The organism is Fulvimarina manganoxydans, assembly GCF_900176465.1.
Taxonomy (GTDB): Bacteria; Pseudomonadota; Alphaproteobacteria; order Rhizobiales; family Rhizobiaceae; genus Fulvimarina; species Fulvimarina manganoxydans.
The window spans coordinates 109,392-152,328 of the sequence record NZ_FWXR01000008.1 but is presented as its reverse complement, the minus strand read 5'-3'; the positions used below and the strand labels follow the sequence as shown (position 1 = coordinate 152,328).

The 42,937-nt window shown below is 61.3% G+C and carries 49 protein-coding genes and 2 pseudogenes (1 of these 51 running past the window's edge); 36 read left to right on the top strand and 15 right to left on the bottom strand.

What is annotated here, in order from left to right:
• Positions 1–82 precede the first annotated feature (82 nt).
• The 7 genes from B9A15_RS11165 to B9A15_RS11135 form a co-directional block, all read right to left on the bottom strand.
• Positions 83–283: a SpoIIAA family protein gene (locus B9A15_RS11165; RefSeq protein ID WP_139798339.1), complete on the bottom strand. Its 201-nt coding sequence runs from the start codon at positions 281–283 to the stop codon at positions 83–85.
• Between the two features lie 18 nt (positions 284–301).
• Entirely contained in the window at positions 302–1,216 is a 915-nt protein-coding gene (locus B9A15_RS11160; RefSeq protein WP_084410158.1) for a cation diffusion facilitator family transporter, read from the bottom strand.
• On the bottom strand, positions 1,206–2,030 hold the full coding sequence (locus B9A15_RS11155; protein ID WP_084410157.1) for a ZIP family metal transporter: 825 nt from the start codon (positions 2,028–2,030) through the stop codon (positions 1,206–1,208). The genes B9A15_RS11160 and B9A15_RS11155 overlap by 11 nt, the downstream gene beginning before the upstream one ends.
• Before the next feature lie 102 nt (positions 2,031–2,132).
• A complete protein-coding gene (locus B9A15_RS11150) occupies positions 2,133–3,428 on the bottom strand; it encodes a c-type cytochrome (RefSeq protein WP_084410156.1) in 1,296 nt (431 codons plus the stop codon).
• 67 nt (positions 3,429–3,495) lie between these two features.
• Entirely contained in the window at positions 3,496–3,882 is a 387-nt protein-coding gene (locus tag B9A15_RS11145) for a hypothetical protein (protein ID WP_084410155.1), read from the bottom strand.
• A 12-nt stretch (positions 3,883–3,894) separates the two neighbouring features.
• Complete coding sequence (ctaD, locus tag B9A15_RS11140; protein WP_084410154.1) at positions 3,895–6,441, bottom strand: cytochrome c oxidase subunit I; 2,547 nt, start codon at positions 6,439–6,441, stop codon at positions 3,895–3,897.
• Positions 6,438–7,433, bottom strand: a complete 996-nt coding sequence (locus B9A15_RS11135) for a cytochrome c oxidase subunit II (protein WP_084410153.1) — start codon at positions 7,431–7,433, stop codon at positions 6,438–6,440. Before B9A15_RS11135 ends, ctaD begins: the two co-directional genes overlap by 4 nt.
• A 349-nt stretch (positions 7,434–7,782) precedes the next feature.
• Between B9A15_RS11135 and B9A15_RS11130 the strand changes: the two genes are divergently transcribed.
• Positions 7,783–8,088 (top strand): hypothetical protein, encoded by a 306-nt coding sequence (locus B9A15_RS11130; protein WP_084410152.1) that lies wholly within the window; start codon positions 7,783–7,785, stop codon positions 8,086–8,088.
• Between the two features lie 7 nt (positions 8,089–8,095).
• Here B9A15_RS11130 and B9A15_RS11125 read toward each other — a convergent pair whose 3' ends face one another.
• Both B9A15_RS11125 and B9A15_RS11120 read right to left on the bottom strand, forming a co-directional pair.
• Positions 8,096–8,371 carry a helix-turn-helix domain-containing protein gene (locus B9A15_RS11125; RefSeq protein ID WP_084410151.1) on the bottom strand — a complete coding sequence of 92 codons (276 nt, stop codon included), beginning with the start codon at positions 8,369–8,371 and terminating at the stop codon, positions 8,096–8,098.
• Between the two features lie 50 nt (positions 8,372–8,421).
• Positions 8,422–9,102, bottom strand: a complete 681-nt coding sequence (locus B9A15_RS11120) for a thermonuclease family protein (RefSeq protein WP_084410149.1) — start codon at positions 9,100–9,102, stop codon at positions 8,422–8,424.
• 248 nt (positions 9,103–9,350) lie between these two features.
• Here B9A15_RS11120 and B9A15_RS11115 point away from each other — a divergent pair, with 248 nt between their 5' ends.
• From B9A15_RS11115 to B9A15_RS11080, 8 genes are all read left to right on the top strand, one after another.
• Entirely contained in the window at positions 9,351–10,016 is a 666-nt protein-coding gene (locus B9A15_RS11115) for a hypothetical protein (protein WP_084410147.1), read from the top strand.
• Positions 10,016–10,783 carry a hypothetical protein gene (locus B9A15_RS11110; protein WP_084410145.1) on the top strand — a complete coding sequence of 256 codons (768 nt, stop codon included), beginning with the start codon at positions 10,016–10,018 and terminating at the stop codon, positions 10,781–10,783. Before B9A15_RS11115 ends, B9A15_RS11110 begins: the two co-directional genes overlap by 1 nt.
• Complete coding sequence (locus B9A15_RS11105) at positions 10,780–11,181, top strand: hypothetical protein (protein ID WP_084410144.1); 402 nt, start codon at positions 10,780–10,782, stop codon at positions 11,179–11,181. The genes B9A15_RS11110 and B9A15_RS11105 overlap by 4 nt, the downstream gene beginning before the upstream one ends.
• Before the next feature lie 100 nt (positions 11,182–11,281).
• Positions 11,282–11,548, top strand: coding sequence for a type II toxin-antitoxin system prevent-host-death family antitoxin (locus tag B9A15_RS11100; protein ID WP_084410143.1), 267 nt, complete (start codon positions 11,282–11,284; stop codon positions 11,546–11,548).
• Entirely contained in the window at positions 11,541–11,963 is a 423-nt protein-coding gene (locus B9A15_RS11095) for a hypothetical protein (RefSeq protein WP_084410141.1), read from the top strand. The genes B9A15_RS11100 and B9A15_RS11095 overlap by 8 nt, the downstream gene beginning before the upstream one ends.
• A gap of 3 nt (positions 11,964–11,966) precedes the next feature.
• Entirely contained in the window at positions 11,967–12,257 is a 291-nt protein-coding gene (locus B9A15_RS11090) for a hypothetical protein (protein ID WP_084410140.1), read from the top strand.
• A gap of 41 nt (positions 12,258–12,298) precedes the next feature.
• Positions 12,299–12,616, top strand: a complete 318-nt coding sequence (locus B9A15_RS11085) for a DUF7673 family protein (RefSeq protein ID WP_084410138.1) — start codon at positions 12,299–12,301, stop codon at positions 12,614–12,616.
• Between the two features lie 70 nt (positions 12,617–12,686).
• Positions 12,687–12,911 (top strand): C40 family peptidase, encoded by a 225-nt coding sequence (locus tag B9A15_RS11080; protein WP_084410137.1) that lies wholly within the window; start codon positions 12,687–12,689, stop codon positions 12,909–12,911.
• A 30-nt stretch (positions 12,912–12,941) separates the two neighbouring features.
• Here the strand turns inward: B9A15_RS11080 and B9A15_RS11075 are convergent, their stop codons facing one another.
• On the bottom strand, positions 12,942–13,694 hold the full coding sequence (locus tag B9A15_RS11075; RefSeq protein WP_084410135.1) for an IS6 family transposase: 753 nt from the start codon (positions 13,692–13,694) through the stop codon (positions 12,942–12,944).
• Between B9A15_RS11075 and istB the strand changes: the two genes are divergently transcribed.
• From istB to B9A15_RS10985, 20 genes are all read left to right on the top strand, one after another.
• Entirely contained in the window at positions 13,693–14,361 is a 669-nt protein-coding gene (gene istB, locus B9A15_RS11070; protein ID WP_280173792.1) for an IS21-like element helper ATPase IstB, read from the top strand. The two genes, B9A15_RS11075 and istB, sit on opposite strands and share 2 nt — an antisense overlap.
• Positions 14,362–14,569: 208 nt before the next feature.
• Positions 14,570–14,932, top strand: coding sequence for a hypothetical protein (locus B9A15_RS22535; RefSeq protein ID WP_139798338.1), 363 nt, complete (start codon positions 14,570–14,572; stop codon positions 14,930–14,932).
• Positions 14,933–15,336: 404 nt separating this feature from the next.
• Positions 15,337–16,788, top strand: a complete 1,452-nt coding sequence (locus B9A15_RS11065) for a TolC family protein (RefSeq protein ID WP_084410134.1) — start codon at positions 15,337–15,339, stop codon at positions 16,786–16,788.
• A gap of 42 nt (positions 16,789–16,830) precedes the next feature.
• A complete protein-coding gene (locus tag B9A15_RS11060) occupies positions 16,831–18,219 on the top strand; it encodes a multicopper oxidase family protein (RefSeq protein ID WP_084410132.1) in 1,389 nt (462 codons plus the stop codon).
• Positions 18,220–18,269: 50 nt separating this feature from the next.
• On the top strand, positions 18,270–18,758 hold the full coding sequence (locus B9A15_RS11055) for a cupredoxin domain-containing protein (protein ID WP_084410130.1): 489 nt from the start codon (positions 18,270–18,272) through the stop codon (positions 18,756–18,758).
• Between the two features lie 36 nt (positions 18,759–18,794).
• A complete protein-coding gene (locus tag B9A15_RS22530) occupies positions 18,795–19,181 on the top strand; it encodes a hypothetical protein (RefSeq protein ID WP_139798337.1) in 387 nt (128 codons plus the stop codon).
• A gap of 34 nt (positions 19,182–19,215) precedes the next feature.
• Entirely contained in the window at positions 19,216–19,500 is a 285-nt protein-coding gene (locus B9A15_RS11050; RefSeq protein ID WP_084410128.1) for a copper-binding protein, read from the top strand.
• 78 nt (positions 19,501–19,578) lie between these two features.
• Positions 19,579–20,283, top strand: a complete 705-nt coding sequence (locus B9A15_RS11045) for a L,D-transpeptidase (protein WP_244556907.1) — start codon at positions 19,579–19,581, stop codon at positions 20,281–20,283.
• A 20-nt stretch (positions 20,284–20,303) separates the two neighbouring features.
• Positions 20,304–21,686: a multicopper oxidase family protein gene (locus B9A15_RS11040; protein ID WP_244556906.1), complete on the top strand. Its 1,383-nt coding sequence runs from the start codon at positions 20,304–20,306 to the stop codon at positions 21,684–21,686.
• Positions 21,617–22,111, top strand: coding sequence for a c-type cytochrome (locus B9A15_RS11035; RefSeq protein ID WP_244556905.1), 495 nt, complete (start codon positions 21,617–21,619; stop codon positions 22,109–22,111). The genes B9A15_RS11040 and B9A15_RS11035 overlap by 70 nt, the downstream gene beginning before the upstream one ends.
• Positions 22,074–22,787: a hypothetical protein gene (locus B9A15_RS11030; RefSeq protein ID WP_170923264.1), complete on the top strand. Its 714-nt coding sequence runs from the start codon at positions 22,074–22,076 to the stop codon at positions 22,785–22,787. Before B9A15_RS11035 ends, B9A15_RS11030 begins: the two co-directional genes overlap by 38 nt.
• Before the next feature lie 307 nt (positions 22,788–23,094).
• Positions 23,095–23,313 (top strand): NADH-quinone oxidoreductase subunit A, encoded by a 219-nt coding sequence (locus B9A15_RS23380; protein WP_244556904.1) that lies wholly within the window; start codon positions 23,095–23,097, stop codon positions 23,311–23,313.
• Positions 23,304–24,557, top strand: a complete 1,254-nt coding sequence (locus B9A15_RS11020) for a hypothetical protein (RefSeq protein WP_139798336.1) — start codon at positions 23,304–23,306, stop codon at positions 24,555–24,557. Before B9A15_RS23380 ends, B9A15_RS11020 begins: the two co-directional genes overlap by 10 nt.
• Positions 24,557–25,474 carry a complex I subunit 1 family protein gene (locus B9A15_RS11015; RefSeq protein ID WP_084410120.1) on the top strand — a complete coding sequence of 306 codons (918 nt, stop codon included), beginning with the start codon at positions 24,557–24,559 and terminating at the stop codon, positions 25,472–25,474. The genes B9A15_RS11020 and B9A15_RS11015 overlap by 1 nt, the downstream gene beginning before the upstream one ends.
• A complete protein-coding gene (locus tag B9A15_RS11010; protein ID WP_084410118.1) occupies positions 25,465–26,070 on the top strand; it encodes an NADH-quinone oxidoreductase subunit J family protein in 606 nt (201 codons plus the stop codon). The genes B9A15_RS11015 and B9A15_RS11010 overlap by 10 nt, the downstream gene beginning before the upstream one ends.
• A gap of 13 nt (positions 26,071–26,083) precedes the next feature.
• Positions 26,084–26,389: an NADH-quinone oxidoreductase subunit NuoK gene (gene nuoK / locus B9A15_RS11005; RefSeq protein ID WP_084410117.1), complete on the top strand. Its 306-nt coding sequence runs from the start codon at positions 26,084–26,086 to the stop codon at positions 26,387–26,389.
• A gap of 3 nt (positions 26,390–26,392) precedes the next feature.
• A complete protein-coding gene (locus B9A15_RS11000; protein ID WP_084410115.1) occupies positions 26,393–28,348 on the top strand; it encodes an NADH-quinone oxidoreductase subunit 5 family protein in 1,956 nt (651 codons plus the stop codon).
• A gap of 3 nt (positions 28,349–28,351) precedes the next feature.
• Positions 28,352–29,851 (top strand): complex I subunit 4 family protein, encoded by a 1,500-nt coding sequence (locus B9A15_RS10995; protein ID WP_084410114.1) that lies wholly within the window; start codon positions 28,352–28,354, stop codon positions 29,849–29,851.
• A gap of 2 nt (positions 29,852–29,853) precedes the next feature.
• Positions 29,854–31,269, top strand: coding sequence for an NADH-quinone oxidoreductase subunit N (locus tag B9A15_RS10990; protein ID WP_084410112.1), 1,416 nt, complete (start codon positions 29,854–29,856; stop codon positions 31,267–31,269).
• A 302-nt stretch (positions 31,270–31,571) separates the two neighbouring features.
• Entirely contained in the window at positions 31,572–32,324 is a 753-nt protein-coding gene (locus tag B9A15_RS10985) for a DUF305 domain-containing protein (protein ID WP_244556903.1), read from the top strand.
• Positions 32,325–32,493: 169 nt separating this feature from the next.
• On the opposite strand, the pseudogene B9A15_RS10980 reads toward B9A15_RS10985, so the two are convergent.
• Positions 32,494–33,451 (bottom strand): annotated as a pseudogene (locus B9A15_RS10980) (IS630 family transposase).
• Between the two features lie 473 nt (positions 33,452–33,924).
• On the opposite strand from B9A15_RS10980, the gene B9A15_RS10975 reads away from it, so the two are divergent.
• On the top strand, positions 33,925–34,356 hold the full coding sequence (locus B9A15_RS10975; protein ID WP_084410109.1) for an ion channel: 432 nt from the start codon (positions 33,925–33,927) through the stop codon (positions 34,354–34,356).
• A gap of 49 nt (positions 34,357–34,405) precedes the next feature.
• On the opposite strand, the gene B9A15_RS10970 is transcribed toward B9A15_RS10975, so the two are convergent.
• The 3 genes from B9A15_RS10970 to B9A15_RS10960 all read right to left on the bottom strand — a co-directional run bounded on the left by B9A15_RS10970 (position 34,406) and on the right by B9A15_RS10960 (position 37,041).
• On the bottom strand, positions 34,406–34,888 hold the full coding sequence (locus B9A15_RS10970; RefSeq protein ID WP_084410107.1) for a hypothetical protein: 483 nt from the start codon (positions 34,886–34,888) through the stop codon (positions 34,406–34,408).
• 150 nt (positions 34,889–35,038) lie between these two features.
• Positions 35,039–36,577, bottom strand: coding sequence for a multicopper oxidase family protein (locus tag B9A15_RS10965; RefSeq protein ID WP_084410105.1), 1,539 nt, complete (start codon positions 36,575–36,577; stop codon positions 35,039–35,041).
• Complete coding sequence (locus tag B9A15_RS10960; protein ID WP_084410170.1) at positions 36,574–37,041, bottom strand: c-type cytochrome; 468 nt, start codon at positions 37,039–37,041, stop codon at positions 36,574–36,576. The genes B9A15_RS10965 and B9A15_RS10960 overlap by 4 nt, the downstream gene beginning before the upstream one ends.
• Before the next feature lie 251 nt (positions 37,042–37,292).
• On the opposite strand from B9A15_RS10960, the gene B9A15_RS10955 reads away from it, so the two are divergent.
• The 6 genes from B9A15_RS10955 (at position 37,293) to B9A15_RS10930 (ending at position 42,767) form a co-directional block, all read left to right on the top strand.
• Positions 37,293–38,003, top strand: a complete 711-nt coding sequence (locus tag B9A15_RS10955; RefSeq protein ID WP_084410104.1) for a fused DSP-PTPase phosphatase/NAD kinase-like protein — start codon at positions 37,293–37,295, stop codon at positions 38,001–38,003.
• Positions 38,000–38,677, top strand: coding sequence for a response regulator transcription factor (locus B9A15_RS10950; RefSeq protein ID WP_084410102.1), 678 nt, complete (start codon positions 38,000–38,002; stop codon positions 38,675–38,677). The genes B9A15_RS10955 and B9A15_RS10950 overlap by 4 nt, the downstream gene beginning before the upstream one ends.
• Positions 38,664–40,094, top strand: coding sequence for a sensor histidine kinase (locus B9A15_RS10945; protein ID WP_084410100.1), 1,431 nt, complete (start codon positions 38,664–38,666; stop codon positions 40,092–40,094). Before B9A15_RS10950 ends, B9A15_RS10945 begins: the two co-directional genes overlap by 14 nt.
• 83 nt (positions 40,095–40,177) lie before the next feature.
• Positions 40,178–40,972 (top strand): COG4705 family protein, encoded by a 795-nt coding sequence (locus B9A15_RS10940; RefSeq protein ID WP_210190504.1) that lies wholly within the window; start codon positions 40,178–40,180, stop codon positions 40,970–40,972.
• An 81-nt stretch (positions 40,973–41,053) separates the two neighbouring features.
• A complete protein-coding gene (locus B9A15_RS10935) occupies positions 41,054–42,307 on the top strand; it encodes an adenylate/guanylate cyclase domain-containing protein (protein ID WP_139798335.1) in 1,254 nt (417 codons plus the stop codon).
• A gap of 25 nt (positions 42,308–42,332) precedes the next feature.
• Positions 42,333–42,767 (top strand): EamA family transporter, encoded by a 435-nt coding sequence (locus B9A15_RS10930; protein ID WP_084410169.1) that lies wholly within the window; start codon positions 42,333–42,335, stop codon positions 42,765–42,767.
• Here B9A15_RS10930 and B9A15_RS10925 read toward each other — a convergent pair.
• Positions 42,754–42,937: pseudogene (locus B9A15_RS10925) on the bottom strand (YkvA family protein) (it continues 206 nt past the right edge of the window). The gene B9A15_RS10930 and the pseudogene B9A15_RS10925 overlap by 14 nt on opposite strands.

Below are 42,937 nucleotides of genomic sequence, written 5' to 3'. Positions count from 1 at the left end.
CGCCCGCCCGGGCGCTCTTCTCGTCTGTCATGGCTCCTCCTCAACGGAGCCACTCAAACCCAAAGTTCTGTCTCAGGAAACTCTATACCGGAGGATGCCAGAGCGCGGAAGCATTCTCGTAGCCTTCGAAGCGGCCCAAGAACAGAACCAGCGCGGGCTTGCCGCGCCCGGCCAGTTTCTCATCGAGCCACGTTCCTATCCCGCGAAAATCCTCTTCGGTCAGCTTGCCGGCGCATTCGAGTCCGAGCACGCGGTCGCCTTCGATCTTCACTTCCTTCCACATCATCTGTCTCCCGTTGCGTCATCCATGCCCGTACCGCTTCGCATCTTCGTGCTTGCGATCCGAGCGCTCGAACTCCAGCGTCGAATGTTCGATGCCGAAGTCGCCCTTCACGCGCGCCTTGATCGCGTCCTTGATCTTCTCGAGGTCCTCCCAGCGGCTTGCATCGACTACCACATGCGTGTCGAGCGCTGCCTCGTGCTCCTCCATCTGCCAGAAATGTGCGTGGTGAACCTCGGTCACGCCGTCCACGTCAGCCACGGCGTCGATGACGGCGTCGGTGTCGATATCCGGCGGACTGCCAAGCATCAGGGTGCGAATCGTGCCGCCGATCTCGGTTAGGGCGAGATAGAGAATATAGAGGGCGATCCCGATCGTGATCGCCGGATCGACCCAGCGAATATCGTAAAGCAGGATCAGCGCGCCGCCGACGACCACAGCGACCGAGGCCAGCGCGTCGCTGAGATTATGCACGAAAAGCGCGCGTATGTTCACGCTGCCCTTCTGCATCGAATAGGTCAACATCGCCGTGAGCGTATCGATCACCAGAGCCACGCCACCGAGGATGACGACATACCAACCCTGAACCTCAGGCGGATCGATCATCCGCATCACGCCCTCGTAGATTAGATAGATGCCGACCAGGATCAGTGTGGTGTAGTTGATCAGCGCGGCCACGATCTCGATCCGGCCATAGCCGAAGGTCATCCGCGCATCGGCCGGGCGCCGGGCGATTTTGCGCGCGCCGAAGGCGATGACCAGCGACGCCATGTCCGAGAAGTTGTGCAGGGCGTCGGCAACAAGAGCGAGGCTGCCCGCAACGATACCACCGACAATCTGGGCGACTGTGAGAAGCCCGTTGGCCCAGATCGCGATGGCGACGCGCTTGTCGCCGGACTCGGGATCGATATGGGTGTGGCCGTGGTCATGAGGCATCGGGGCCGTTCTCGTTCTTCTGGAGGGACTGAAGGTCGCTTTCGATGCCCGGGCCGGAGCCGTCGCCCGAACCCGACGATCCGCCGAGCACGGTCTCCAAGCCGACGGAAACTAAGGTGAACAGCACGAAGCCGCCGACGAAGGCGAGAATCGAAGTCCGGGTGTCGCTCTTGGCGTCGTGCGCCTCCTCGAGCATGTCCTCGACTGCCGCGACGGTCAGAAGGCCGGCGACGAAGGTGAGCGCAGCCATTTTCGGCCCTTCGCCCGCGCCACGCAGCAGTAAATAGGCCAGCAGCGCCGCGCCCACGCAAAACAGGATGAACGATGCAGATAGGAGAATGCGCCTGCGCCGTGGCACGTCCTTGTCGCGGAAGTTCGCGATCGACGCATAGCCCTCCGGCACGTCCGCCAGGACCTGCCCGGCGGCAAGCGCGATCGCGAGACTCGATGAGACAGCCGCCCCGGATCCGAGCATCATTCCGTCCGAAGTCAGGTCGATCGCGACCGCGACGTAGATCATCCACATGCTGGTCCGGTTCTTTCCACCGGACTGCAGCTTCTCGACCCCCATCTCGACCAGGATGTATGTCACGCCGCCTGCGGCGAAGGCGGCCGCGATCCACCAGCCTGCAAGCGCCTTCAGCGCTTCAGGGAGCAGCTCGACCGCCACGATGGCGATGACGATGCCGGACGCGGCGTGAAGCGCCCAGTTGAGCAGGCGGTCGGACGTCTTGCCGAACTCTGCCAGCATTCCGCCGGCAAAATTCCCCGCCCCCGGCAGGAGAGACAGCAGCAGCACGGTCCACAAACTCATTGTCCAATTCCTTGCATCGGGCGATGGGTAGGCGGCCGTCCCGCCCGCCACAGGGTGGCAGGACGACGCTTCGACGTAACGGGATCCAAAGGCCGCGGCATGCTACGGATCATCCTTCGCAGACTGCTCCGAATACCAGGCCGCCACCGCCTCGATCTGCTCCTCGGTCATATGGACGGCGATCTTGTCCATCACATGCGCGAATTTAGTGCCGCCGCGCGTGCCCTCCTTCCAGAGTTGCAGATGCTCGGAAAGGTACCACTCGGGCTGACCGGCAAGATAGGGATAGAACGGATTTTTCGCCCGTCCGGCCGCGCCGTGGCAGCTCTGACAGGCCGGAATCTTGCGCGAAGGAATGCCTTCGAGCGCGATGCGTCGGCCAAGCTCCAGCAAACCCTTCCGCGTAGCGGGCGGGCCGGCTGCCGAGGCCGACGGCACCCTGAAGGTCGCCACTTCGGCGTCTCCTTCCAACCGCCCGGCCTCATCCTGGCGTCGCGCGGTCGGTGCTGACCCTCGTGCCGAGTCAAGCGGGGCGGCAGCCGTCTTGGCCCGCGCGTCGCCAGCGCCAGGCGCGGCCGTGCCCGCTGCAGGCTGGCTGGCGAAGTAGCGCGCCAGCTGCCGCAGCACCTCCGGCTCGTATCGTCTGGCCGGCGGCTGCATGAAGCCGCTCTGCCGGGCACCGAGCGAAAACGCACGCAGCGTTGCGTAGAGATAAGCTTCCGACTGGCCGGCGATGTCCGGAAACGCGCCTTCGCCCTGCCCGAGCCCGTCACGCCCATGACAGCGCGCACAGTCGGAGAGAGCGTTCTCGAAGATCCCGTTCAGCGCCGCCGTTGTCTGCCCGCCGGCTTCGGTATCGTCGTCGGCCAAACCGCCGCCGAGCGCCAGATCGGCATATGCCTGCGGCGTCATTTCCGGCAGCGCGAGCAGGAACGCCACCTGCGCCCAGACCTCGTCGTCGCGCTCCTGCGTCGGCCAGGCCGGCATCCCGGAATACTTGATGCCGTGCTTGACGATCCAGAACAGCTCGTCGTCTTTCCAGTCGCCGATCGCTTCCTCGAGCCGCGGCGGGGCGGGCGTCATGCCTAGCACGACCGGCGATTGCGGCACGCCGGGAGCGCCGTGGCATGCCGCGCAGCCGGTCGCGAAATGCCCCGCCCCACGCTTCACCAGTGCCGGGTCGAACAGGTCGAGATCATCCGGAGGACCGACGCCGATCGACTGCGTGCGGACAGCGTTCTCGAGGGTCCAGCCGAGGAACCAGCGCCAGGGCGCGATGTGGCCGGAGGAGGCGGCGATCGACACGAGCCCGGACAAGCTCACCGCCAGCGCCGCGGCTCCCGCCAGGAGAAGCAGGCCGAGAGCTTTCTTCCAGGTCAGGACGAAGTCTATCCGCACGGCTCTCTCCGGCGGTAAGCCGCCGCCCTGCGATGCGCTGTAACCTCGCCGGTGCTCCGGCTCTGTCTCATCGGCAGTCCCCTATCAGGAGCACCGGCATCACGTCGAAAGCGACCGCCACGAAGGAGAGCGCGGCGAGGAGCACTGTGGAGAACTCCAGAAAGTGCTCCCGGTCCTCGGCCGTGTCGCGGTCGTGCCGGACCGTACCGCCCTTTGCCTGCCATTCGACCCAGGCACGGCGGAATACCAGGCCAATCAAAACCAGCGCCGCCACAGTGGCGATGCCGACGACGATTCGGGTGCCGCCGATCGACGCGAAGATGTCCGCATTGGGCGCGCAGCGATAGGCGGCGTAGAAATAGCTGAACAGAAAGTGCACGCCCCAGATCGCAGGCGCGGCGATCAGGGTCCAGAGGGTATCCTGAGTCCGTCCATATAGTCCGAATAGCCGCATCGGCCGTCCCCCTCAGGCCGCCAGAGGAAAGAGCGCGAGCGTGGCGACAGTGACCAACGCCGTTCCCGCCATGAAGTGCCAGTAGAGCGTGACATTGGCGATATCGATATCGTGGTCCGACGTGAACCTGCCCGCCAGCGACCGCGCCAGGCAGTAGAGCAGCATCAGAGCGCCGACTGCGCCGTGCGCCGCGGTCCAGATCGCCAGAACCCAGACCGTCGCGGGATAGACGTGGCTCGCCGGATCGAGGCCGGTGGCGAATGGCCCCCAAAGGAGCACGGCCGCGGCGCTGAGCGCAGCGCCCGCACCCGCACCCATCAGCACCCGGGCGGCTCCGATCCGTCTCGCCCGGTTGCGCTCGAGCGCGAGCCATGCCGCGCCCCAGGCGGCAAGGAAGAGGCCAAGCGAGACCATTGGCCAGACCACGCCGGGACCCGCGCCAGAGGGCGGCGGAAAGTCCTCATGGATCGTGAAGAAATAGTAGTAGCCGAAGATCAGGCCGATGAACGCAGTGACGTCGCCCGTCATGGTGATGAACATCGCCCACCAGCCGACGGATATGGGGCCCGAGGTATAGAGCGGCAGCTTCAGTCCGCGCCCGACGTCCTTTTCCGGCTTCTCGGGAATGATGGCGGTGCCGCGCCAGAGCCAGATCATGATCGAGACGGTGGCGAGCGCCATGAAGGCGATGGTGGCATACCAGTAGTGGAAGGTCGCCAGGATGAAGACCGCGCCGGTCAGGAACGCCGAGATCATCGGCATGAAGCTCGGGCCCGGCACGCGCAGGCACTGCTCGGGCTCGCCGTCGAGGACGGAGGAGACGATCGTCTCGCGCTTCATCTCCTCGGCATCCGGCAGGTAGAAGCGCCCCTTGTCGACGTCGTCGATGAAGTTCGGCTGCTGCCAGATCGGATAGCGCGAGGTGATGACCGGCACCGAGCGCACGCCCCAGTTCTCGCCGGGCATCTCGGCGAGCCATTCCAGCGTTCCCGCGTTCCACGGATTGCGCTTGGCGTAGGGCTCGCTCCCGCGCGGGCGCAGGACGTCATAGACGATGGTGAGGATGCCGGCCGCGAAGACGAAGGCGCCAATGGTGGAAACGAGATTCGGCAGTTCCAGCCCGAGCGCCTCCGGATAGGTCCACACGCGCCGCGGCATGCCGGCGAGGCCAGAGAAGTGCATCGGGAAAAAGGCGACGTTGAAGCCGACGAACATCAGCCAGAAGGCCAGTCTGCCGAGCCGGTCGGACAGTTTGCGGCCGCTGATCATCGGCCAATAGTAGAATACTCCCGCGACCACCGGGAAGAGCATGCCTCCGATCAGCACGTAATGGAGATGGGCAACCACGAAATAGGTGTCGTGGGCCTGCCAGTCGAAGGGGGCGATCGCGACCATGACGCCGGTCAGCCCGCCAATGACGAAGATGGCGAGAAAGCCGGAAACGAAGAGCATGGGCACGGAATAGATGACGCGCCCGGTCATGAGCGTCGCCAGGAACACGAAGATCTGCACGCCGGTCGGGATCGCGACCGCCTCGGAGGCGGCCGAGAAGAAGCCGAGCGAGATCGCCGGCAGCCCGGTCGTGTACATATGGTGGACCCAGAGACCGAAGGAGATGAAGCCGGTGCCGACCGCCGCCAGAACGATCCAGGAATAGCCGAGGATCGGGCGCTGCGCGAAGGTCGGGATGATCATCGCCAGAAGCGCGATCGCCGGCAGGAAGACGATATAGACTTCCGGATGGCCGAAGATCCAGAACAGGTGCTGCCAGAGCACCGGGTCGCCGCCGCGCGTCGGATCGAAGAACGGCCAGTCGAACAACCGCTCCAGCTCGAACAGGATGTCGCCGGCGATCAGCGGCGGGAAGGCGAAGAGGATCATCCCGGCGACGACCAGCACGTACCAGGCATAGAGCGGCATCAGGTTGAGCCGCATCCCCGGCGGGCGGCACTTCAGCGTGCCGACGATGAGCTCGATCGCCGCGGCGATCGAGGCGACCTCGATGAAGGAGAGGCCGAGCAGCCAGATGTCCGCTCCGTAGCCGGGCGTGAACCGCTCCTCGGTGGTCAGCGGCGGATACATGAACCAGCCGCCGGTCGGCGCGGCGCCGAAGAAGATCGAGCCGCAGACGAAGACGCCCCCGATCAGGAAGCACCAGAATCCGAACGCCGAGAGCCGCGGAAATGGCAGGTCGCGCGCGCCGAGCAGCTGCGGTAGCAGGATGATCGCCACCGCCTCGAAGATCGGCACCGCGAAGAGGAACATCATCGCCGTGCCGTGTAGCGTAAACGCCTGGTTGTAAAAGTCGGGCGTGACGAGGTTGTTCTCGGGTACCGCCAGCTGCGCCCGCATGATGAGCGCCAGCACGCCAGCGAACAGCATGAAGGCGAAGGACAATGCGGTGTACCAGACGCCGACTTCGGTGTTGTTGACCGCCGACCAGTAGCGCCAGCCCTTCGGCGCCGCCCAGACCTTCCTTAGCCGTTCTTCCTGCGCGCGGCGGACCGCCTCGTCCTCTTGGTCGCGATCGCTCGCGCCCTGCCTGGTGGTCTCGCTCATTCGAGGCTCCCGAGCCATTGCGCGATTGCCGTCACCTCCGCTTCAGGCAGCATGCCGAAGGACGGCATCTCGACGCCGGGCTTCACATGATCGGTCGAGCGGATGAACGCCGCGATGTTCTCGGGCGTCGTCGGCAAGAGCCCCGCCCCGATGGTCCGGCGCGACGCGACATGGGTCAGATCCGGACCGATCTGGCCATCGGCAGTGGTGCCGCGCACGCTGTGGCAGGCGGCGCAGCCATTGCGAAGGAAGAGATCGACGCCCGGACCTTGCGTGACGGCGGCGGGCGCGGCCTGCGCCCGCACGTAGGCGGCATACTCCTGCTCGGAGACCACCACGACGCGAAATCCCATCTGCGCATGAGCCTCGCCGCAGAACTCCGCGCAGACGCCGTTGTAGACGCCGGTCCTGGTCGGCTCCATCACCAGCCGATTGACCCGGCCGGGAATGGCATCCATCTTGCCGGCGAGCGAGGGCGCCCAGAAGGAGTGGATGACGTCCGGGCTGCCGAGAAGGATCGTACTGCGCTGCCCCACCGGGAGCCAGATCTCGTTCGCGCTCGGAACCCCGCCCGGAGGCAGGTTGCGCACCACGCCCGGCCCGCCCTCTACGTCATAGGCGACGCGCCACCAGAATCGTTCACCCGAGACCGCGATCGTCGGCCCGTCGGCGGGCCTGCGCAGTTCGGGCATCATGCCCAGACCCCAGAAAAGCAGCCCCGCCAGGACTAACGTAGGGAATACGCATCCGCCCCAGATGATGAGCCGGATGCCGATCCTATCGTCGACCGCCCGTGGACTGACCCTGGTCACGTAACAGCTGAGGCCGATGACGAAAATCCAGATGACCGCCGCGCCGACGACCATGATCCAAAACATGCCAAGGACCCGCTCGGCTTCGACGCCCCCGGTGTCGAAGGCCGACTGCGCGCCCGTGCAGGCGGACAGGAGAAGGAGGAGGAGCAGGCCCGCTATCGCGTGAAGCACATTCATTCTGCAACGGCCGGGAGGGCTTCGACAGCGCGTGCGCCGATGATGGCAAAGCCACGCCACTTACCATGAAGACGTACCGCGCGGATGGGGCAGGCGTGGTTTTGACATCGCTCGCACCCGTCGAGGCGCCGTTCCGGGCTTTCGAGCGCTGCCGGCATCAAATGGTCCGGCCGACGATCAGGAAACAGGCCGCTCGGCATTCTGCCGCCAGAGGAGCTTGCTTCTCTGCGAGATAGGTGAAACGCACAGCACTCGAACGTCCCGGAACAAAAGAAGTCATCGAAGGGCTCCATGATCCTCGTCTCGGCCGCCCTTAGCTCCTCCAGCAACTAGAGGAGCAAGCGAAAAAATGGCTGAGCGCGAATTGGCCATAGGCGGAGCATCGAAGCGCAGCGGCAGGCTCGAACGACGAGCGACAAAGGGAGCGATCATGCCAGACCTGTCAGTGTTCAAGAACGTCGAAAGTCAGGCCGCAGCGGATGCCTATGTCGAAGAGATCAAGGCCAGTTCGGCCTGTAGCTGTTGGCTGAAGGCGGCGCTCGAGGAAGCGTTGAAACGCGATCCGGTCGACGCGGCGAACGATGCCGAAGCGCTGTCGATGATCCTTCAGGTTCGCGCAGCCGCGAACCTGCACGAAATGACGCGCAAAGCGTGAGTGCGGTTCAGCCTGCGCTTTCGATCTCGGCTTCGGTCTCGACCTGACCTTGGAGCTTGATGGGCGGAGTGAAGACGGCGAGGGGAACGCCAAACCTTTCGGCCGCCAGGATCACACGGGCAATGGGGATGCGGTTCTTCCCCTTCTCGTACCGCAATAGCTGCTGTCTGCTGGTCAGCATATAAGCGGCCACATCGACCGGGGAGATGCCTCGCTCCCGGCGCAGCTCTCGTATCTTGGCGCCGACGAAAAGATCGTACTCGTCAAGCAGGTCCAGGTTCATACGCGCGCTTTCATCCTTTCTCTTCCCGCAAGTCCCTCTGCACAACGAGCCTATCGGAGGGCAGGCCGCCAACCCGCGTCTCTCGCGTTCTGTTCGGTGCAAAACAAGCGTTCGCCGCGACTCTCGTCGATCCGAACACGATCATAGTCGACCTGCCCAGGCAGGTGATAGATGCGTCCGTTCCGGCTGACGTTCCCCTTGATGGCGCACTCGCTCGCGGCGAGCGCCTCGTTGCGGTCAGCCTCGAAGCGCTCCTGGCGTCTGTCATCGCGCCATTCCCAAGGCCTGACGAAGGAGCCCTGCCAAAGGCCGCGCCCCGCCGCCCTTGCCTGCTCCTCGAACGCCTCATAGCGACCATCGCTGTAGCGCACGTACTCGAGCGCCCAGCCAGAGGCGACCATGGAGCCGTTGATGTCCGTATCACCGGCCTTGCAGAGGGCGAGATAGCGGTCGTAACCGTCGCGGCCTTCGACTGTGCACGTGACCTGCGTGCCCGCCGGGATCATCTGCCGGAGCGCATCGCTCGCCGCCCTCCCACACTGATAGAGGCTGCCTCTGGCGTTTTCGCAGCTCTGATCCTTTTCCGGAGCATCGATGTAGTTCAGCCGGACATTGTCCTCAGCGCCCTCGATCGCGATCGTATCGCCATCGATGACGCGAACCGGCCCCGAAATGGTCTGCGCGGCAGCAGAGCCGGTCGCCAGCGCCAGCGCCAGGCTCATGACGATCATTCTCACCGTTGCTCTCCCTTCAAGGCCCTACCGCCCCGTCAACGGGCCAACCCGGTAGGAACACCTTGCTGGCGTGTTCCAAAACTCGCCTCACTTCAACGGGGGGAGCCCAGAAATGGAAGCCCCGACGACAATCCGTCGCCTGCTTGCTGCGGCCGAACGTCGAGAGGAAAAGGCAGGGAAGCCCATTCGACGGGCTTCAAAGCGAGGAGAGATCGGCTCTCCCTGGCCCGTCGGAGATCAATCCGATGACCGCACACGCCGTTGCCTTCGCCCGCGAAAACGCCTGCCTCCATAGCCAGTGGCAGAGCTTCGTCTTCCTCCTCGCCGATGCGCTCGCTCGCATGACCGGTGAAGGCTGGACTCCCGGCGAGCATGACGATCTGACGGTCGGGCCGCATACCGCGACCTGGACCCTTTCGCGCAGCGACGGCTTCGTCCTGAAGGTTTCGTCCCATGGCAAGCGCGGCGTCGCCACCATGGATCGCCGGACCGAACGCCGCCGCAACATCATCGCCGACGGCGACGCCGTCGCCCCGATGTTCGTCAAGCTGCCCATCCATCATTTCGACCGCTTCGCCGATCCGGACGCGATCGCTGAGGATCTGATCGGACAAGTCATCGAGCCGTCCGAACCCTTCCATGGCAAGCTCGTCGAACTGCGCGAGAAGCGCGCGCGCCTCGGCCGTCACCTTGACGATCATAGCCGGGATCTCGGCAGCATTCTCGGAAATCCGGCCGTCGACACGAACGACCAAAGCGGGCGCACCCACCTGGTCGCCAAGGGCCACGTCTTCGGCCGGGTTCGTCTCGGCCGTGGCGGTTCGGGAACCCTGGAGCTGTCCGGTCTCAGCCACAGTGCGATCGTGGCCATCGCCCGGATCGTCGCCGGCAACGGCACTGAGGCCGCCTGATGCGGTTCAAACGCTGGCCCCGTGTCGAGGCATATGTCGACACGTCCCGCAAGCGCGCGGCTTTCCATCGCTCGCAGAAGGCCAAGCGCAACAAGTTTCCGCTCCTGGCGCCCCTGATCGCCGAGGAGCAGCACGACGTCGACACCGAGATGGCGCGCCGTGCCGACTGGTGGCCGAAGGCGCAGCAGGAGGGCCGCGACCGACGCGCCGCTAATTGGCGCCGCGCCCGAGCCCGGCTGTTCGCCCATGGCGACAACATGCGGGGCCTGCTGCGCCAGCTCTGGCGCGAGTGCCCCTATCCCGCCGATCCGGCCTGTCTGCTCGACCTGTTCCACCAAATCGACGTAGGCCGGGTCGATCCGGAGCGCCCACCCTGGAAGTTTCACCGCGAGCTGACCCCGCGCATCACCCCGAACCCGGAAAACTGGAATGCAGCCTTCCGCCAGATCGGGCACGCGAAGGTCGGGGGCGGGCCGAAGACGATCGGCGCCGACAAGTTCACCTTCATCGGCAATCTAAGCGGCGAGCTCCTGTTCATTACGTCTCAGGTTCGGCTCGTCGAGCCCAACGAGAGCTTCTACACGCCCTCGAACATGAGGTTGCGCGACAGCTTCGTGGGCCGCTCCGGCCACTATGTCGTGCTCGAGGTGAGCCCCTCGTGCTCGGACGAGGACCTCGTCACCATCGAGCGTCTTGCGCGCGAGGCCGACAAGCGGTCCCTGATCGTCACCCGGAAGCCGCGTCCCGGCCAGGGAGCGGCGTCGTGAGCGGCGGGGACGATCGCCCCGGGATCGGCGACAACGGTGGGCCGCCCATCGACGACGAGCCGCCGGTCCTGCCGTCCGGCGCGAAGTGCCGGCTGTGCCGGCACTGGATGGCACCCCCCGAAGCCGATGAGCGGGCCTATGACTTTTTCCGGCTCGGCCTCTCGCGTCGGCGCGTGAAGCGCCCGGCGGGTTCCTGTGATCGCGTGATCCTGTCGTGGGGCAAGCGGCCGAGCTTCTCCGCGACCGCGGGAGAGTCCGTGTGTTGGAACTACGAGGAGAAGCCGCCGGCGCCGCGCGCCAAGGGTGGCGGCTTCGTCACGATCTACCGGAACGGCCGCGTCGCCTGGCAGGGACGGGAGGAGGATGCTCCACCCGAGCAGACCGAGCTGGATCTGTGAGACACCCCAATTGACGTCTCCCAGGACCAAGGCTCGAAGCGCGCGTTGTGACCGCCTGCATTTTCTGTATAATGCAGAAAACTCTCGAAGGAGACTGACCATGGACCAGAAGTCCATCACCACCGCCGATTTCATCCGCCACTTTGGCCGTTACCACGAGGAGGCGCAGCGCGGACCTCTTACGCTCACCAAGCACGGCCGACCCTCGCTCGTGGTCATGTCTGCCGAGGCCTATGAGCGCCATTTCCGCAAGGACGATCCGCGCCGGGTCTACGGCCCGGGTGAGACGCCGCCGGAGCTGGCCGAGATCCTCGTGACGGAACTGGATCGGCAATCGGCCGCGTACAAGGCCCGGCGCGATGACTAGTCGCTTTTCAAGCGGCCAGATCGTCAGCTACCCTTACCTGTGGCGTTGGCAGATGAAGCGGGGCCAGGAGTCGGGCCAGAAGGATCGGCCCGTCTGCCTGGCGATGACGTTCTTCGATGAGCGCCAGAACTTCACCCATCTGGTGATCCTGCCCATCTCGGGGACTCCGCCGCAGCCTGATCAAACCGCTCTGGAGATCCCGCGCCTAGAGATCAAACGTGCCGGGCTCGACGAGCTTCGGCAAGGCTGGATCACCGTCAGCGAATACAACTACGATATCGCCGAGCGGTCCTACTATTTCGAACCCGGCCAACGACCGCGCGGGCAGTTCGGGCCGAAATTCCTCGAAGAGATCCGGGTCGCCCTGCGGCCCACCATCGCCGCCCATATTGGCCGCATCGACCGGACGAGGTGAAGGATGACGCCGCTTCTCATCATTGCTTTGCCTGACAGCCAGGCGCCGATCGTCTGGTGGGCGTCGGACGCCTACGTCACCGCGGCCGTCGCGCGGCTCGACGAGAGCGCCGTGCCCTTTGACGAGGCCTGCCGGCGCTACAGCGAACTGCACGGGCAGGCGCATTTCTTCGAGAGCCAGCCAGAAGCGGAAGCGTGGGCGGAGACCTACACCGGACCCGGCTGGCTGGAGGTGCGGGCCGCGGTCGCCCGCGCGCCCTCACAGCCGCCCAAGGACCTGGCGTTGACGGAATGACCTGTTCCGCCGGCAAGCAGGATGAGGAGAGGGGACCTACAATGGATGCTCACGTTTCCGCCGCCCTGGAGCGGCTCCTGACAATCGCCGAAGGCGGCACCGGCCAGAGCCGGCGTTGCGCGAATTTCCTGCTGGCCTGGTGGAATGCGGGCGACTGCGGCGGCTTCGACTTCACCGACATGTGGAACGTCGATCAGCGCGTGGCCGACGACATGGTGGTGGTCTTCGCTCAGGTCTCGCGTCTGAACGAGTATCCCGACAAGGATCTGTATGGCGCCCGCTTCGAGGATCTCGTGCGGCAGTGGCGCCCGGAGCTGGTCAAGTCCGGCCACGATCTGATGGCTCACAACGACGGCTGAAGCCGGCATGTCATCGACGAGGGCTCATTCGCAACGCTTCAGCCCTGGATTGACCGAAGGAACCGCCCGCATGTCCCCGAAACCCCCCGTTCGCCTTCTCCTCAGCATGTCGCTCGTCTGCTGTGTCGTCTGGGCGGCGCCGGCGGCTGAGATCTGGGAAGGCCTCCTGGAGGGCGACATTATCGTCCAGGAGTCGACCGGGCCCCTGGCGGAGTTCCTGAAGCAAGCGACAGGCAGCCATGTCACCCACGTCGGCATCATGCGGCAAACGGGCGTGTCGCAACTTTGCCGCTAAAACGCGAAAGCCCCAACTTTGCGGGGATTTTCAGGCTTTGTTAACTTTTTGCAGCCCGAAGATCTGCGCGAGGAGGTCGTTCTGGCTATGGACCGTCCACTCGCCGGCGAAGCCGAAGCCCTTTTTCAGCCACAGCATCGCCTCAAAGCCTTTGATGGTTCGCCGGGCCGTGTTGAACGATCGGAACCCGCCGATCCGCGGCATCGCCTTCTTCACCCGGAAATGATCGCTCTCGATCCCTTGCTGAAGGTGCTTCGTGACATGATGCACGGGATCGAGTGGTAGCAAGCGATCCTCGACGGCCGATCGGATGGCAGTCGGGAACGGTGCAGCGCCATCCGTGCCGACCGACGTCGGCGACAGCAGCGGCTCGTCTTTCAGCATCTTGCGGAAGAAGCGCTTGGCCGCATCGGCGTCGCGTTTCGCCGTCAGCAGGAAATCGACGGCGTTCCCATGCTTGTCGATGGCTCGGTACAGATACCGCCACTGGCCGCGGACCTTCACATAGGTCTCGTCGATCCGGATTGAGCCACAATGAGGTTTGCGAAACCGGCGCAACCGCTTCTCGATCAGCGGCGCATAGGTGAGAACCCAGCGATTGATCGTCGAATGGTCGACCGCGAAGCCGCGCTCGGCGAACATTTCCTCAAGGTCCCGATAGCTGAGCGGATAGCGTAGGTACCATGTCACCGCCTGAACGATCAGCCACGCCTCGAACTGCCGGCCTTTGAAATCCTCCTTTGACGCCCGCCTTAGCTTTTCGACGATTGTGTTCAGGATCATGGCAAGGCTCTCCGTTGGTGAGAGCCCGAAAATTGACGAACACGGTCACCGAACCGTTAAGCGGCTAAAGTTTGCGACAGCCCCGAACAAGATGCTGGTGCTGGAGCTTGCCCGCAGCGAGTTCATCCTTCGCCGCGAGAACGTAATCGCGCTGGGCAATTCCGGCACGGGCAAGACGCACGCCGCCTTGGCCCTTGGCCTGGCCGCCTGCCAGAAGGGGTTCACCGTCACCTTCACGACCGCCGCCGCGCTCGTCCATCAACTCATGGAAGCCCGCGACGAGCGCCGTCTCCTGAAGCTGCAGCGCGATCTACAGGCGGTCAAACTGCTGATCATCGACGAACTCGGCTACGTGCCGTTGTCGCCGACCGGCGCCGAGCTTCTGTTCGAGGTCTTCTCTCAGCGCTACGAACGCGGATCGACGGTGGTCACCTCGAACCTGCCGTTTGAAGACTGGACGAGCGTCTTGCATTCGGAGCGGCTGACCGGCGCCCTGCTGGATCGCCTCACGCATCACGTCCACATTCTGACAATGAACGGCGACAGCTACCGGCTCAAGCAGTCTTCCGGCAGCCGCCGCTCTTCTGCTTCCGACAAAAGGGCGGAGCAAAACCAGGCCACCGCCGACGCCGTCGATCCCAATACTGGCGAAATCTCTGCGTCCTGATCCGCGGACTCGATCGCCGACGCACGAAGGGGCCCGATCGGGCCCCTTCGTGCGTCGCGCCTGCCACCGCCGTGGCCTGCTTTTACTCCGCCCAACTGGCCTGGATTTGCTCCGTCGTTGACAGTCGCTGTGGTGTAACAACCACAGTGCTCCGTCCGAATAATGGGGGGAGCTTGTAGGAAACCCTAAGAGCAGCTAGATAGCGCATATGAGACAATGGCTGACATTGGCGGTTCGTTTGTCGCTCGCGATTGCACTCTTTGCAAGCGCGTTCGCTGCAACGTCTGCCTATGCACGTTCTATTGACGCGGGAGCGCGTTCCGCCACCGTCGCATTGGTTTCCATGCAGACCGCAAGCGACGACGAAGCGAAACACCCCGAAACCTCTCATTCGAAAGACCATCATCCGAAAGGAGCGTCGCACTGCCTCGTGCAATGTGTTTCGGCTCTCGATAGTCGGCCTGATGCGCCGCTGATGTCTTTGGCTTACGAATACACCGCCTATTATACCTCTCTGAGAGCTGTCCTTGGCGTAGAGCCTGCCGCCGACGATCGTCCTCCCCGCCTGTAAAGGTAGCTTGCGGCCTCGATCAGAGTCGCACGGCGCATTGATTTTCTCAATGTGCTTGGGAAGCGTCGCGCTTATCCGCTTTGGATAGCCGCGTCGATCGGTCGACACAAAGTGCTCCTTTACAGGCGCACGACTTCTCTCGGTATCGTCACTCTCATGAACAAGATAGCGCTCGGCGTGACCCTTTCGGGTTTCGTCCTGGCTGGCTGCGCTCCTGCACCTCGCGGTTTGCCGGACGTCTCTGCCATGCCTCCTGCTGCAGACCCTCAATATGCATCGCCGAATGTACAGAGCACGGCGGTTATCGGCTCTTACACGCCCCGATCGGTCACTGAGCCACGTGGCTGGCGCAACAGTGGCGTCCGGCTCGAAGCCGTCCCCTCGACAAGCCAGGAGACAGGGCAATGAAGCGCCGTCTACTGATTTCCGGTGTCATAACGCTGCCACTTCTCATCAGTGGGTGCGTCTCGGCGACTGAGGATTTTGAGACAGATCTGGGCTTTGCGTCTGTCTCAAGCCAAACGGCCCAGCGTCTCGGAAAAGAGACCGTCTGGATCCAAAGCCAAGCGCAGGCGAAATCTGCTCAGGACCGCGTAGCGATGCTCCTGAAACCGAAATATGTCGGAGTCGATGCCGCAATTCAGGTCGCGCTCCTCAACAACAAGTCGTTGCAGGCGTCCTATGCGGATGTCGGGCTTTCCGTTGCCGATCTTTGGCAAGAGGGGCTGCTCCAAAATCCAAGCTTGTCCGTTGGATATAGCGGGATTGGCATCGCCCGATCCGTCGAGGGACTCATCGCTGCCAACTTGATGAGACTTTTGACACGAGAACGCCGGCTGGATGTTGCAGAAGTGCGTGTGCTGCAGGCACAGCTACGCGCGGTCGACGCAACGCTTGCTCTCGCGATGGAAACTCGCCGCGCATGGATCGACGCAGCATCTGCCTGGGAGGCCGTGTCCTACCTCAACAGGGCGAAAGTCGCAGCCGACGCCGCCGCAGAATTGGCTCTCGAGCTTGGAAAAACAGGCGCACTCCCGAAAGTCGATCAGGCGCGTGAACAAGCGTTCTATGCCGAACTGACAGCTCAGACTGCCGAGGCAAGGCTTGCTGCGAAACTTGCGAAAGAACGTCTCTACAAAGTCATGGGCGTATGGGGGCAAAACCTAAAATTCGAGGTGCCGAACGCGCTTCCGTCACTCCCAGGTTCCTTAAAATCCTATAAGGCCATCGAAGCTGAAGCATTACGCAACCGCGTCGATCTTCAAGTCGCTCGTCTGGAGCTGGAGGCTTTGGCTCGATCATATGGTCTTACCAAGGCGACAAGATACCTCTCCGATCTTGAAATCTCGGCTGGGATTTCGGTCGAGGAGGAGATTGAAGAGGCCGAAGACGGCAGCGAGACGTCGACCAACGTCGTTTCCGGTGCGGGTGAGATCGGCCTTGAAATTCCAATCTTCGATAGCGGCCAAGCGCGTCTACGGAAAGCAGAATTTCAGTATTTGAAGGCTGCGAACCAGCTTGCAGCCAAGGCTGTCGACATTCGCTCCGAAGCGCGGGCCGCATTTCAAGCTTATCGCGGCAGACATGAGATTGCGCGGCACTACCGATCGAACGTTGTTCCAATTCGAACGACGATCGAGAAGGAGTCGCTCCTGACATACAATGGAATGATCACAAATACATTTGATTTGCTGGCAGATACGCGTCAAAAACTTGCCGCAATACTATCTTCTGTAGATGCAAAGCGAGAGTTTTATCTTGCTGATGCCGGTCTGATGGCGGCGGTCTACGGCGGAGGAGAAGGCACACCCGACGCGGACGCGGAAACCGAACTCGCGGATGCCGGTGACGAGTGACGTCACCCGGACTCCAAGCAAACATCTGAGTGGAGAATATCAATGGTCTCTCGACGTCAGTTCCTGGGTGCTGGTGTAGCGCTTGCGGGCGCTACCGCGTGGTCCCGAACGTCGGCAATGGGGTTGCCCGAGGCTCCAATTATGGAGAGTGCTGCAACGCAGCCGCCAACCCTTCCAAGTGCCGGCCCTGATTACAATCCAGTGATTACGCTCAACGGCTGGTCGCTGCCCTTCCGCATGAACGGCAATGTAAAGGAGTTCCACCTCGTCGCGGAGCCCGTGGAGCGGGAAATGGCGGAGGGAATGACCGCCTATCTCTGGGGCTACAATGGCCAGTCACCCGGCCCGACGATCGAGTGCGTCGAAGGCGACCGGGTTCGCATCTTCGTCTCCAACAGGTTGCCGGAGCACACGACCGTTCACTGGCACGGTCTGATCCTGCCCTGCGGAATGGACGGCGTTGCCGGTTTGACCCAGCCGGCAATCCCATCCGGCAAAACCTTTGTCTACGAGTTCGACGCCGTGAAGAGCGGCACTTTCATGTACCACCCGCATGGCGACGAGATGGTGCAGATGGCGATGGGCATGATGGGCATGTTCATCATTCACCCCAAGGATCCGACCTTCATGCCGGTCGACCGGGACTTCGTGTTCATGTTGTCGGCTTACGACATCGACCCCGGCTCGTATCTGCCACGCGTCATGGAAATGACCGACTTCAACATGTGGACGATCAACAGCCGCATCTTTCCCGATGTGGCCCCGCTGGTCGCCGCCACTGGGGACCGGGTGCGGGTGAGGGTTGGCAACCTCACCATGACCAACCACCCAATCCACATGCACGGTTATGACTTCGAAGTGACGTGCACGGACGGTGGATGGGTGCGGCCGGAAGCTCGTTGGCCGGAGGTTTCGATCGACATTCCTGTCGGCGCAATGCGGGCCTACGAATTCGATGCGGTCCATCCCGGCGATTGGGCGCTTCACTGCCACAAGTCGCACCACACCATGAATGCCATGGGGCACGAAGTTCCGACGTTCATCGGCGCGAACAAGGCGGAGGTCGCAAAGAAAATTCGCCAAGTTCAGCCGGAGTATATGCCGATGGGTACCAAGGGTATGGCGGACATGGCCGAGATGTCGATGCCGCTTCCGGACAACACCATCCCGATGATGACCGGCTGGGGCCAATTCGGCTCGCTCGAGATGGGCGGCATGTTCACCGTCATGAAGGTTCGCGACGGGCTCGAAGCCGGCGATTACGAAGATCCGGGCGACTACGAGCATCCGCCAGGAACGGTAGCTTACGAATGGACTGGGGCTCTGGCCGCAGCTCCCACAGCCCCTGCTGGAAGCGCGGATGGATCAGCCCTTCGAAAATCGGATGTCCGTCAGATCAAAATGTCGGGCAGCGACCATTCCGGCCACTAGAAGCCGGGACTGAACAGGGACTCTTCAAGACACTCAGGAGAAAGATCATCATGAGAACTTTTGTTGCGGCTCTTTCCGTTGGAGCCTTCGCCCTCCTTGCTCTTCCAGCTTATGCAGCGGGAAGCCATTCCGGGGGCCACGACGATGAGATGGCCATCGGCAAGCCAGGCGAAGCGGCAAATGTGGCGCGGACCATTGAGGTCGTGATGTCGGAGAACGACGACGGCGCGATGCTGTTTTCGCCTTCAGCCATTCAGGTAAAGGCGGGCGAAACGGTTCGCTTCAAGATCGTGAATGAAGGCGAAACCGAACATGAATTCGTCATGGACTCCATGGACGAAATCCAAGAGCACAAAGCTCTGATGGAGAAATTTCCGGAGATGGAGCATGCGGATGCAAACGCAATCCGTCTTGAACCGGATAATTCCGGCGAAATTATCTGGAGCTTCACCAAGCCAGGAAGCTTCGAGTTCGCCTGCCTCATTCCTGGACACTACGAATCCGGTATGCACGGTCCGCTGACCGTCGCATCAAAATAACGCGTCCTAACACCAATTCTGAAAAGGAAAACACAAGTGCGCACCCTCATCGCCGCTACCTTTGCAACTATTATTGCATCCAACGCGAGTTATGCCGGAGGCTCTATTCCAGGTTCAGAAGCTGGGATCGAGGCTCATGAGGCTGCAGAACGTATAGCTGTCGCTCAAGGTGGTCATGTCGCGGCAGACTCTGCCAATCACACAATTCTGCAGCATTCGCCTCAGACGTTTGGTTATCCAAGCTCCTCGCCGGCCCTTTCCGATCACAACCTGATGCCCGGTTCTGAATACGGCATTGAGCGTGCGGAAGAAAAATCCCGGTTCAACGTCGATGCCGATAAGTATCACAACCAAGCTCCAGTCGCGACAACTCGCGTCGGACCAATCCGGATTGTGCCCGGTTCTGACTACGGCTTGCTTTAAGCCCTGTAGAAAACGCTATTGAAGGAGTTTCAAAATGAAGACGATCATCAATCTTGGCCTAGCAGCAGCGCTTTCCGTTTCAGCAGCGATGCCGGTGATGGCGGCTGAATTTACCAAGGGCACCATTCAGAAGGTCGACACCAAGGCGAAGAAGATCACGATCAAACATGGTCCGCTGACGAACCTCGACATGCCAGGGATGACGATGGTGTTCTCGGTCGCCGATCCTGCAATGCTCGAAAAGGCCAAAGAAGGCAGCAACATTCAATTCATCGCCGACCGGGTTCGCGGCAAGTTGACTGTTGTCGAAATGAAATGACGAAATGGCGCTCCGCTTTCCGTAGCGGAGCGCCTTCGAATGGAGAGTTAAATTTTGCCTTTTACGCGCAGGACAGCCTTGACGGGTTTGGGATTACTGGCCCTCGGCGGATGTACGTCTGCAAACAGAATTGCCGCATCTGCCCCGCCTCGCATCCAACCGCGACTTCAGAACGCCACGTCGGGTTCTTGGACCTATCCGACCTATTACGGCCCGGTCTATTCAGAGCCGTTCACCATTCCTGCCGTTCCCCCGGGGGTCGTCGCTCCGCAATATTGGAGGCAGCTCGTCGATGATCCAACTGGAGAGCAGCCGGGCACACTCGTAGTCGATCCAGACGAGAAATATCTTTATCTGGTCCAGGAAGGAGACCAGGCTCTGCGATATGGCATCGGTGTCGGCCGACAGGGTTTTTCGTGGTCGGGCTCTGCGCGCGTCCAATACAAGAAGCAATGGCCCACCTGGACGCCCCCACGAGAAATGATTGAGCGGCAGCCTGAGTTGGAGCCGTATTCCTCGGCAAACGGCGGGATGCCGCCAGGTCTCTCGAACCCACTTGGCGCCAGAGCACTTTATCTTTTCCAGAATGGAGTCGACACGCTTTATCGAATTCACGGTTCGCCAGAGGCCAATTCGATCGGTCGAGCCGTTTCATCGGGATGCATCAGGCTTCTCAATCACGAAATCATCGATCTCTACAGCCGCGTCCCGGATGGAACACTGGTCAAGGTCAGACCATCCAGGCGTCAGATCGAGGCGAGTTCTATGATGGCCGCCCTATGAAGTTATCTCGAAGGGCCTTCTTGGCAGGGGCTGGAGCCGTCATCAGCCAGAAAGCCTTCGGTCGCGTCATCGACCTATCGAAAGAGAACGAGACGGCCCGTGTCTTGACGGCGCGCCGAGCTTCAGCCTCGATTCTTCCATCCGATCTCGCCTCGCCGACGGCGATTTGGGGCTTCGACGGTACCGCGCCCGGGCCTGTCCTCAGGGCAAAGGCCGGGGAGCGCCTGAAGGTCGTCGTCGAGAACGGCCTCGACCAGCCGACCAGCGTCCATTGGCACGGCATCCGCATCGACAACGCGATGGACGGCGTGCCCGGCCTCACGCAGGAGGCGATCGAGCCCGGCGGCCGTTTCTTTTACGACTTTAGGACGCCCGATCCCGGCACCTATTGGTACCATTCCCATGATCGTTCTTGGGAGCAGAATGCTCGAGGCCTGCACGGCGCGCTGATTGTCGAGGAAGCCGAGCGATGGAAGGGCGCCGACCGGGACATCGTTCTTCTCGTCGACGACTGGCGTCTCACCAAGACGGGGGCGATCGAAGACAGCTTTGGGCAGATGATGGACTGGAGCCATGGTGGTCGCCTCGGCAATGTCGTGACAGTCAACGGCAGGTACAAGCCGCGAATTGCATTTCGGCCGAACGAGCGCGTTCGGCTTCGCCTAATCAACGCTGCCAATGCGCGGATCATGGACATCGGCTTCCGCGGCGCGGCGACACGCCTTCTGGCGCTCGATGGGATGGCGACTTCACTTGCCGAAATGCCCGGACCGGTTCGACTGGCTCCGGCTCAAAGGGCAGATCTCCTCGTCGACTTTCCGGCATCCCCGAAACCGCTCGCGATGACCATCGAGACGCGCGACGGTCCGGTCGCCATCGCGGAAATCTCCGTCTCGGGCGAACCAGTTCGTGCGGAGTTTCCGGAGCCGATCGGTTTGCCGGCGGCAGGCCTCCCCGTTTCGTCCGATTTGCAGGATGCGCGACGGGCCGAACTCCGAATGGAAGGCGGCGCGATGGGGCGCATGACGGGCGCGATGCATGATGGCCGGATGATGGATATCCGCTCGCTCGCTCAGACGGGGCGGGTCTGGGCTTTCAACGGTGTGGCAGGCGATATGAACGAACCGCTCGCCCGGTTCGAGCGAGGCCGGACGGCCGTCGTGAAAATTCGTAACGAGACGCCATGGCCGCACGCGATGCACGTCCACGGTCACCACTTTCGAGTCGTCTCGCGGGATGGTGGGGCCATCCTCGATCCGGTGCTGCGCGACACGGATCTCATGATGCCTGACGAGACAATCGAGATCGCCTTCGTCGCTGACAATCCGGGCAAATGGCTGCTGCACTGCCACATGCTCGAACACTCGGCATCGGGCATGATGACTTGGTTCGAAGTCGCCTGAGGAGAGCCGAGTTGAACATCAGCAAGACAACACTCGTCGCGATCACAGGGGCCATCGCCGTCGGCGCACTTTTAATCTGGCGGGCAACGTCACCCAGCGGGCCGACCACCGACCATATCGTTGACGTGACCGTGCCTGAACTGTCGGCGCAAGCTGCCTATGGCGAAGATCTCTTCAAGGAGAATTGCGCTGCGTGCCATGGCGAGAACGCTGGCGGCACAGAACAGGGGCCGCCGCTCATCCACCGGATCTACGAGCCGAACCATCATGGCGACCAGGCCTTCCTCATCGCGGCGACGCAAGGCGCGAGAGCCCATCACTGGCAGTTCGGGAACATGCCGCCTGTCGCCGGCATCACGACTCGCCAAATTCAAGACATCGTTGCCTATGTGCGAGAAGTTCAAAAAGCCAACGGCGTCTTTTGATCGCCTTTCCCTGGGACTTGAAATGAAACTTAGACTGTTCGTTCTGATGTTGACTGCTGTCGTCGTCTCAGCATGCTCAGCTACACAACCAGCGAAGTACGATAATTCTCTTGCACTCTCAAGTGCTGCTGAAGGCGTTGCGGACGCAGTTCGATTTACTCCATATTCTGGCAAAAGTGCAGTCGGCCTTTTAGAGAAGCCCTATTTTATTTCATTCCGAGCGAGAAATGCAGAAAGCTACGGGCATTCCTTTGTCGCGTTTGGTGAACGCGATTCCGCCGGCAACATTCCGTACGATCGATCTGGTGTTCTGATCCCGTTGATGACAGAGATCGCTGGGCTTCATCCCGCCTCGACAAGCGACGTTCCGTACTCAATCGGCCATGTGGTGCCAGTGCCGTCCGAAACAGGTCCTTCGGATGGAGATACCGAGATTGCTTACCTTCAAAACGAGCTGACGATTGCCCTTTCCCCAGGTGAATACAGAAAACTATACTCGTTCATAAAAGAACTTCAGTCATCCCGCCCACTTTGGCACGCCGTTGCCTACAATTGCTCTTCTTTTACAAACGAGATTGCGTCCTATATGGGACTGGATACAGCAAATCATATTCTTTTTCCAACTAATTACATTGAATCATTAAAAAATCGAAACCCAGACATCGAAAGTATATAGAATGCACCTTCATTGCGAATTTATTCTAGAATTGCAATGAAAAGCGAAAGAATACACAGATGATGTGCAGCTAAAGAATTAAGTGTTTTATTCATCTAGCTGCATAGCGCCTCGCTCACATTGCCGCTCTAGATGCGTGTTGGCTGAACGAGGAGTTTAACTTCTGAACTCGATTGAGGTGTTGGGCATGGAGATCGTCCTCTGGATCATTGTTATCGGAGTTCTATCGGTGTTGTGGATTCGAGGAGTCCATGGCGTCCAGCGCTCGGCAACAGCACCTCAACAGATACCTTTCCTTGGAGGCGGCATGCCGTATACCCATGCCTGGCAGCGCTATCACATTCGCTACTATTCGATGACGCTCCTTTTCATCGCCTTCGAGATGGAGATGATGTTCATGTATCCTTGGGCCGTCGTCTTCGTCGAGGAGGGCGGCAAGGCGATGATGGAGATGGGGATGTTCCTCGCGATCCTCTCCATCGGCATCGTCTATGCCTGGCGTGAGGGCGTGTTCCGGTGGCAGTGAGCGCGCTGAGGAAATGGGCGGGCGAGGCGCCGGCGCCGATCTTCGTCGCGGCTGGCGAAGAGATGCGCGACCGGGTCGAGCTTCTGTTCAACGATGGTCGCCTTGTCCGTGCAGCAAGCCCCCGCCATGCCGCAATTTTCCTGATCGCCGGGCGCATGCGGCTGGAAGACCGCGAGGATCTGCGGCGTCTGCATGATCAGATGCCTCATCCCCGCGTGACGCTTCTCTGGGAGGCCGAAGTCGGCGAGGCGCTGGGGGAGGCGGAGCGTTTCACGGGCAGCACGCTGGCAAGCGACAAAGATGCAGGCGAGGCGAGGCGCTTGGACGAGGCGGTGCGCGACCGTCTCGAAGGGCTCTGGCAGGAACTGGCCAGCGGCGAGCGGCCGAGCGAGCCGGACCTCTTGCACGACGAACCACCCAACCCCTGGGAAGGTATCGGCCCCCATGGCCAGGGCGGCAAGGGCATGATGGGCGGCACGCCTTATGGCCGGCCGATGGCGATGACCTCCGACGATTTGAGGGACGGCCTCGCGCTCGATCCTTATACGGCGCGCTTCGGCCCCTTTCTGCCGGTGTTTCCGCCGGGGCTGCTCTTGGAAATGACGCTTCAGGGCGACGTAATCCAGTTGGCCAAGGTGCTCCGGGCGCCGCTGCGGCAAGCGGCGAGCGACCATGCTCCAGAGGCGCTTTTGCGGCTGGCGCGGCTTCTCGATCTTCTCGGCCTGCCGGCGCTCAGCCAGCGCGCTCGGCTTGCGGCGGGAGATCGATCGTCATCGACGCTCGAAAAGCTCGGTCGTACCATCCGCTGGTCGGGCGCGACGCTCGCCATCCCGCCGGGGCTGGGCGCGCTCGAAGGGCATGCCGATCTGCGTACCCGTCTCAATGATCTCTTGGCCATCGCCGGCGGTTCCTCACCAGCGACGCGGCCGGAACTGCCGGAATCGGCGCATCTCTCCTCACTTCTGCCCGGCCTCGAATGGTCCGAGGCGATGCTCGTCCTCAACAGCTTCGATGACAAGACGCTATCGATGCTGGCCATGGTGATGAACGAGCCGGACGAGGAGAGCGACGGCCACGATCATGATGGCGATCACATGCACCATGACCACGGCGGTCATCACGATCACGGTGGTAGCCATAATGACCATGGCGGGCACCAGGGTGAGGGGGGCCACGAAGATCAAGGCGATCATAGTTCGCATCAGAGTCATGAGCATCACAATCGCCATGGAGGCCACGCCTGATGGAGCTCATCGCCGCCCTGCTTCTCCTCCTTTTTCTGTCGGTGGGCTTTGCCGGGGCTGCGCTCGCCGACGGCATGCTCCCGGCTCTTATATCCGGGCAGGCTCGCCCGTCCTGGCGTCGGCCGATCGCTGAAGCCGCTCGCCTCCTGCAAACCCAGCCCATCCGCACCGAAGCGCCGGACGCGCTGCTCTGGTTTCTCGCCCCTGCGCTCTACCTTGCACTCGCGATTATCGGCCTAGCGGTCATTCCCTTCGGCCCGGGTCTCGTCACCATTCCAAGCGAAGTCGGCATTGTCGTCTGGGGCAGCTGCGAGGCGTTGACCATCGTTGCGGTCTTCATGTTCGGTTGGTCGGCCAATGCGCCGCTGCCGCTGATCGGGGCCTATCGCTATGTGGCGATCGCCCTGCCGGCGATGCTAATTTCGATGTTCGTCCTGATCGGCGCGGCACTGCCGGCGGAATCTCTTGGTTTCACCGAGATCGTCGAGGCGCAGCGCACGGTCTGGAACGTGGTGCGCCAGCCGGCGGGGCTGATCCTCTTCCTGATGCTCGGCCTTGCGATCAGCCTGCGCGGTCCGTTCGACTATGCCGACCCGGCCGATCTCGCCGGCGGCACCACGGCGGACGTTTCCGGCCCGGCGCTGCTCGCCTGGAAGATCGCACGGCTTGCCATGCTCGTCTCGGTCTCGGCGGTCACAGCGACGGCCTTTCTCGGCGGCTATCTCGGGCCGATCCTGCCGGGCTTCGTCTGGTTTCTCCTGAAGACGGCATTGGTCCTCGTCGTCCTTGTCGCCGCCGGCAACCTCTTCGCACGCGTGCCGCCCGCCCGCATGATGGGCGTCATCTGGACGATGCTCCTGCCGCTCTCCTTCCTCATGCTTCTCGCCGTCGGTCTGGAGTTGCTGCTATGGGGCTGACCGATCTCCTCTTCTTCGCCCTTTCGGCTGTCGCGATCGTCTCCGGCTGGCGCGTCTTCGCCACAGATTCCATGGTGCGCGCGTCGTTCCTGCTGCTTCTCTCCTTCGTCGCGGTCGGGCTCATCATCGTCATGCTCGCTGCCCCCTACATCGGCGTCGCGACCATCTTCATGATGACGGTCGAGATGATGGTCATGGCCCTTTTCATGGTCATGTTCATGATGAACCCGGCCGGGCTCAATCCGATGATGATGGTGCATCAGCACCGCTTCTCGATTGTCGCCGGCGTCCTCGCCTTCGCCGGGCTCACGGTCGCGATCCTCTTCACGAGCTTTCCCGGAATCCCCGTCGATCCGGCCGCGCCGGTCGTCCATGATCTCGGCATCGAGCTTCTCGGGCCCTCCATGCTGATCTTCGAGACAGCCGGGGTGACGCTGCTCGCCACCATGATCGGCTCGGTGATCCTCTCCTCGCGCTCGGGTCGCTTCGGCCTGGCCGATCAGGGCTCCCGGCCGCCCGGCCTCGAACCGGACGGCGAACCCGCAGGACGCCAGCCCGAACAGGGCGGCGGCGGCCATCATCACCACCATCATTAGGAGGGACCGACCCGTGACGCTCGCCAGTGTCCTCATCGTCGCCGCGGCCCTGATCGGCATCGGGCTCTATGGCGCCCTGTCGCAGCAGAGTTTCGTCATGCTGATGATGGGGCTCGAACTGATGCTGAACGGCGGGCTTCTCGCCGTGATCGGCCTCTGGGCGAACACCATGGGCGGCGCGCCGGAGGGCCAGCTTCTGGCGATCATCATCATGGCGGTGATGGCCGTCGACATGGCGATCGGCTTCGCGCTGGTGACCGCCGTCTATCGCAAGCGACAGGCCGACGTCACCGAAAGCCTCACCACGATGAAGCACTGATCGATGGCCTTCGTCCTCCCCCTCCTGCCGATCCTCTTCGCCATCGCGACGGCCGTCGCGCCGCGCGGGAGTGAAGATCGTCAGCGGTTCTTGCTGATGGGGCTCGCCGTTGGGGCGATGGCGCTGACCGCGCTCATCGCCGCCTTCGGCGCAGCGAACGGCTGGACCGGCCATATCGCCTGGCACGAACCCCTTGGCCTGACGGCCGCCCTGCCGCCGCTCGCAGGCGCGATGGCGATCCTCGTGCCGCTGATCGCGCTGCCTGTCCTCGCCTATGCCGCTTTTCACGAAGAGGGCCGGGGACTGCGCCGGCTTGTCGCCATCCTCCTCGTCTTCGTCGGCGGCATGGAGCTTCTTGTCGTCGCGGCGGATTTCCTGACGCTGCTGATCGGCTGGGAACTGGTCGGCGTCTGCTCCTATCTGCTGATCGCCCATGAATGGCGCGAGCGGGAGAACACCGCCTCCAGCCTCTATGCCTTTCTGATGACGCGCTTCGGCGATCTCGGCCTTTTCGCCGCCGCCATGGCGGTCTTCTCAGTGACAGGCTCGTTTTCCTATGGCGGCCTTGCCGCGATGGAAGGCGCGCCGGCCATCGTCGTGGGCTTCGGCCTGCTCTTAGCCGCCGCCTCGAAATCCGGCCAGATCCCTTTCGCGCCTTGGCTCTTCCGAGCGATGGCGGGGCCCACCTCGGTCTCGGCGCTGCTTCATGCCGCGACCATGGTCGCCGCCGGGGCCTTCATCCTGCTCCGCCTTGAGCCCTTCCTCGCCTCGATGCCGGGTCTGCCGGGCGCGATCATCGCCGTGGGTGCCGCGACCGCGCTTTCGGGCGGCATCGTCGCGCTGCTCCAGACCCATGCCAAGCGCCTGCTCGCCGCCTCCACCTCGGCCCATTACGGGCTGATGTTCGTGGCCGTCGGCGCGGGATATCCGGGGGTTGCCTTCTTCCACCTCGTAGCCCACGCCGCCTTCAAGGCGCTGCTCTTCCTCGCCGCCGGCCTCGCCCATGACAAGACCGGCAGCTACGACCTTTCGACGATGCGCCTCGGCCGCGCTTTGCCGCTGGCGGGCCTCCTGACCTTGATCGGCGCCCTGTCGCTCGCCGGTTTGCCGCCGCTTGGCGGGGGCTGGACCAAAGAAGCAGTGTTGACGGCTGCCGAGCATTGGAGTCTTTGGGCCGCTGGAGCGGTGATCCTTTCCGGGGCACTTAGTGCTGCCTATGCCGCCCGTTTTCAGCTGTCCGCCTTCGGCCTGCCCGAGGAAGAGAGCGAGGACGATGAAGACGCGGGCGAAACCGCGCCGCTCTGGCCGCAGCCCCGCGCCCGCCAGGTCGAGATTGGCGCGATGGTGCTGCTCGCCGTCTTCGTTCTCTTTACATCTTTACTCTGGCTCCCGCCGGTCCGCACGAGCGCTGAAGAACTCCTGCAAGCAACCCTTCCGGAGGCGAGCGTCGCCACCCTCGTCCTCTCGCTTATCGGCGTGGGTCTCGGCCTTCTCATAGGCACGCTGATCGCGCGGCAACATCTCACTTTCGGCAGTGATGGCCCCGCCGCCGAGGTGGCCCACTGGCTGGGCCTGCCAGCGCTGATCGATGCGGCGATCACCGAACCAGTTCTATGGCTATCTCGTGCGGCCGCGAAGCTCGATGATCGCCTCATCGACGGTAGCGTGCGGGCTGTCGCGCTCGGTGGCCGGGGGGTCTCCTGGATTCTACGCCTCAAGGGTGAGGCCGGCGCGGAAGGCCTTGCCGCGCAGGCGACCGGTCTTGTCGGGATTGTTTCGCTCGCCACGAGCCGCTTCGGCGAATGGCTGACCGACGGCTTCGTCGAGGGGCTCGCCCAGACTGTCGGCCAGAGCGGGCGCGATGCACGGCGGCTCCAGACCGGCTTCTCCCACCACTACTACACCATCGCCACGCTCGGTGCCGGCGCGGCGATCATCCTCCTTTTGAGCCTGTCCTGATCCATGCTGACGCTCTCGATCCTCATTCCGCTCCTCGCCTCGCTCGGCCTGTTCTTCTGGTCGGACGTGACCAAGGAGAAAGCCCGCCTCGTCGCGCTCGGCGCCTCGACCCTGTCGCTTCTCTGTCTCGTCGTCGTCTGGCTCCGCTTCGAGACCGGCCCGGAGGCGCCGGCCTTCCAGTCGGTCTCGGAAGTGAGCTGGATAGACGCGCTCGGCGTCGCCTGGCGGGTCGGCGTCGATGGGATGTCGCTCGCCGTCTCGCTGATGAGCGGGCTGCTCTTCCTCTGCGCCATCGCCTGGCCGGCGGAGACCAAGGGCCGGGCTCGGCAATATTACGGTTGGTTCCTGTTCCTGCAGGGCGTCTCGCTCGGCCTTTTCCTGACGCTTGATCTTCTCGTCTTCTACGTTTTCTTCGACCTGACGCTGGTCGGCATGTATTTCCTGATCGGCCGCTGGGGCCATGACAATGCCGAATACGCGGCGCTGAAATTCTTCGTCTATACGCTCGCCGGCTCGCTCGCGATCCTGCTTGCGATCCTCGGCCTCGTCCTCGCCAACGGCACACTCACCTTCGACATGCGCGAACTGATCGCCGCCCAGCCGCTCGGCGGAACGGATCTGCGCTCCAGCCTCATCCTCCTCGGCTTTCTCGTCGGTTTCGCCATCAAGACGCCGCTGGTGCCGTTTCACACCTGGCTGCCGCTTGCCCATGTGGAGGCGCCGGGGCCGGCCTCGGCCGTGCTTGCCGGCGTCCTCCTCAAGATGGGCACCTATGGCATGGTGCGCATTCCCTTCCAGATGATGCGCGAGACCTTCGCGGCCTACACCTTTCCGCTGGCGATCGTCGCCCTCGTTGCGATCCTCTGGGGCGCGCTCGTGGCGCTGGGCCAGACAAACCTCAAACGCCGCATCGCCTACACCTCGGTCAACCACATGGGCTACACCGTGCTCGGCATCGCCGCCGCCGGCGCGATGATCGGCAGCGAGAGCGTCCGTACCCTCGCGCTCTCGGGCGCGGTGACGGAGATGGTCGCCCATGGCCTCATCACCGGCGCGCTCTTCCTGATCGCCGGCGGCTTTCAGGCCCGCACCGGCACCTATGATCTCGCTCGCTATGGCGGCCTCGCACGCGTGACGCCCTTCCTGATGGTGACGTACTTTCTCGCGGCCTTTGCGAGCTTCGGCCTGCCGGGCCTTGCCGGCTTCGTCGCCGAATTCCAAGTCTTCGCCGGAACTTTCGGTGTCTATCCGGTACTGGCGGCGATCGGCCTGCTCGGCCTCGTCGTCACCGCCGCGCTCTTCCTGATGATGGGCCAGCAGATCTTCTTCGGCGAGACTAAGCCGGAGATTGCGATGGTCAGGGACCTGAAACATGCCGAGATCTGGCCGCTCGCGGTGCTCCTCGCCTTCGTCGTCCTCATCGGTTTTCTGCCGGGGTGGCTTCTCGACATGATCCAGACAGGCTCCGCTTTTGCGTCCTTCCACCCCTCTGTGGGGCAGTAAAGATGATGCCGCTCGGAGATATTTTACCGGAGATCGCCGTCCTCCTGACGGCCGTTATCATCGTGCTTCTCGCAAGCTTCTTGCCGCGCCACTTGCAATGGACGAACGCACCGGTGGCGCTTATCGGTCTCGCAATTGCCGCCCTGCTGCTCTTTTCCCAAGCAAATGGCGAAGGGCGCGCGACCTTCTCGGGCACCTACGCCCTCGACATGGCGAGCATCGAGGGCCGACTTCTCATCCTCTTCGCCACTGCCGTCACCGTACTCCTTTCCCCGCGCTGGTTCGAGAGCGACGCGCGGCATGGCGAATATTACGCGATGCTCCTCTTCTCGACCCTCGGCGCGATGGTCCTCGCCGGGGCGCTCGACCTGCTCCTCGTTCTGATCGGCGTGCTCCTGTCCTCGGCGACCGGCTATGTGCTCGCCGCCTATCACCGCGACTGGGCGCTTTCCGTCGAAGCGGGTATGAAGTACTTTCTCGTCGGCGCGCTGGCGAACACCGCGCTGGCACTTGGCGCGACCTTGATGATCGGCCTGCTCGGCGGGCCGGGCTTCGGCGAGATGGCGGCAGCCCTTCAGGCAGGGGAAGCCTCGCCGCTGCTCCTCGTCGGCCTCGGTCTTGTCACTGTGGGCATGGCCTATAAGCTCGGCGCAGTCCCAGCCCATGCCTGGCTGCCGGACGTCGCCGAAGGCGCGCCAGCGCCCTCCGCCGCCTTCCTCACCGTCGTCCCGAAGATCGGGGCGGCCATCGCGCTCGCCAGGCTCGTTTCCCTGTTTCCGGAAACGGACTTTGCCATCCGCGCTCTGGTCGCTGCACTCGCCGTTATCACCATGACCCTCGGCAATCTCGCAGCTCTTTGGCAGGAGGATATGAGACGGATGCTTGGTTGGTCCTCGGTGAGCCAGGCCGGTTATCTCCTAATGGCGGTCACTGTTACTAGTCTGACCGATCACGCCATACCTGCTCTCGTCACGTTTCTGTTTGGCTACGCAACCGCCAATCTTACTGCCTTTGCTGCCATCACCCATTTGCGAGGCCGAACCGACCGAAGTGACTATGCGGGGCTCTTGAAGACCGCGCCGCTGTCCGCGATTGCCATCATCGTCGCCTTCCTCTCCCTTGTCGGCATCCCGCCTCTCGGCGGGTTCGTCGGCAAGCTGGAACTGTTCCTGGCGACGATCGATGGCGGCTATGTCTGGCTTGCGATTGCAGCTCTGGTGAACACCGTTGTTTCACTCGCTTATTATCTTCGCTTCGTAACGCCGATGGTTTTGCGAGCACCATCAGAAAGTGTCCTTCAGCTCGGATCATGGTCTTGCGTGGCCACAACAATCGCGTTGATCTCAGTGGCTGCTGTTGGAATTTTTGCACAATTCCTAATTGGAATGATAGGCGTTAGCGCATTTCTACCAACCTAAACAGAAAACATAGCAGGGGCTTGTGGCTCTTTGATATTAATATAAAAATATAATTATTTCTGTATCCGTTGATGTTTTGAGGATAATCAAACTTTTTATGTATTGGTAACATTTTAATTTTCTATAGTTCGTTTCAAAGGTTTTAGATTCACCACGACTGTCAACCGAATGAGAAGGAAAAACAGGTGTCATACTGGCGCTTCGCAGCAATGATCGCAACATCAACCGTCGTTATGCTCGGCTTGATGTATCTAAATACGTATCTGTTTGAGCACGTATTCTACAGCGAGACACGAGTCTACATGGCGATCATGATGGGCGGCGTCATGGCGTTCATCATGCTTGGCTTCATGCTTTCGATGTACTCTAGCAGAACTATCAACGTCCTGATCTTCGTCGGATCGGTGCTGGTCGCCGGTTTCGCCCTTTGGCTCGTCAGGAGTCAGGTGACGGTCGGAGATCGCTCGTACATGAAGGCGATGATCCCGCATCACTCCATCGCCATCATGACGTCGTCGCGCGCCAACATCGAGGATTCGCGCGTACGCAAGCTCGCCGACGAGATCATCTACGCGCAGGACAAGGAGATCGCCGAGATGCGGTATCTCATCGCCGACATCGATCGGTCCGGTAAAAGCGAAGGTGAGAACGGGACGGAGCCGGCCCGACTGACGAGCATTAGCGAAGCCCTCGCGACGCCGGAAATCGCGACGCTCGATGCTGAATTCTTGACTGACGCCGATATCGAAGGAGCGTTCTCGGACGGTGGCACCTGCAGTTTCCGTTATACTTCGCAAAGCGATCCATCCTATGCGGTTTCGCTCGCGGACAATCAGGCCGCAGGTCTCGCGAAGATCAGCGGCGACCTTGTACGCCTCGAAGGTGACAATGCGTCATCAATGTCTTCGGAAAATCTTATCATCAGTCTTACACCGGTCGAGGAGGGCATGAGTCTCACTGAAGCGACTGGAACGACGATCGAGGCGGATATGGTGCTAGCGATTGGCGAAGATCTCAAGGTTGGGTACCGTGGGTATTTCGAATGCCCGCTCTGAAACCCTCTGGACTAAAGCGGGCACGATGATCTTCGACGTATCCTCGATCGGTGGCCAGCAGAATGCCAATGATCCGGACCTCGGCACGTACCGACACCCGAAGGGTATACGTCCAAACCTCGAAGCGTTCCCGCGCATCAAGGAGACACACCTTTAGAGCGCCGGACACTTAACCGTACGCATACCCTGCTCCTGTGAGGTAGTTCCAGCATTCGTCTGGGTCATAGAGACCGCAGATATCGCCGATGGCTCGCCATAGGGCATCGAATGTTCGAGCTTCTGCCTTTCGCAAATGCGCTTTGAGCTTGGCGAAGGCCATTTCGATTGGGTTGAGGTCGGGACTGTAGGGTGGGAGAAAGAGGAACCAGGCGCCCTTTTCCTTCAGGATCGCTGCTGCCCTTGCGCTTTTGTGAACCGCGAGATTGTCGAGCACGACGACGTCGCCTTTGCTGAGCGTGGGGGCGAGCTGGGTCTCGATATAGGTATCGAAGGCGGATCGGTTCATGGCCCGATCGAGCACCCAAGGCGCTGTCAGACGATCGCAACGCAGGCCGGCGATGAAGGTCTGCGTGCCCCAGTGGCCAAAGGGTGCCTTGGCTCGCAGCCTCTGGCCCTTTCGGCTTCGACCCCGCAACGGGGTCATCTTCGTATTGATTGAAGTTTCGTCGATGAAGACCAGCCGATGAGGCTGCAGCCGCATCCTTGGCTGGCGCTTGTCGACCCAGACGCGCCGCGCCTCACGAATGGCTGCGCGTGCGCACTCCGCTGCCATCAGCGATTTTTTTATATGTGAAGCCGCGTCTGCACAGAAAGCGCGAAAGAACCGCCGGAGCCGCTGTCATCCCATGAATCTCCAGAAGTTTGGCTGCCAGTTCCGGCATCGTGATGTCCGGTTGGCGCTCGACTTCATCGATCAGAAAGGTCTCGAAAGGGTCCAGCTTGCCGCTGCCCCGTGGCCGACCCTGTCGCGGCGGGGCAGCCGAGCCCTCGCGATCATGACGTTGCATCAGCTTGATCGCGAAGCTCTCACTCACACCGAAATACCGCGCGGTCGAGCGACGGGAATGGCCATCCACAATGCGCCCGACCACACGTTCACGAAGATCCATCGAATAGCTGCGGCCCATGATCCACCTCCTGTCTCAGTGAATCACGCCTCAGAAAACTTGCAAACCTTCGATTCTCATTTCGTGTCCGTCGCTCTAGATCTTGGTTTGGGAACCGTTACTCTCTTTAGGCCTTAAGTTGTGGATCGCGGGCGAGCCGACATATGCCATTCCGGTGGTGTTGCGCGAGTAAGGCTCGCCCGCGCAGTCGAACCAAAGAGCGTATGAACTAGCGGTCCACGCGGCGCTTGCAACTGCTGTATCCCGCCATAGCAAGGAAATCCAAATCGCCTCGCCGTTCAAAGCCAAGGGAGGTCAATCTGTTCTCCCTCTACTGCCACATTTTACAAAGCTTCTTCTTGCTGAATCGTCGGTACGGGGTGCGATCGGCGGGCGATCCACTATCAATTTGCCACAGGTGAAGTTCTCGCAACCATGATTTGTTTTTGTGGGATCATTCGCGAGACTGGAACTCTGAACAATAGGGGACTAACATGACCTTGGTGGCTTTTGCGACGGGACTTTTTCTCGTGCTCATTCTCGGGGTAATTCATCATGTCGGGGTCTTAATGATCGTCCGAGTAGCACCTAATTTCAGGGCCTCAGGGCACGCACCGATCATAGTCGCGTTCGCATGCCTCTTGATACTTCATTCGTTCGAAATTGTCCTATTCGCGCTGGTGCTGTCCGCGCTACTGGAAATCGAGGGTTTTGGAGATTTCGGGGGTACCTATTCCGGTACATGGGAAGGACTAATCTATTTCTCTGGAATGAGCTTCGTGACCCTCGGCTTTTCTGATATGAAAGCTTTCGGTCCAATCCGCCTCGTTGCAATGTTTCTTTCCCTTGGCGGATTCATGGTCCTGACCTGGTCGGCGACCCTACTCTATTCGATCTGTAGCAAGATTTGGCAACAAGACAGTTAGCGTCGGCTGGACGGCACTGCGCGAATTTATCGAAAGAAAAAGACGACAGTCATTGTCCGTCTAGGGCTACAACGCGACGCGACAGTGATAGAACAAGAAGTGGAATGACAATCCACTGCAACAAAGGGCTTAAACCGGTTCCAAACGGCGGGACGAGCGGCATGAGATCAGAGTAATTCCAACGTTCGGAAACTTCTGTGTAGTAGTATTCAAATCCAATTGTAAGACCAATTCCGATTGCAATAAACATTGCAACCTGCCAAATTCTCGGCGTCAATATCCAGTAGCGCGAGCGCGCCGCTGCGGCTGTCGTCCAGAATGCAGTGAGTGCAAACCCTACATCACCAAACGTTGCACTGGTACAGAGCTTCACGCCTTCCCAATGAGGCATTACAGCCATTTCCGCATAGGTCGGGACTTGGATAAATTCCCAAACGAAATGCAGCGTAAAGGACAGAAATGCGACGGTAATCTCTGGAACGGCCCACAGAGAAAATGGCGAAGCGGAGGAATGATGCAGTTTCAAACTCATGCTGTAGCTACCACGAAATCAAAGTCCGCTTAGTTCCGGTGACGACGACTGCCGAGATCGGTCATGGGTTCGTTATCCCTGCAAACTTAAACGGCGCAACAGGCCGAAACGATCTTTGAGTTGATTAGAAAATGGGGTGTGAAGCAGCGCTTACTTGGTGATGAATTGACCCATCATGCCAGCATCCTCATGCTCCAGGATATGACAATGGTACATGAAAGGTATGTCACTTCGTGATTCTGCCTCGACAGAAACCCAGAGATCCCGCGTGCCGGCCACCGTCACCACGTCCTTCCAACCCATTTCTTCCGGTCCATTCGGCTCGGGCACCCGGAATTTAACCCCATGAGCATGGAAAGGATGAGCCATGCCTTCCGCGGAGATCGTCCACCGCTCAACCGTCCCACGTTTGACTGTGAAATCCATTCGGTCCGGATTGTACGGTTCGCCGTTGATCGCCATCACCGGCCCGGAACCAATCGCGCTGCGGAGATGCTGCATTGGACCCATATTCTCTTGAAGGACGAAGCGACGGGTCGTGACTGGAGTCGGCGTATCAGGAAGCGGGTCCACCAAGCGATCGGGGATCCGGCCGCGCACAGGTAGCGACGCATCTGGAGCGAGCGTCAAAAGGGGGTGGGGCGTGCTTCTCTCCGCCATCATGCCACCACCCATCATGCTAGCGTCGCCGCCCTTTGAGCTGCCCACTGTTGCTGCCGTGACCGACGGCATACATATTTCGCCATCACTCAGATCTACGATCACCTCGACCCGTGCGCCAGGCGAGACAGTCACGCTTTCCACAGCAATCGGTTCGGGCAGAAGCCCCTGATCGACGCCGACCACAATGGTTGGATGAGCGAAGGTTACATGATGTTCGGCGGAGGTAGCAGCGTTGATCAATCGCAAACGAACAGGTCCGGCAGGCACTGAAGCCCGTGGCGCAAACTGGCCGTTCACAAGCACGATCTGGCCTACCACTCCGTGCATGATGCCCATCATGCCTGGATCGTAGTTTGCACGCCCCTCGGCATCGAAGCTCTTGTCTTGCATGATTATCGTGAAATCATCGATACCGTCTGTGGACGGCAAACCTAATGCATCCGACACCTCATCCTGCAAGATTATCGCACCAGCGAGGCCGGCCCAAACATCGGGCGCCGTGTGGCCATGAACATGAGTGTGATACCAGAGCGTCGCCGCTGGCTGTTCGATGGGCAGCGTGGCTCGCCAACTGTCACCCGTAGCGATGGCGGATTGCGGAGCTCCGCCATCAGCATCGGATGTCACGTGTAGTCCGTGCCAATGAACAGAAATCGGGCGTTCGGTTGCGTTCGCGACTTGTGCCTCAATCGTTTGCCCACGCATAAGACGTATTGTCGGTCCCAAGTAGGCTTGACCGAACCCCTTTGTCTTTGTCGGAGCACCGCCTTCGAAACGCGTCTGTCCAGCCATTGCGCGCAGATTGAGTTTGCCGTCAGTGACATTGAGTGTTGGTAGGGATCTGAACGGGGCACCACCGGCGGGAGTGGCGGCCGTTGAATTTCTGCCGCTCTCCATCATGCCTCCATGCTCCATCATACCCTGAGCGCGCAGCAAGCCAGGCGCAGCGAGAGCAAAGGTGCCGCCAAGCAACACTGCACGGCGGGTCGTCTTGAAGCCCGCATTGTTAGCCCTTTGGCTGATCATTGCACTACCTCCATTTCGTCGTGACGCTGTCTGACATCATCCGGCCAGGTACTCTTGATGTAGGAGAGGACGGCAAGAATTTCCTCGTCCTCCAGAACACCGTCATAGGCAGGCATATTCGTTTCGTACGACGAACCAGGATCAAGCAGTGCGGTTGGGCCGAATTTCACTAGGCGGAACAATGTTCGGCCATCATGATGCCAAGTATGACCGGTTTCGTCGTGCGGCGGTGCGGGCATACGTCCATCGGGACCCGGCTGCTTCCAATTCGTCTCGCCCTGAAGGTCGCCGCCATGACAAGAGGCGCAATTCTGCGCGTATATTCGAGAGCCCTGCACGACGGCGTCGTCGTCGCCCGGTCGCAACTCGCCCACCGATCCTGTCGATATCCATGACCAGATCGTGACCACGACGGCAATCGTGATGAGTGCCGATCCGGCGGTTAGAATGGAAACGTTTCTCATCGGCGTGATCCACTGAAGAAACCGGCCATCAAGCAAATAGGCGGCGAATAAGCGAACTGCCGGAAATTTTTCGGTTTTTCGCCATCGGCCACAAACTAACGAATACGAGCATATTTGAAAGTCTACATTTCAGTGATTTGTTATTTTTCTTAAACTATTCTTGTATCATAAATTTGTGCTCATATCGTGATAATTCTCTTTGTCGACAAGAAAGCGGTAAAATGAGTTCGAAATTATATTGATGGCAATATTTGGAAATCAATTGCTGCGTTGGTATACAAATCGGTATAGTTGGGGACATTCGCCGGCATATTCCGCGCCTTACGAAGACGAGACACTCAATTTGGAGGATCTCGTTCGTGTCCGGCATCAGACGTCCAATCGGCGGTTTCCTTTTTGCGGCCGCCGTCATTGTCGCCCCTCCCGCCGGGTATGCTGGCTACCTGCATTTCTCTGGAAATATCCATACCGTCGAACCGGGTGCCGTCTATCGCTCGGGGCAACTCGACCGAGACGATCTCGAAGCACTGATCGCGCAGAAGGGGATAAAATCGATCCTCAATCTGCGTGGCGAGCACCCGGACGTCGGCTGGTATTCCGACGAAGCGGATGTCGCGCGCCGCTCGAAGATCGTGCAGATCTCGATCGGGCTCTCGGCTCGCGAGGAGCCGGACCTTGATACGATGCGGCGGCTCGCAGCCGTGATAGAGTCTGCCCCGAAACCTTTGCTAATCCACTGCATGGGAGGCGCGGACCGAACAGGCCTCGCGTCGGCGATCTACGAATATGCCATCGCAGGCAAGTCTGCCGACGAAGCAGACGATCAGCTATCCTTCGCCTACGGTCATTTTCCTTGGCTTTGGAGCCGGACTGGAGCCATGGATCGGGCTTTCGAGACCTTCGCTGCCGCAGGTTTGGCATATACGCAAACGGCGGACGACAAAGAAGGAAACGCGCAATGAAGGTGCTCGTCATCGAAGACGACCGCTCGACCGCAGATTACGTGACGGGCGGGCTGAAGGAGGAGGGGCACGATCCGGACCATGCGGCGTCCGGCCCGATAGGGCTGGAGCTTGCCTGTACTCGGGATTACGACGCGATGGTCATCGACCGTATGCTGCCCGGTATAGACGGCTTGTCCATCGTCAGGGCGCTGCGCTCGTCCGGACGCGACACGCCGGTGATCTTCCTGACTTCCGTGTCCGGTCTCGACGACCGCGTCGAGGGGCTGGAAGCCGGGGCCGACGACTATCTCGTCAAGCCCTTCGCCTTTTCCGAACTGATGGCACGGCTTAATGCGCTGGCGCGCCGCTCACCCATGCGCAAGGAGGAAACGGTCCTGACGGTCGGCGATCTTGAGATGAATCTGATCGCCCGGACGGTGAAGCGCGAGGGCCGGGAAATCGATCTGCAACCTCGCGAGTTCCGGCTTCTGGAATACATGATGCGCAATCGCGGACGGGTTCTGACGCGAACCATGCTGCTCGAGCGCGTCTGGGATTTTCACTTCGACCCGAAGACCAACGTCGTGGAAACCCATGTCAGCCGGCTACGTGGCAAGGTGGATCGACCATACGCGACCGAAATGATCAAGACGATCAGAGGCGCTGGATACGTCCTCAATGTTCCGTCCTGAGCCGTTCCGTTCGACCTCCTTCCGGGTCGCCCTTCTTTACACCGTCTTCTTTCTCGGATCGGTCCTCGCGATCCTCGGCATAACCTATGTCGCCGCCTCCTCAGAGATGGCTGGGATCCTGCGCTCGGCGGTTTCCGATGACATGCGCATCTTGCGGCAGGCCTTTCATGCCGGGGGCGAAGGTGCACTTCTTGAGCGTATGGACGATCTCACGGAATCCGCATCGGAAGATCGCTTCTTCATGATGCGTCAATCATCCGACGGAGCAGCGATCGCGGGCAATATGCCTCCCGATCTCTGGCGTGACGGCTGGACGGACGAGAAACTGTCACAGAACACATTCGACGGCTCCGAGGATCTGAAAAGAGCGGCCTCTCGCAACAGCGATGGAGAGGTTTTGCTGCTCGGCCTCGGCGAACGGATCGGTCCATTCGACGTCATGATCGGTCGTAATTCTCACGTTCTCGACGAGACACAGGAAATCATCCTGTCGGCCATGCTCTGGGGCGCGCTTGTCACGACGCTTCTCGCCCTCGTCGGCGGCTTCATCGTTTCCGTGGGGCCGACGCGCCGGGTAGACGAAATCGCCGCCACCACACGGCGGATCGTCGAGGGACGTCTTGACCTTCGCCTCCCCGTTTCCAAGCGGCGGGACGAACTGGATCGTCTTGCGACCGACATTAATACTATGCTTGCCAGGATCGAGACGTTGCTTTCGAGTTTGAAGCAGGTCTCGGCCGACATTGCCCATGATCTTAGAACACCGCTCGCGAGGCTCAGGCAGAAGCTCGAAGTCGTGAGGCGACAACCCCGTTCGCCGGATGAATACGAAACGGCCATCGACGCAGCGATCGAGGAGAGCGATGCGGCGATCGAGACTTTCAACGCACTTCTTCGGATCGCCCAGATCGAAGCCGGAACAAGGAAATCCCGGTTCCGCCGCCTGGATCTTGCTAACGTTGTGCGGAAAACCTGCGACATCTACGGGGAGGTTGCGGCCGACGAGGAACACGAACTGATCTGGAAGCATCTCGAACCTGGCGAAATCGAAGGCGACGAGGAACTTCTCACACAGGCCGTCGCAAACCTCTTGGAGAACGCGATCCGCCATGTTCCCGCGCCCGGTCGGATCGAGGTTGCTGTCTCGATACAGAACGAACGGATTCGGCTCGATATAGCAGACGATGGACCGGGCGTTTCCGAGAACGAGCGCGAACGCATCTTTGAACGCCTTTATCGACTCGATCGCAGTCGCACCACACCCGGAAGCGGACTTGGTCTGTCTCTCGTTGCGGCAATCGTGGAACTGCACTCAGGCACTGTCGAGGCGCTCGACAACGCCCCCGGCCTGCGGATCCGGATCGAACTTCCGACCGCTCACGCCGCGCTAAGCACGCAGAATTACGAAACGGTATAGCCGGAGAGAAGCGACCGCAATACGGGTCACCTAAGCCATCGGATATGCCGCAGGAAGCGGCGATTTTCCCTTGGAGCCCCGGAATGAACTCGAACCAATCGGCCCTGACCGAAACCCTACTCTGCAAAGTCCCCCAGATCACGCTCGCCTTCTGGGTGATCAAGATCATGGCGACGACGGTCGGCGAGACCGCCGCCGATTTTCTCATCTTCAATGTCGGCCTCGGCCTCGTCGTCACCTCGCTCATCATGAGCGCTCTTCTCGTCGCGGTTATCGCCTACCAACTGAAGCTTCGCGAATACGTCGCGACCAGCTACTGGCTCGTCGTCGTGTTCGTTTCGATCGTCGGAACGCTGATCTCCGATTACATGGTCGACGATCTCGGCATCAGCCTCGTCACGACCACGATCGCCTTCTCGATCGGCCTCGCCGTCACGTTCCTCGCCTGGTACGCCAGCGAGCGGACGCTTTCGATCCATTCGATCTTCACGCGCAAGCGCGAACTCTTCTACTGGGCCGCGATCCTCTTCACTTTCGCGCTCGGCACGTCCGCCGGCGATCTGATCGCAGAGCACTTCGGCCTCGGCTACGGTGTCTCGGCGTTGATCTTCGGTGCTCTGATCGCTTGTGTCTACGCCGCCTACCGTTTCGGCGGCGGCGCCGTGCTGACCTTCTGGGTCGCCTACATCCTGACCCGTCCGTTCGGCGCTTCGATGGGCGATCTTCTGTCGCAGCCGACGAACCACGGTGGCCTCGGCCTCGGCACAACCGGGACCAGCGTTCTCTTCCTCGTCACCATCGCCGGTCTCGTCACCTATCTGACCGTGACGAAGAAGGACAAGATCGAGGAAAGCGCCACGCCGAGCCTTTCGGTCTGAAGGCGACTGGATCTTCCCCGACTGGTACTCCACGGGACGTGCGAGCAACGCGCGTCCCGTTTCCTTTCCTGGAGGGATCCCGTGACATTCAGTTTGACGCCCGACACCTCCGAGTCCTCCGAGAAAATCGGCACGTCCTTTCCGCTTCTCAGAATTTTCGGGTTCGTCCTCCTGCCGTTGCTGGTCATCGGCGGTTTCGGCCTCGGTGTGACGATGATCGCCGGCATGTCGGCGAGTTCCGAATCCCTCTTTGCTCAATCGGACGTGCGCCTCGTCCGCACGATCGTTCCACGTTCGCCGAACGGTACGATCGAACCGGAGCCGACGCCGCGGATGCTGGCCGAACTGAAGCGCGAAGCCGTCGAACTGGGGCTTACATGCCTCTCGGTCGTCACTCCCGCGCGAGCATACACGGTTCGCGTCGACGAGCGGGCGGGTTGCCGCGATCCGGATCTGACGGGTCTGAGACACGAGATCGAGGAAGCGGGGCCGCTCCTCGTCGAAGATCTGATCATTCCGAACACATGGACTTCCATCGGGACGGTCGAGCCGCAAACCAGTGAACTTGCCACACTGATTGCCGCGACACGTCCGGCGACATCGCTCGAGGCCTCGATCCTCCGCTCGGCGGGCACCTGGGCGACGGTCTTCGCATCCGTAATCGTGCTCGTCGTCGTGACGATGGCGCTCGTTGTCATTCGTGCGCAGAAGCGGATCGATGCCCAGGCGCGTTATGTCGGTCGCGTTCACGACCGCCTGCGGAGTTTTCTTCCCGTGGCGGCGGTTCGGGACGCTCTCGGCACATCCACCAAAACGGAACGGTTCGATGCCGTCGTCCTGTTCGCCGACCTCCGCGACTTCTCCGGCTTCGCGGACACGAACGACACGCAAGACGTCGCCGAATTGATCGACGCATTCGTGACGCGGACCGCGACCGTCGTTTCCGGGAACGGCGGAGAAATCGACAAGATTATCGGCGACGGGGTACTTGCGGTCTTCAGGCAGCCAGATGCCGTCGCTCACGCCTTCGATGCCGCCCTCGCATGCATTCGCGCATGTCGCGATCTTGAAAGACGTCCCGGCGTCGGACTCTACCAGGGCGAGGTCGTCGCGACGGCAGTCGGCACGAGCGAGAGAGCCGACTTCACGGTTCTCGGTCGCACGGTGAACCTGGCGTCCCGCCTCTGTTCACTGGCCGGTGAGGCCGAGATCGTCGCACCCGCAGGATTTGCACACCCGCTTCGCGAGGACGTAGAGGAGGTCTCGCGAGAGACCGTGACACCTCGAAATCATCTCCTTTCGGAAGAAGTCGTGCGATACAGGCTTCGCGATTGAGATTTTGCAGCAGGAACCGGTCACGATGAGCGCATTCTCGACGGCTTGGCAGTTCTGGGCGCTCATGGCGGCGGTGTTCGCAGCCGCGACCGCGATCCTGGCGAAGGTCGGGGTGTCCGACATCCCGTCGGATCTCGCGACGCTTATCCGCACGCTTGTCGTCGTGGTCCTTCTGTCCGGCATCGTCGCGGTCACGAAACAGTGGCGCCCGCTGACTTCGCTTCCAGGTCGCTCTCTGGTTTTCCTTATCCTTTCGGGATTTGCGACAGGCGCTTCCTGGCTCTGCTACTTCCGGGCCCTGAAGCTCGGCGATGCGGCGCGCGTCGCACCGCTCGACAAACTCTCCGTCGTCCTCGTCGCCGTCTTCGGCGTTCTCTTCCTCGGCGAGCGGCTCGCTCCTGTCAATTGGCTCGGCGTCGCACTCATCGCCATCGGCGCATGGTTCGTTACATGGCGGTGAACAATCGGCTCCGGGCTGCGTAGGGGACCAGCGCGAGCCCCGACATCCAGATGGCGACGACAAGAACGAGCCCGAGCCGGCTCTTCGGCCGACGTCCGATGGCTTCCGCCTGCCGTCGCAGCCTCGAGATCTGTGTCTTCGGGATCAGCCGAAGAGCGAGCTAGATCCCA

Coding starts and splice junctions, on each gene's coding strand:
- B9A15_RS11165 (WP_139798339.1), bottom strand. CDS start 283: ATGTGGAAGGAAGTGAAGATCGAAGGCGACCGCGTGCTCGGACTCGAA.
- B9A15_RS11160 (WP_084410158.1), bottom strand. CDS start 1,216: ATGCCTCATGACCACGGCCACACCCATATCGATCCCGAGTCCGGCGAC.
- B9A15_RS11155 (WP_084410157.1), bottom strand. CDS start 2,030: ATGAGTTTGTGGACCGTGCTGCTGCTGTCTCTCCTGCCGGGGGCGGGG.
- B9A15_RS11145 (WP_084410155.1), bottom strand. CDS start 3,882: ATGCGGCTATTCGGACTATATGGACGGACTCAGGATACCCTCTGGACC.
- ctaD (WP_084410154.1), bottom strand. CDS start 6,441: ATGAGCGAGACCACCAGGCAGGGCGCGAGCGATCGCGACCAAGAGGAC.
- B9A15_RS11135 (WP_084410153.1), bottom strand. CDS start 7,433: ATGAATGTGCTTCACGCGATAGCGGGCCTGCTCCTCCTCCTTCTCCTG.
- B9A15_RS11130 (WP_084410152.1), top strand. CDS start 7,783: ATGGCTGAGCGCGAATTGGCCATAGGCGGAGCATCGAAGCGCAGCGGC.
- B9A15_RS11125 (WP_084410151.1), bottom strand. CDS start 8,371: ATGAACCTGGACCTGCTTGACGAGTACGATCTTTTCGTCGGCGCCAAG.
- B9A15_RS11120 (WP_084410149.1), bottom strand. CDS start 9,102: ATGATCGTCATGAGCCTGGCGCTGGCGCTGGCGACCGGCTCTGCTGCC.
- B9A15_RS11115 (WP_084410147.1), top strand. CDS start 9,351: ATGACCGCACACGCCGTTGCCTTCGCCCGCGAAAACGCCTGCCTCCAT.
- B9A15_RS11110 (WP_084410145.1), top strand. CDS start 10,016: ATGCGGTTCAAACGCTGGCCCCGTGTCGAGGCATATGTCGACACGTCC.
- B9A15_RS11100 (WP_084410143.1), top strand. CDS start 11,282: ATGGACCAGAAGTCCATCACCACCGCCGATTTCATCCGCCACTTTGGC.
- B9A15_RS11095 (WP_084410141.1), top strand. CDS start 11,541: ATGACTAGTCGCTTTTCAAGCGGCCAGATCGTCAGCTACCCTTACCTG.
- B9A15_RS11090 (WP_084410140.1), top strand. CDS start 11,967: ATGACGCCGCTTCTCATCATTGCTTTGCCTGACAGCCAGGCGCCGATC.
- B9A15_RS11085 (WP_084410138.1), top strand. CDS start 12,299: ATGGATGCTCACGTTTCCGCCGCCCTGGAGCGGCTCCTGACAATCGCC.
- B9A15_RS11080 (WP_084410137.1), top strand. CDS start 12,687: ATGTCCCCGAAACCCCCCGTTCGCCTTCTCCTCAGCATGTCGCTCGTC.
- istB (WP_280173792.1), top strand. CDS start 13,693: ATGGCAAGGCTCTCCGTTGGTGAGAGCCCGAAAATTGACGAACACGGT.
- B9A15_RS11075 (WP_084410135.1), bottom strand. CDS start 13,694: ATGATCCTGAACACAATCGTCGAAAAGCTAAGGCGGGCGTCAAAGGAG.
- B9A15_RS22535 (WP_139798338.1), top strand. CDS start 14,570: ATGAGACAATGGCTGACATTGGCGGTTCGTTTGTCGCTCGCGATTGCA.
- B9A15_RS11065 (WP_084410134.1), top strand. CDS start 15,337: ATGAAGCGCCGTCTACTGATTTCCGGTGTCATAACGCTGCCACTTCTC.
- B9A15_RS11060 (WP_084410132.1), top strand. CDS start 16,831: ATGGTCTCTCGACGTCAGTTCCTGGGTGCTGGTGTAGCGCTTGCGGGC.
- B9A15_RS11055 (WP_084410130.1), top strand. CDS start 18,270: ATGAGAACTTTTGTTGCGGCTCTTTCCGTTGGAGCCTTCGCCCTCCTT.
- B9A15_RS11050 (WP_084410128.1), top strand. CDS start 19,216: ATGAAGACGATCATCAATCTTGGCCTAGCAGCAGCGCTTTCCGTTTCA.
- B9A15_RS11035 (WP_244556905.1), top strand. CDS start 21,617: ATGGCTGCTGCACTGCCACATGCTCGAACACTCGGCATCGGGCATGAT.
- B9A15_RS11030 (WP_170923264.1), top strand. CDS start 22,074: ATGTGCGAGAAGTTCAAAAAGCCAACGGCGTCTTTTGATCGCCTTTCC.
- B9A15_RS23380 (WP_244556904.1), top strand. CDS start 23,095: ATGCCGTATACCCATGCCTGGCAGCGCTATCACATTCGCTACTATTCG.
- B9A15_RS11015 (WP_084410120.1), top strand. CDS start 24,557: ATGGAGCTCATCGCCGCCCTGCTTCTCCTCCTTTTTCTGTCGGTGGGC.
- B9A15_RS11010 (WP_084410118.1), top strand. CDS start 25,465: ATGGGGCTGACCGATCTCCTCTTCTTCGCCCTTTCGGCTGTCGCGATC.
- B9A15_RS11000 (WP_084410115.1), top strand. CDS start 26,393: ATGGCCTTCGTCCTCCCCCTCCTGCCGATCCTCTTCGCCATCGCGACG.
- B9A15_RS10995 (WP_084410114.1), top strand. CDS start 28,352: ATGCTGACGCTCTCGATCCTCATTCCGCTCCTCGCCTCGCTCGGCCTG.
- B9A15_RS10990 (WP_084410112.1), top strand. CDS start 29,854: ATGATGCCGCTCGGAGATATTTTACCGGAGATCGCCGTCCTCCTGACG.
- B9A15_RS10985 (WP_244556903.1), top strand. CDS start 31,572: ATGGCGATCATGATGGGCGGCGTCATGGCGTTCATCATGCTTGGCTTC.
- B9A15_RS10975 (WP_084410109.1), top strand. CDS start 33,925: ATGACCTTGGTGGCTTTTGCGACGGGACTTTTTCTCGTGCTCATTCTC.
- B9A15_RS10970 (WP_084410107.1), bottom strand. CDS start 34,888: ATGAGTTTGAAACTGCATCATTCCTCCGCTTCGCCATTTTCTCTGTGG.
- B9A15_RS10965 (WP_084410105.1), bottom strand. CDS start 36,577: ATGATCAGCCAAAGGGCTAACAATGCGGGCTTCAAGACGACCCGCCGT.
- B9A15_RS10960 (WP_084410170.1), bottom strand. CDS start 37,041: ATGAGAAACGTTTCCATTCTAACCGCCGGATCGGCACTCATCACGATT.
- B9A15_RS10950 (WP_084410102.1), top strand. CDS start 38,000: ATGAAGGTGCTCGTCATCGAAGACGACCGCTCGACCGCAGATTACGTG.
- B9A15_RS10945 (WP_084410100.1), top strand. CDS start 38,664: ATGTTCCGTCCTGAGCCGTTCCGTTCGACCTCCTTCCGGGTCGCCCTT.
- B9A15_RS10940 (WP_210190504.1), top strand. CDS start 40,178: ATGAACTCGAACCAATCGGCCCTGACCGAAACCCTACTCTGCAAAGTC.
- B9A15_RS10930 (WP_084410169.1), top strand. CDS start 42,333: ATGAGCGCATTCTCGACGGCTTGGCAGTTCTGGGCGCTCATGGCGGCG.